Raw genomic sequence first — 56,435 nt, forward strand, 5'->3', positions numbered from 1 at the left:
GTGGAGACCGCCCGGCTGTGGCGCTCGATCGGGCACCACGACCGGCACGGGCACTTCCACATCGACGGGGTCACCGGCCCCGACGAGTACACCGCGATCAAGAACGACAACATCTACACCAACCTGATGGCGCAGCGGAACCTGCTCGCCGCCGCCGAGGTGGTGATGCGCTACCAGGATGAGGCGTTCCACCTCGGGGTCACCGACGAGGAGGCGGCGAGCTGGCGCGACGCGGCCAGCTCGATGCACATCCCGTACGACGAAGAGCTCCAGGTCCACCAGCAGACGGAGGGGTTCACCCGGCTTCAGGAGTGGGACTTCGCGCACACGCCGGCGGAGAAGTACCCGCTGCTGCTGCACTACCCGTACTTCGACCTGTACCGCAAGCAGGTGGTCAAGCAGGCCGACCTGGTCCTGGCCATGCACTGGCGGGGGGACGCGTTCACCCCGGACCAGAAGGTGCGCAACTTCCTGTACTACGAGCGTCGCACCGTACGCGACTCGTCGTTGTCGGCCTGCACTCAGGCGGTGCTCGCCGCCGAGGTGGGCCATCCCGAGTTGGCGCACATCTACCTGCGCGAGGCCGCGCTGATGGACCTGCACGACCTCAACGAGAACACTCGGGACGGCGTGCACATGGCCTCGCTGGCCGGCGCCTGGCTCGCCCTGGTCGGTGGGCTCGGCGGGTTGCGGGACCACGATGGTCGCCTGTCGTTCGCGCCCCGGCTCTCCAGCCGACTCAGCCGTCTGGAGTTCTCGCTCCAGTGGCGCGGGCTGGCGTTGCGGGTGGACGTCCGGCCGCACCAGACGACGTACTCGCTGCGCCACGGCGGCCCGGACGACGTGGTGGAGCTGCGCCACCACGACCAGGTGCTGCGGGTCACCTGCGACGAGCCGGTGACCGTGCCGGTGCCGCCGGCCGATCCGTCCGGGCCGCAGCCGGAGCAGCCGCCGGGCAGGTCACCGCTGCTGCGGTTGCCCGAGCACGAGGAGTGAGGGCCGGGACGGGATAGCTCCCGTCCCAGCCCTCGAATCTCACGTGGGCCCCGACCGTCGAGCGCCGGGCCGGCCCCGGCCGTCGGATCGGTGGACCCGGCCGGTGCGTCAGACGGGCTCGCCGGTGGAAGGGCGCCCCAACGCGTCCCTGGGCGCCATCGCCCGGGGATCCTCGGAGGTACGCGCCTGCGCGGCCTCGTCCCCCCAGTCCCGGCTTCGCTCGGCGTCCTGTTCCCGCCGGTTCCGCTCGTCCATCTGCTGCTGCCGCGACGTCTGCTGCTGGGCCATGACGATCCTCGCGATCCGTCGGGGCGCGGTGTGCGCCGACACGGTCTGCGGTCGCCCCACGGCTACCCGACGGTCCACCCGGCAAACACCACCCACGGCCGGTGCGGTCACTGGCAGCCGGCGGCGTCCCGCCGCCGTGTCCGCTGACTCGGCACGGCGGCGGTGCGTGCGGCGCGACGAGTTGGGTACCCACAGCACAGGCGAGTACGGGGAGGTGGGGCATGGACGAGCAGCGCAGCACGGTGACCATCCCGGTCGGGGACGCCCAACTCCCCGCAGATCTGATGCTGCCCGCTCAGCCGGTGGGCGCGGTGCTCTTCGCGCACGGCAGCGGCAGCTCGCGGCACAGCCCGCGCAACGTGGCGGTGGCCCGGACGCTGAACGCTCGTGGGCTCGGCACGGTACTGGCGGACCTGCTCACCCCAACCGAGGACGAAGAGGACGCGCGCACCGCCGAACTGCGGTTCGACATCGGGCTGCTGGCCGGCCGGCTGGCCGGGATCGTGGACTGGATGGCGGCCGAGCGCCCCGCCGGTGACGTGCCGATCGGCCTCTTCGGGGCAAGCACGGGTGCGGCCGCCGCCCTGGTCGCGGCGGCGTCCCGCGCGGACCTGGTGGGCGCGGTGGTGTCCCGGGGCGGCCGACCGGACCTGGCCGGCACCGCTCTGGCACAGGTGCGTACGCCGACGTTGCTCCTGGTCGGCGGCTTGGACGAGGAGGTGATCACGCTCAACGAGCAGGCGCTGGCCGAGCTGGGGGAGGTCGGCGAGCTGCGGGTGGTGCCCGGTGCCACCCACCTCTTCGAGGAGCCCGGCACCCTCGACCAGGTCGCTGACCAGGCCGGCACCTGGTTCACCACGCACCTCAGCCGGTCGACCGCCCCGTCGCGTCGATCATGAGGTTGACGGGACATCCGACGCCCCGGCGGGAGTGCTGGGGTTGTGGTGGCGTTGGACGGTGTCGATGATGCGCCAGAGGACGGCGGTGATCGGGACACTGACGAAGGCGCCGGCGATGCCCGCGATCAGGGTGCCGGCGGTGACGGCCACCAGGATCACCGCCGGGTGCAGCCGGACCTGCCGCTTCATGACCAGCGGCTCCAGCAGGTTGCCCTCGATCTGCTGCACGGCGATCACAGCGGCCAGGGTGAGCAGCGCCGTGGTCGGCCCGTTGGCGGCCAGGGCCACCAGCACCGCCACCGCGCCGGCCACCGTCGCGCCGATGATCGGCACGAAACCGCCGAGGAAGGTGATCAGCGCCAGCGGCAGGGCGAGCGGCACCCGCAACACCACCAGGGCCAGGCCGATGCCGATCGCGTCGATCGCGGCGATCGCGGCGATCAGCATGGTGCCCCGGCTGTACGCGCCCAACGTCCGCCAGCCGGCCCGGCCGGCCTCGGCCACGACAGGCCGGTTCGGGCCGGTCGTCCGGGACAGCACCCAGTGCCACATCGAGCGGCCGTCCTTGAGCAGGAAGAAGAGCAGCACCAGGGCGAGCAACGCGGAACCCAGCACCTCGGTCACCGTCCGGGCGCCGGCCACCGGGTCCGGGGAGCTCCCGCTCAGCCCCTGCCGCGCCTGGTCGACCAGGCGGTCGAGCTGCGCGTCGGTGACGGGCAGGGTGGACGTGACGAAGTCCCGGGTGCGGTCCAGCCCCTGGGTCAGCTCCTGGCTGAGTTGGTCGAACTGGCTCGCCGTCAGGTTCCACACGAGCGCGCCGACCCCCACCAGGATGCCGAGCAGCAAAAGTACGGTGAGCAGCGCGGCCAGCGCCGCGGGCAGCCGCAACCGGCGCAGCCGGAGCAGCACCGGGTCGAGCAGCGCGGTGAGGAAGATGGTGGCGGCCAGCGCGATGGCCAACGGCGCCAGCAGCACGGCGATCCGGCCCAGCAGATAGAGCCCGGCGACGACCACCACCAGGCAGGCGCTCCACAGCACCGCGATCCGGACCAGCCAGGGCAGCGCCGCCCACGCCTGGCGCGGCCCGGGGCCGCCCGTTGTCGCCCCGATGCCCGCCCCGGGCTCGTCTGCCGCCATGTCGGCCCTCCTCGATCTCGCGAGGTCGGTACCCGGCCCGGCGTGCGCCGACACCCGTACCGCTTCAACGGTGGGTGAACGGCCGGCGTGGCGGGTGTAGCGGGCCGTTCCTGGCCACCCACTGCGACCGGTTTGCGCTGCCGGGCCCAGGGAACGCTGACGGGAGTGACCAGAGTGGAGGAGGAGCGCCGTGGGTGACTTCATGGACAAGGCCAAGGATTTCGCGGACAAGCACGACAAGCAGGTCGACCAGGGGCTGGACAAGGCCGGCGACATGGCCGACAAGCGCACCGGCGGAAAGTACGACGACAAGATCGACAAGGGTGTGGACCAGGCTCAGGCGCGTACCGGCGAGGGCGACCAGGTCCGCTGACCTACCGGGCCGTTCCCCGGGTCGCCGTGCACGCGGCGGCCCGGGTCCCCTGCCGGGCGCTGGGCGAGCAGTTCGCCGAAGCGATCGGTGCCGCTGGGGGCCACCGGGGCGGATGGGAACGATTGTCCCCCCGACGTCCGGGTAACCGTCGCCATGGCCGATGACCGACCACCAGCCGAGAGCGACCGGTCACGGCTCGACCAGGCCGCCGAGAGGGCGTTGCGCCGCAGCGGGGAGGCCGGCCGGGTCCGAGCCCGGCAGTGGGAGGTCACCCTGGTGATCGCCATCCAGGCCGGGCTGGCCGCGGCGCTCGCCGCCCTGATCGCCCAGCACCTGCTCGGCCCCGGCGCGCACGTCTTCGCACCCGCCGCCGCCGTCGGTACGATCGCCACCGCCATCGGCCAGCGGGCCCGGCGCACCTTCGAGCTGCTGGCCGGCGTGGGCCTGGGCATCGTCATCGGCGACACGCTGCGGTTCTTCCTCGGCTCGGGGCCGTGGCAGACCGGCATGGTGGTGGCCCTGGCCATCGCCAGCGCGCTGCTGGTGGCAGGAAAGGGTGGCCAGCTCGTCGGTCAGGCCGGCGGTACCGCCGTGCTGATCGCCACGCTGGCTCCGATGGAGCGCGGCCTGGAGCTGCCCCGCATCTTCGACGCGCTGGTCGGTGGGGTGGTCGGCCTGGTGGTGGTCGCGCTGCTGTTGCCGATCAACCCGGTGCGGACGCTCGACCGCGCCGCGACGCCGATCTACGCGGTCCTCTGCGAGCAGCTCGACGAGCTGGCACATGCGTTGCGCGAGCGCGACTCCGACCGGGCGATGCGCGTCCTGGAACGGCTCCGCGCCACCGAGGGTGATCTGGGTCGGTTGAACGATTCGCTGAGCGGGGCGGAGGAGGTGGTGACGATCGCACCCGTGCGCTGGCACCGGCGGCAGCAGTTCCACCGGTACGCCCGCAGTGCCGATTACCTCCAGCGGCTGATGCTGGACAGCCGGGCCATGGCCCGCTGGTCGACGACCGCCCTCCAGTACGACGAGCCGATCCCGCCGGAGCTGCCGGACGCGGTCGCCCGACTGGGCCAGGCGGTGGCGGAGATGCGCAGGGAGTGCCGGGTCGGAAATGACACCGAGTGCACCCGCAGGCTGGTCGAACAGTGTGCCGAACTGGCCGGGCGGGCCACCGCCGCCGGTCTCAAGTCGTTCGGCGACGCGCTCGTCACCGGCCTGCGTACGGCGTCCAGCGATCTGCTCCGGGCCGCCGGATGCGAGCCGGACTATGCGAACGCGGTCGTCCGCCGGGCGGCCGGGGCCGGCGAGGCGGTCGTCCACCCGCCGCTCCGGCGACGCCTGCACCGGTCCCGGCCGACCCGGGCCGCCCGGGCCCGACGGCGTTCGCACCTCGCCGCCCGCAACCGCGACGATGAGCGGGCCGGCCTCCCCGACAGGGGGAGACCGGCCCGATGAACGGCAGGGTCAGGACGAGTAGCCCCGCTCGGCGATCCAGTTGGCGACCTTCGGCAGGGTCATCCAGTACTCGCCCAGCGCCGGGTCGGCCGGGTCGGCGATCCGGATCATGTCGCCACCGTCGCGGTAGCCGACCAGGGTCAGATAGTGCCCGCCCTCGTACGAGTGCGGGTTGCCGTCGGTGTCCACCGTCGTGCCCTTGATGTTGGCCACCACCGGTCGGCCGGCGTCCACCGCCGCCAGCACGTCCCGGCGCAGCTGCTCAACCTGCTCCGGGCGGGCCACCGAGTCACGGATCTCCGTGGTCCGGTACTTGCCGCCGGTCAGGTCGTTGAGCACCCGGGTGGTGTCCAGGGCCGACGGGGTGCCCGCCTCGGTCGTGCCGAGCAGCTTGGCCACCTCGTCCTGGGAGAGCGCCTTGCCCTGCGCGGAGAGCGCGATGCGGGTGGCGGCCGGGCCGCAGTAGTAGAAGTTCGGCTGAGCCTGGTAGTCGATGCCGAGGACCCGCTCGGCGGAACGGTCGCTCTGGCTCGCCGAGGTCGGTGCGCCCTGCACCGGGGCGGCCTGCGCGGCCACCGCGGGGCCGAGGGCGCAACCGCCGGCGACCAGCATGCCGGCGACGGACAGGCCGCTCTTCTGGATGATCGGATTCATGGTCGAGTCTCCGTTCGGGGGGTTGGCGCCTCCGAGTGGCGGAGGGCGGCAGCACCGGGAATGGCGGTCGGCTCAACAGGAGCGATGACCCGCGGCAGTCTCGGCCGGGGCGTACCGGGGGTGTAACGGCCCTGCTCCGGCCGGCATTCCGCTGCCGGCTGACCGGGACGGGCGACGGTGAGCGGCCAATCAGGCGTCAGGGCAGGAAACGGTCATCAGGCCGACGTCCCCGATCGGGGGTCAGAGGCTGCCCAGCAGGCCGGTCACGGTGATCTCGATGACCACCCGCTCCGGATTCGGACGCGGAGTCCGATACCGCTCGGCGTAGCGGCGCTCCGCCTCCGCGACGGCGGTGCGGTCCGAGCGGAGCACCGCCCGGCCCTCGATGGTCAGCCAGCGTCGGCCGTCCACGTGGCAGACGGCCACCGGGACGCCCGCCGCGCCCCCGGCAGCCACGTGCCGGGCCTTGCGGGAGGCGCCGGAGGTGATCACCCGGGCCAGCCCGGCCGCCGGGTCGAGGGTGACCCCGACCGGCACCACGTGCGGGGTGCCGTCGGCGCGCACGGTGGTCAGCGTCGCGAGGTGCCGTTCCGCGCAGAACGCGGCAACGCGCTCATCACGTACGTCCAGTCGATGATCGCCCGCCATGACCGTCCCCCGTCTGCCGACCCGACCACGATCATGGCACGGAGCGGCGCGCCCGGTCCGGGTCCGGGGGCGCGTCCGGCTGCCCGGGCAGCCGGCGGCCCGCCCGGCGCTGGTGCACCAGGCGGGTCAGGTAGATCAAGGCGCCCGCCAGCACACCCATGTCGTCCAGGTAGATCGGGTCCGGGAGCAGGTCGACCGGGAAGATCGTGTAGATCAGCGCCCCGTAGAAGGCGACCTTGCCGCCCGCGCCGAGCCCGGCCAGCAGCCGTCGGGTCCGCACCACCCGCACCGCCAGCACCACCGCGCCGACCAGTGTGGCGATCGCCAGAATGCCGGCGATCCCCACGAGGACCCATGCCTGTCGGGACATTCCGTCACGCTAACCCACCGGAGCCCGCACGGCCCGGTGACGGGGGCCGGCACCCGGCCTGGTTCTCCGCTCCCGAACGCGCCGCCGGGCAGCCGGTCATGCCGGCCGGTCAGAACGCGGGCACCGCCGCGCGGCCGCGGGCGATCACCTGGGTCTCCCGGGTCTGCTCGACCGACGGGACGACCTCGCTCAGCGGCAGCACGGAGGCCGACTCCGCAACCCGCCGTCCGCTCGCCGCGTGGGCCTCCTCCCGCAGGCTCCGCGCCGCCGCCACGGCCAGCTCGGCGGCACGCCACGCGGCCTGCTCCCGCTCTCCTGCGGCGGCGTGCCGGGCCGCCAGATTGTCGCGGATCGCCCGCTGCAACACGAGCTCCTGCTCGACCGGGTGCAGCCGCGGGTCCCAGCCGTCGCGGTGCGCGAAGACGTCACTGAGCTGCTCCACCGACAGCTCCCGCCGCCAGTACGCGTCCAGCGCTGCCCGGTGCAGGTAGCGCTCGCGGTCGACGTACTCGGCGGGGGTCCGGGAGGTGTGCGGCAACGGCATCGCGGCGGCGGCGCTCAGTCGCCGTACGGCTGCCTCGGCCGCCTCGTAGGCCTGCCAGGCGGTCTCGACCTCCTCCTGCGCGGCGACCCACTCCGCCCGGCGGCGCTGGGCGGTGGTGGCGGCCCGTTCGGCGGCCACCGCGACCTCCTGCGCGTAGCGACTCTGCTCCCGTTCCTCCTGCACCTGCTCAAGCTGGCTGGGCATGGCCGCGCGGCGGATCCGAGCACCCGGATCGAGACGGATCCGGCCGGGCCGCAACAGCAGGGCGGCGACAGTGACAGCGACCACCCCGAGCAGGCTCAGCCAGATGGCGGCGGCTCGAGGCACGTCGGGCAGGACGGTGGAGAGGACGGTCTGCATGATCAGCACCTCAGGGTCGAACGACGGGTGTCGACGGGTGGCGGCGGACGTCCGGTGTGCCGGCGGTGTCACGTCGAAGACGGTGACGGGAGCGCCCGGACGGATGAGCCGGATCGGGCTGCGGAAATCGCCGGGCCGGTGGTCGGCCGGGGTCAGCGAGTGGGCGGGCCGCGCCGGGGCGGGATACCACGCCCGAACTGATCGGCTGGCGGGTGCTTCGCGCCACCGGTGACCGGGCCGGTCGCCGCGGTGGTGTCGACAGTGCTGACGGGCCGCGACGCGGCCGGCTGGTCCGCCCGCTGGGCGGCCGGAACGGCGTCGGGCCGGAGGGTTTCCACCCGGCTGCTCACGACGCTGGGCCGCAGCTGTGTCGGTGCCGGGGGCGGGGTCGCGGCGAGGGCGCCGCCGAGGCCGACCGCGAGCACCAGCGCGGTGACCGCCAGCCGGGTCAGCTCCCGCAGGGACCGCAGCACGGCCCACCGGGCTGGGCGGACGGGCGCTGCGGAGGACACCCGACCAACCTAACCCCCGCCCCGCGCCGACGCAGCTCGGCAACGGCCCGTTCGCGCGTGACCGTCACCACGCCGCGCACTGTGGACGGAGCTGGCGGGCCGAAACAGCGGTGACCCCCGCCGGATCTGGTCCGGCAGGGGTCACGGCGGAGCGTTCTTACGGCGCCGCCGACAGGCGTGCGCCGGTGCGGAAATCAGTCGGCGGTGCCGAGCACCGACGGCGGAGCGTCTCCGCCGTCTCGCCACACCATCTCGTCCTCCGTCAGCCAGGTCATCCGCTCGTCGGACTCCTCGGACTCCGGTCGGCCGTGCCCGCCGAGCACCCCCGGGCGATTGGCTCCCCTGCCGCCCGCCGCCCCCTGCCGACCGGCCACCGCCGACCGGCCGGTGGACTCGGCGCGCCGACCGTCCATGCTGCGCCCGACTCCGCTGGCGGCGCGGTTCTCGGCCGCGGCCGCACCACCGGTGGTCGCTCGGACCGGGGTGCTGGGCGTGCTGCCCGAACCGGCGAGGGCGGACGTCCGCAGCACCCCGCCGGCCGGTGCCCCGCCCTGCGCTCCGAAGAGCAGACCCGGCCCGGTGCCGCCGGCGCTGGCGGCCACGGTGGTCGGCCCGGACAGGTTGGCCAGCCCGGCGGCGCCGCCGGCGAGCAGCGCACCGCCGACCACCGGATCCGCACCGGCGAGGGAGGTGGTGAAACCACCCGCGCCGCTGCCCGGACCGGTGGCAACGGCCGGCGTGCCGCCGGTGCCCGCGCCGTCCTGGCCGGGGCCGGACCCGTCGCCGGCGACCGGGGGCGGAGCGACGCCGTCGGGCGTCGCGATGGTCGCGCCGCCGGTGTGCGCGGTGCTACGGGAGGCGGTGGGCGCGGCGGTCGGCGTGGTGGTGGCCGGGACGCTGCGTGGCGTCGTCGCGTCGTCGCTGGTGGTCTTCGGCGTGTCCGGGTGGGGCGGGGGCGGGTTGACCACCCGGTCGTAGGCGGAGAGGTCGTAACCGGCGGCCAGCTCGGCCACCACGTTCACCATCCGCTGGTGGGCCTTCTCCTGCTCTTCCTTGTCCTGCTGGTGGCCCATGATGCCCCCGACGATCGCGCCGGGCAGGCCGAAGGCGGCGCCCTTGAGCGCCCCGGAGACCGCCTTGTCGTTGTCGTCGGTCTCGTCCGGGCTCTCCGCCTGCTTGTGCGCGGTGCGCAACTGGCTGGCCATCATGGTGAGCGCCTGTTTGACGTCGGCCATCCCCGCGCCCAGCGACTCGGCGTGGTCGACGATCAGCGTCAGCCGCCGCTGGAACTCCCGACCTGCCGAGCCCGTCCACGTGTTGCCGAGTTTTTCGAGGTCGCCGCTCAGCTCCCGGCCGAGACCGTCAAGGATGCCCTTGAGGGAGGCCCACTGGGCGGCCACGCCGTCGATCTGCTCCGGCTTGCCGGCCATCACTGCGTCGTAGAGCTGCTGGTGGCTGCTGCCCTGGTAGCGCTGGGTGTACTCAGACACGCCCGTCCCCCTTCGGCTGCAACGCCCGGTCGACGCCGGTCAGCGCGGCGGTGATGTCGGTGGCGTTGGCCGCGTTACGCGCTTCGGCGGTGCGGTAGTTGGTCAGGATCTTGCTGGTCGCCTGCTGCGCGGCGAGCACCGCCTGCCGCAGCCGCTCGGCCTGGTCGACATAGGACTGGTGGACCTCGCTGTAGCGACGCGCGTTGTGGGTGGCGTCGGTGAACGAGCCCAGTGACGGGGGGCTGCACTGCATCTCGGTGTTGAGCTTGCGCAGCACCGACTCGGCCTGGCTCAGCCGCGCCGCCAGGTGCTGGTGGAAGTCCTCAAGGGACAGCAGGTCGACTTCCGTACGCCCGGTCATGGCAAACATCCCCGTCGTTCTGGTTGACAACCGTCAGCGAGCCCAGGTTAGTCCACCAGTGCGATCCGGGGCGACCCGTCCGGGCCGCTCAGTCGTCGGTTTCGATCGATGCCGTGGCCACTCCACCACCCGTTCCGCCGGTCGCCGGAGCGCCGCTGGCTGTGGCGGACGGGGTCGGCTCCCGTGGCGGCGTCGTCGACGGCTTCCCGCCGGGCGAGAAGTAGGTCGACGCGTCCTCACGGCTCAGGGTGGGCCCGGTCGGGATCAGCGCCAGCAGCGAGCCGGGCACCGCCAGCGGGGTGACCCCGCCGTAGCCGAGCACAGCCAGCGTCTCACCGGACCCGAGCGGATACCGGATGCCCTGCGGGCTGATCAGGTAGACCGTCGACCCGGCGGCACCGGATCCGCTGGTCCCGGCGCCGGGCGCGGCCTGGGCGAGGACGCCCTTACCGCCGGGCAGCAGCACGGCCTCGGCCGTGCGTACCGCGTCCCGGTCGGTCTGCCGCACCGGCACCGGGCCCGACTCGCTCGCGGTCAGCTCCGCCGGTGCCCGGTCGAAGACCTCCACGGTGGTGGTCGGCGGCCCGCCGCCGCTGCCGGCCCGGTACGTCGCGCACAGCAGCGTCTGCCCGGCCCTGGCCGGGTACAGGGCGGGCAGCGTCTGCGGCAGCCCCTCCTCGTCCAGCCGCTTGTCGGTGTAGAGCCGGCCGGCCTGATCCGGCGTGATGTCAATGATCTGACCGCCGCCGCTGATCATCAGCAGGGCCGTGATCTCAGAGATTGAGACGAGCCCCTCCCGGGTCAGCACGTAGTGCTGACCGGCCGCCCGGAACACCTGACCGACGGAGGCCTGCTTGCCGGCCAGGCTCAACCCGCTGCGTTCGCCCAGGCCGGGCAGCGATGGCTTACGCAACGGCGGCCCGGCCGGTACGGCGTTGAGCAGCTGCTGCCCGACCGGCAGTGGTGCCGTGCCGGTCATCCGCAGCGCCGCGATCGCCTGGTCGCCGCCGAGCACCTGGAGGCGGGCGTTGCCGGTGAGCAGGTGCCGCTGGTCGTCCACGGTGACCAGCACCGCGCGGTCACCCAGCGGCGTGCCGCCGGGCAGCGCCCGGTCGATGACCACCCGGGTGGTGGAGTGGCGCGGGTCCGCCGGGTCGGGCACGTCGCAGACCGACCACGGCAGCCCGGTCAGCGACTTGCGGTCCGGCAACGCGTCCGGCGCGCCGACGATGCCGACAGTGCCGCCCCGCGGCCGGTCCCGCAGGGACGCCTGGGACATCGTGCGCACCGCCGGGTCCGCCTCGTTCAGGATCAGCCGCGCCGAGGTGTAGTTGAGCGTCGGGTGCAGCTGCCCCTCCACGAACACGTACGTCGCACCGGTCTCCCGCTCGATGACCAGCGTGTTCTCTTCCAGCGGCGCGGTGTTCCCGGTCAACTGGCCGTACGCGCCGACACCGCCGAGCACCACGGCCGCGGCGATCACACTGCCGAAGACGGCCATGCCGAGCCGTCGCATCGGCAGGTTCGTGGTCTCCGGATCGCCCGACAGCAACGCGGAGACGATCCGGCGGGTGACGAAGCGGTACGCCTGCACCTGATCGCGGCGGGTCCGCATGACTTACCTCCGGCGGGGTGGATCCGCGACGATCAGGGTCGGGGTGCCGTCGCGGGCTTCCCTACGATAAGGGGCCGACGGCGGGTCCTTGGGACCACCGCCCGTGGCCGGCGCCGGACCGACCCGGCGTGGAGCCGTACCGTGCAGGAGGGACAGTCACCGATGACGCAGGTCCAGGCGCGACCCGCCCGAGTGGCCACGAACCCGTCCGACGTTCCGGCGCGGGCGACGCCGCCGGCCGATCGGCCCGGCCGGGGACGGGTCGGTCCGGTGCTGGTCGGGCAGCTCGTCGTGCTGGAGTTGTGCGCGGTCGCCGTCTGGGCCGCCGCGACCGGGCCCAGCTGGCTGCTCGCCACGGTGGGCACGGCGGCGGCGCTGGTCGTACTGGCCGCGTTCGCCCGTCGGGGCGGCCGCTGGTGGTTCGAGGACCTGCTGCTGCGCCGGCGGCTGCGACGCCGCCGCGAGCGCGCGGCGGCGGCCCTGACCAGCGGCGCGGCATCGGACCCGCGCCTGGCCGCGCTCGCCCCCGAGCTGAGCGTCATCGAGCTGACCGACCGGGGCACCCGGCTCGGCATCGGGCAGGACGACCAGGGCTGGTTCGCGGCGGTCGCGCTGCAACCCACCACCGGCGCGGTCGTCGGTTCGGTGGAGGCGTCGACCATGGACCAGGCGCTGCGGGTGCTCGCGGACTTCGCCGCCCCGGTGTCCCGGGCTCAGGTCGTCGCGCACACCCTGGTCTGGTATCCGGCGCCCGGTGCGCCGCCGGCCGCGCACCGGACGGTGTGGGTCGCACTGCGGCTCACCGTCCGCGACGCGCGGGTCGAGGCGGTGAGCCGGGGTGGCGGGCTGCCCGGCGTACACCGGACACTGGCCGCCGGGATCGGCCGGCTGGGCAAGGCGCTGACCGCCGCCGGGCTGGCCCACCGGCCGCTGGGCCGCGACGAGTTGCGGGCGGCCGTGGTCTCGGCCGCCGGGTTGGACCTGGTGCCGGAGCCCCCGGCGGAATCCTGGCAGGGGCTGCGCGGCGGCGGCTGGACGCATCGCTGCCTGGCCCTGCGCAGCCGGTCGGACGCCCCGCTCGGCCCGCTGGTGGACGCGATCACCGCGACTTCCGCCCCGTCGCACACGGTGGCCGCGGCGGTGTCGCCGGACGGTCGGGTGGCGGCGCCGCTGCTGCGTGTCGCGGCGATGGACAACCACGTCGAGGCGCTGGTCAAGGTTGTCCGGGACATCGCGCAGCGGGCCGGCACGCCGGCTCGGTCGGTGGACGGTCAGCACGGCCCGGGTGTCTACGCCAGCGCGCCGGTGGCCTCCGTGCTGGGCGGCTCCGTCCGTCCGCAACCGCGCTGATCGCCCGCCCGCCGACCAGCCCTCCGGCTCGTTGGTCTGCGGGCGGGAAAGCCCCCGGTCAGGGCCGCAGGTTGACGATCCAGCCGTACAGACCGCAGACCCAGACGGCGAGTGGGACCAGCGCGATGATCAGCATGATCTCGACGATGTCGAGCAGCCGGCCCCAGACCGGGGAGATGGGCTTACCGGCCACGGTCAGCCCGTAGATCAGGCTGATCACGGCGGCCAGCAGCAGCCCACCGAGGATCAGGCCGAGCCGGACCGGCAGCGACCCGCTGGCGAAGGTGGCCGCGGCGCTCAGACCCAGCCCGACGGTGCCGGTGAGCAGCACCGGGGTGCGCTGGGCCCGGCCCAGCAGCGGACGGGCCCGCAGCAGTGAGAGCAGGGCCAGCACCAGGCAGAGCAGCACCGCCGGGAGGCGTCCGTCCAGGGCCAGCACCAGCTGGGCGCCGAGCACCAGCAGCGACACGGTCCACAGCAGGCCGGTGAGGAACTCGTCGGCCCGCTCGCTCTGCTGGAGCACCTGCCGGCCGTCGACCGACTCGCTGTCGGTCTTCAGGTCCTCCGGGCCGGTCGGGATCGACGGCACCGGCAACCGGGCCATCCGGTAGGCCACCATCGGCAGCGCCGGCACCACGCCGAACGCCACCGCTGCCACGACCGCCGCCGAGCCCGGCGCGTCCATGCCGAAGGCCAGACAGAGCAGCGCGCCCAGGCCGATCGCGGCACCCACGCCGAGGGCGGCGAAGAAGAGCGGGTAGCGGTCGCCGACGGCCAGCGCGGCGACCGCCCCGGCGACCACCACGGCGGTGGCCGCGAGCAGGATGTGCGGGCTGGCCAGCTCGGTCAGCGGGCGATCGCCGGCGAGGAGCAGCAGGCCGCCGGTGCCGGCGTACACCAGGCCCACCATGGCCAGCACGGCACCGGTCCGGCTGTCCCCGGCGGCCCGGGACAGCACCGCCGCGCCGACCAGCAGCGCCACCGCGACCAGCAGGGCGGCCACCGCGCCGGGCAGGTGCGGCGGGCCGGCGAAGAGCGCGGCCAGCGCGCCGGCGCCGAGCGCCACCGCGGCGAACAACACCGCGAACGAACGGGTCGCGCCGACCTGCCAGGCGCCGGGGCGCTGGTTGGTGGCGGTGGCGACCGCGTCCACCACGTCGTCGAAGACGACCTCCGGGGCCGCCTCGGACCGGGGGTTGAAGTAGAGCACCTCGCCGTCGCGGACGCCGAGCTGCCCGGCGGTACGCCCACCGTCCAGGGGCGCACCGCCCAACCGGGACAGTGCCCACCCGCCGTGCCGCACCCCCTCGTCAGCCAGGTCCTCCCCGGCGTAGCGCAGCAGGGTGGGGAGCAGGTCGGCCATCGGCACGTCCGACGGCAGGGCCAGATCCATTCGGGTACGGGGAGCCACGATGGTGATCCGGCTCAGACCACCGGTCGCCGTCTTCGTTGCCACAGTGGCCTCCTGGTGTCCTTCTACGATCAGCGGGCCCGCGGTGCCGCGCGGTGCGGGTCCACCGCGCCCACGGGAGATTACCTACGATGACGGGCACGTACGATGCCCACCCGCGGACTTGGGTCCGCGACGGCAGGTCGTTGAGGCCGCTTCTGGGGAGGAGACAGCCGTGAGCACGGTGGTGTTCCGCCGGCTCCCGCGTCAGCCGGGGCCGGCCTTGCCGCGCGGCGAGGTACTGCTGGAGTCCCCGCCCGAGCTGCCCGAACCGACGCCCCGCGGGATGGGGCAGCTGCTCATGATCCTGCCGATGGTCTGCGGGGTCGGCGCGATGGCCTTCCTCTACGCCGGCCGGGGCGGCGGCATGATGACGTACGTCGCCGGCGGTCTGTTCGGCGTCTCGATGCTCGGGATGGCGATCGGGTCGCTGACCAACGGCGGCGGCAACGACAAGGCGGAGCTGAACGCCGATCGCCGCGACTACATGCGCTACCTCGCCCAGATGCGCAAGCGCACCCGGCGCGCGGCGGGGCAGCAGCGGGCGGCGATGGCCTGGCGGCACCCGGAGCCCGACGCGCTCTGGTCGATCGCGGCGTCCCGGCGGCTCTGGGAGCGGCGGATCATCGAGGACGATTTCGGCGAGACCCGGATCGCGCTCGGCCCGCAGCGGCTGGCGGTGGAGATCGTCCCGCCGGAGACGAAGCCGGTCGAGGACCTGGAGCCGATGAGCGCCATCGCGCTGCGCCGGTTCGTCCGGGCACACTCCACCGTGCCCGACCTGCCGACCGCGCTGTCGGTGCGCGCGTTCAGCCGGGTGGTGCTGCGCGGCGACCGGGAGCCGGTCCTCGACCTGACCCGGGCGGCGTTGGGTCAGCTGGCCACCTTCCACGCCCCGGACGACCTGGTGATCGCGGTGGTCGCCGCACCGGATCGGCAGTCGGTCTGGGACTGGGTGAAGTGGCTGCCGCACGCCCACCACAGTGGGCGCACCGACGCCGCCGGCGCCCGCAGGATGGTCTTCGCCAGCCTGGCCGAGGCCGAGGAGTCACTCGCCGGGGAGCTGGCCGGGCGACCCCGGTTCGCGTCCGAGGCCAAGCCGCTGACCACCGCGCCGCACGTGATCGTGGTGGTCGACGGCGGTGAGATCGCGCCGACCTGCCAGCTGTTGGGTCAGGGGCTGCTCGGCGCGACGCTGATCGACCTGTCCGGGACGGTGCCGCGCGACGCCGGGCGCTGGCTGCTCTGCCTCGACGTGGGCGACGGAAGCAACCTCGAGCTGGTCCGGGGCAGCTCGTCGTCGCGGCTGGGTCGACCGGACCGGCTCACCGCCGAGGCCGCCGAGGGGCTGTCCCGGCAGATCGCCCCCTACCGGCTGTCCCAGCAGCAGGCCAGCAACGAGGAGCCGCTGGCCCGCAGCATGGAGTTGCCCGACCTGCTCGGCGTGGGCGACGCCGCGGCCGTGGACGTGCACCAGACCTGGCGTCCGCGTGGTCACCGGGACCGGCTGCGCATCCCGCTCGGCGTCGGCCCGGACGGCAACGTGGTCGAGCTGGACTTCAAGGAGTCGGCGCACGAGGGCATGGGCCCGCACGGTCTGGTGATCGGTGCGACCGGGTCCGGCAAGAGCGAGCTGCTCCGAACGGTGGTGGCCGCGCTGGCGGTGACGCACTCGTCGGAGGAGCTGAACTTCGTCCTGGTGGACTTCAAGGGCGGCGCGACGTTCGCCTCGCTGGAGGCTCTGCCGCACACCAGCGCGGTGATCACCAACCTGGCGGACGAGCTGCCGCTGGTCGACCGGATGCGCGACGCGCTCGCGGGCGAGATGGTGCGCCGACAGGAGCTGCTGCGGGCGGCCGGCAACTACGTCTCCCGCTTCGAGTACGAGAAGGCCCGGGCCGCCGGCGAACCACTGGCGCCGATGCCCAGCCTGCTGATCATCTGTGACGAGTTCAGCGAGCTGCTCGCCGCCAAGCCCGACTTCATCGACCTGTTCGTGATGATCGGCCGGCTGGGCCGGTCGCTCGGCGTGCACCTGTTGCTGGCCAGCCAGCGGCTGGAGGAGGGCAAGCTGCGCGGCCTGGACACCCACCTGTCCTACCGGATCGGTCTGCGTACCTTCTCGGCCGTGGAGAGCCGGATCGTGCTCGGCGTTCCGGACGCGTACGAGCTGCCGAACGCGCCGGGCCACGGCTACCTGAAGACGGACACCAGCACGATGCTGCGGTTCCGTGCCGCGTACGTGTCGGGGCCGTACCGGGCGCCGGGGCAGCAGGCGTCCGCGTCGCAGGCCCTGGTGCAGCGCCGGATCGTGCCGTACGGCGTCGACTTCATCCCGGCGCAGACCCCGCAGCTGCCGGTGGACACCGCGCCGGAGCCGGAGCAGCCGGCCGACGGCAAGGCCATGGCGATGCTCGACGTGCTGATCGACCAGCTCAAGGGCCGGGGCCAGCCGGCGCACCAGGTGTGGCTGCCGCCGCTGGCCGACCCGCCGGGCCTCGGTGAGCTGCTCGGCCAGTTGGCCGTCGACCCGACGTACGGGCTGTGCACCGCGTCCTGGCCGGGCCGGGGACGGCTCACCGTGCCGGTCGGCGTGGTGGACCGCCCGTACGAGCAGCGCCGTGACCCGATGATGGTGGAGCTGGCCGGCGCCGGCGGCAACGTGGTCATCGTCGGTCGCTCACTGAGCGGCAAGAGCACGATGCTGCGTTCGCTGCTCGCCTCGCTGGCGCTCACACACACCCCGCGCGAGGTGCAGTTCTTCTGCCTGGACTTCGGCGGCGGCGCGCTGCGCAGCCTGGAGCGGCTGCCGCACATGGCCGGGGTCGCCGGCCGGCGGGACGTCGAGGCGGTGCGCCGTACGGTGGCCGAGGTGGTCGCCGTCCTGGACGACCGGGAGACGCGATTCGCCCAGCACGGCATCGACTCGGTCGCGAGCTACCGCCGTCGCCGGGCCGCCGGCGAGTTCGCCGACGACCCGTTCGGCGACGTGTTCCTGGTGGTGGACGGCTGGAACACGCTGCGCCAGGAGTACGAGGAGCTGGAGCAGACCATCACCACGCTGGCCAACCGGGGCCTCGGTTTCGGCGTGCACGTGGTGCTCACGGCGGTGCGCTGGGCGGAGATCCGGATCAACATGCGGGACCTGCTCGGCACCAAGCTGGAGCTGCGCCTGGGTGACGCGTCGGAGTCCGAGATCGACCGGCGCGCGGCGACGAACGTGCCAGAGAAGGCACCCGGTCGCGGCCTGACCCGCGACAAGCTGCACTTCCTCACCGCCATCTCGCGGATCGACGGACGCCGGGACATCGAGGACCTGAGCGAGGCCTCGATCGCCCTGGCCGGGCACGTGGCGGCCAACTGGCCGGGCCGTCCGGCGCCGAAGGTGCGGCTGCTGCCGCGCCGGCTGCCCGTGGCCGAGCTGGCCCGGATCATCGACCGGTCGGCGCCCGGCCTGCCGATCGGCGTCAACGAGTCGGCGCTCGCACCGGTCTACCTGGATCTGGCCAACGAGCCGCACCTGACGGTCTTCGGCGACGCCGAGTGCGGCAAGACCAACCTGCTGCGGTTGATCGCCCGGGGCATCACCGAGCGGTACACGCCGGCGCAGGCCCGTTTGGTGATCGCCGACTACCGGCGCGGGCTGCTGGGCGCGGTGGAGGGGGACCACCTGTTGGACTACGCCCCGTCCAACCAGGCGTTCGCCCAGGGCCTCGGCTCGATCCGCAGCGCGCTGGCCAACCGGCTGCCCGGCCCGGACGTCACCACCGCGCAACTGCGTGACCGCAGCTGGTGGAAGGGCCCGGACCTGTACATCATGGTGGACGACTACGACCTGGTGGCGTCCGGTGGCAGCAATCCGCTCAGCGCCCTGCAGGAGTTGCTGCCGCAGGCCCGTGACATCGGCCTGCACCTGATCGTCACGCGCCGGGTCGGCGGGGTGTCCCGGGCGCTCTACGAGCCGGTGCTGCAACGGTTGCGCGAACTGGACTCGCCCGGCCTGCTGATGTCCGGCAACCGGGAGGAGGGCGCGGTCTTCGGCACGTTGCGACCGAGCCCGCAGCCACCCGGCCGGGGCACTCTCGTTCGCCGCCGGGACGGCCAGCAGCTGATCCAGACCGCCTGGTCCGAGCCGTCGTGACGAGGGTCGGCTCGGGCCGGGTCGTTCCGGTGGCCGACCAGGCCACGGAACGCTCGAATTGCCGCGGACCATCGGATCCGCGTGCCCTGATTCATCACTATCCATCGAACGTGGCCGGTCAGGGCTGCGCGGGCTGGACCGGTTCCGCTACGGTCTTCACTGGAGTGTCCGTCGGTGGGGTGTTGCTGCCTTGCCGCGGGGGAGGGGCGCGGCAAAGCCGCCGCCACAACATGACGGAAGGGTGTGAAGCATGGCGTTCGAGGTCGAAGCTGCGACTCTGCATACCGCCGCGAGTGACGTGCGGTCCACGCGCAGCGAGGTCGACGGCGAGCTGAAGAAGCTGTGGAACGTAGTCGACGACCTGGCCATGGCGTGGAAGGGTCAGGCGTCCACTGGCTTCCAGTCGCTCATGCAGCGCTGGAACGAGGACACCGTCAACCTGCTGACGGCGATGGACAGCATCGCTGACCTGCTCGACAAGTCGGGTACGACGCACCAGGTCAACGACGAAGAGCAGCAGCAGATGCTGGACAAGTTCCACTCTGCTCTCAACCCGTGATCCCGTAGTTAGCAGAGGAGGAAATCGTGACGATCAAGGTTGACTACGCGGTCCTCGAGAGCAGCAACCAGCAGATGCAGGCCATCTCGAAGACCATCGACGAGAAGCTGGACACGCTGCGGTCGATGCTGTCCAAGCTCCAGTGGGACGGCGAGGACCGGGCAGCCTACGAGCAGCACCAGGCGAAGTGGGACTCGTCGGTCCGGGACATCAACCGGATCCTGAACGAGATCGGCGGCGCCGTCGGCATCGCCCGCGAGAACTACGTCTCCACCGAGATGAGCAACGCCAAGGTGTGGGGCTGAGACAATCACCGGTGCGGCTCCGGTCCGGTTCGACCGGACCGGAGCCGCATTGCGTTGGCGTCGACACAGGTTCTGGGAGAGCGATGGGTACGGGGAAGTCTTTCCGTTCGGCGCGGGTCACCGCCGCGGCCGTGTTGGCGTTGTGTGCCGCGATGGCCTCCACCGCGGTCCCGGCACCCGCCCGCGCCGCCGACACGGTCCGTGGCCTGCAGTGGTATCTCGACTCGCTGAAGATTCCCCAGGCGCACGAGATCACCCGGGGCAAGGGCGTCGTGGTCGCGGTCGTCGACTCCGGTGTGGATCCTTCGCACCCTGACCTGCGCGGTCAGGTGCTGCCGGGGCACGGCGTGAATGCTGCCGCCGCTCCCGACGGGCGGCGCGACGACGACGCGAAGTCCGGGCACGGCACCTCGATGGCCGGCATCATCGCCGGCCGCGGCGGGGGCACGACGCGGGAGTTGGGCATCGCGCCGGCCGCGAAGATCCTCCCGGTCTCCATGGGGCCCCGTGCGGCCAGCGTCGACATGGTCCTCGCAATCCGCTGGGCGGCGGACGCGGGCGCGGACGTCATCAACATCTCCTACGGTGGCGACCCGGCTCGCCCCGATCCGGACCTGACGGACGCCGTCAAGTACGCGTTGGGCAAGGACGCGGTGGTGGTCGTCTCCGCCGGAAACATCGAGGAGGGCGACCGGCAGGTCACCCTCCCGGCCAACATCCCCGGCGTGATCGCCGTCTCGGGGCTGAACAAGCGCGGTGGCTTCTTCGCCGGCTCGGTGCAGGGCCCGGAGATCGTGCTCGCCGCACCCATGGAGAGCATCATCGGGCCGGCGCCCAAGGCGGTCTCGCCGAACGGCTACACGGTGGCCAGCGGCACCAGCTCGGCGGCCGCCATCCTCTCCGGGGTGGCGGCGCTGGTCCGGGCCAAATATCCGAACCTCGACGCGGTCAACGTCATCAACCGGCTGGTCAAGACCGCTCGGGATGCCGGGCCGGCCGGTCGGGACCCGCAGTTCGGCTTCGGTGCGGTCGACCCGCTCGCCGCGCTGACCCGTTCGGTGCCGGCGGTGACGGCCAATCCGCTGCTGGAGGGCACGGCGGCCGACCCGACCCGGCCCGGCGGTGGCGCCGCCCGGCCCGGCGACGATGGCGGCTCGGCGGTCGAGTTCGGGGTCACCAACAAAGCCGGCGCCATCGTCCAGGTGGGGCTCTGCCTGGCTGTGCCGATTGTCGCGCTGGTCATCCTGCTGGTGGTGCTGCGGCGTCGCAAGCGGCGTAAGGGGGTGGCCGTCGGCGGTCCGCTTTCCGGCCCCCCGGGGCCGCCGCCGGGTTGGCCCGCGGGTCCGCCCGGTTGGCCGACGTCAGCGGGTCAGGCTCCACCGCAACATCCCGGCCCGGGCTACGGTCCGCCGGCGGGCCAGCCCGCGCCCGGGTATCCGCCGCCGGGCTATCCGCCGGCTCAGACCACGCCGGGTTATCCGCCGCCGGGCCAACCCGCGCCCGGCTACCCGCCGGCTCAGGCCGCGCCGGCACCGCCGTCGGGCGGGCCTGGTTGGCCGGGTGCCGGCCCGGGGCACGCTCCACCGCCAACCGGCCCACAGCAGCAGTGAGCGCGGACCACCAGTCAGGTTTTCGGGGAGGGGACCGATGACGGACGACACGACCAAGCAGCCGGAACGGTTCGAGGCAAACGACATCTACATCCCGGTCCCGGCGGCCGGGGTGATGACGCCGGGTCTGGCAGTGACCGGCTTCGAGATCGACAACGTCAACCACGCCGCGACGCCGAAGGGTCTGGTCACCGCGCCCGGCGAGGCGGGCGTCAAGACCGAGTGGGACGCCACCAGCCTGGACTCGGCCATCGACTGGCTGGAGACCCACGCGGCGTACCTGAACAAGCTCTCCTACGACATGGTCGACATCCAGGACCTGATGGGCGGCGCGGCCGCCGGCGCGGCGACCGGGGCGCCCGGGGGCCCGGCGAGCCCGCTCGGTGGCTTCGACTGGGCCGGTCGCTTGGCCGCCAAGCACCAGGGGCTCTACCAGGGCACCGAGAGCGGCGTCCGGCGGCTCTCCCAGAGCCTGTACGACGCGGCGGAGGCACTGCGTCAGGTCAAGGAGAACTACGAGACGGCGGAGCACGCCAACGCGATGTCCGCCGCCGACATGCAGCGGGTCTTCGGCGACGTGGCCGGCAACGGCGACGGTCGCTAGAACGGGGAGGACGCAGATGGGCCTGAGCTGGGAAGAGATGTGCCAGAAGGTCGTCATCGACGGCCGGCCGGGTGACGTGGAGAGCGCCGCCCTTGGCTGGGAGCAGCTGATCAAGAATCTCGACAACGTCAAGCAGAGTCTCGACACCAACATCAAGGACCTGGGCACGGTCTGGAAGGGCCCCGCGTACGAGGCGTTCAAGGGGCACGTCGAGCAGATCGCCAAGGACACCGGGAACATCGTGGCGGACGCCGAGAAGGGCACCGGCATCGTCCAGTCGCTCAAGAGCGCCGCGGAGAAACTCACCGCCGCCCAGCGGGACTTCCCGGTCCCGGCGACCTGCGTCAACGACGTGCTGGAGGCGCGGAACGCCAAGCTGACCCTCAGCGTGGGCTTCTTCGAGGCCAAGGTGGCGCCGGATTTCCTCGGCTGGTTGGATCCGGTGACCGCGGTCGCCGACTGGATCAACGACCGGTCCGACGAGGCTGCGGGCGTATACCAGCGGGTCAGCGGCGACTACCAGAACATCGCCCCGGGCACCCCGGGTGACGCGAGCGGCTTCCAGAACCAGACACCGAAGACCGAGATTCCGAAGCTGGACAACGGTGGCGGCGGTGGTGGCGGGGTCGGTGGCGTACCGGACATCGGCGGCGGCAAACCGTCCATCGGCGACCTGGGCGCCAGGCCCTCGATCGACGCCAACGGCATGCCGGACACCGGCAACCTGCCCGGCGGTTCCGGCACGCACCCCGACCTCTCCGGTGGGTACGGCACCGGCTCGGGCGCTTACCCCGGCACCGGCGGGGTGCCGGGCACCGGGGGTCTGGAGGACGACTACAGCAGCGGGCTCGCGGGTGCCGGCGGCGGCGGGACGCCCGGTCTCGGCTCCGGCCTGGGGGGCGGCGGCCTGGGCTCCTCCGGTCTCGGCGGTGCCGGTGGGCTCGGCAGCGGCGGCGGCCTGGGTAGCGCCGGAGCCGGCGCTGGCACGGGCGCTCTCGCGGGCGGTGGCGCTCTCGGCCGGGCGGTCTCCCCCAACATGGGCCCGATGATGGGTGGTGGCGCGGCGGGCGCCGGCCGCGGTGGTGGCCGGGGCGGCGGTCGCGTCGGCGCGGGCGGCAAGTTGGGCGCGGGCGGCGGCATGGCACCCGGGATGGGTGGCGCCGCCGGCGGCGGTGCCGGCCGGGGCGGTGCCGGTCGGGGCGCGACGGGTGCCGGGGCCGGCGGCCGCGGCGCGGGTGCGCGAGGCGCGGGTATGGCCGGGATGGGCGCCGGTGCGGGCGCCGGCTACGGCGAGGAGGAGACTCCCCGCAACACCTGGCTGGAGGAGGACGAGGACGTGTGGGGCGCGGACGGGGGCGGCACCTCCGGCATCCTGCGCTGATCGTCAGGACGGCACGGCACCGACGGGGACGACTCGTCGGTGCCGTGGCGGGCACGGCCGCCGGAGACCGTGCCAGGCGCGATCAAGCGGCGCCGGTCAGTTGGTGATCGCTGCGTCGGTGCGCCGTCCCGGGCGCCAGCCGCGTCGGCGGCCTCGATTCATGATCGGCCGGGCGGCCAGCAGCAGCGCGGCGAGCAGCCCGCCGACCGCCGCCGCCCAGATCGCGGCGCTGCGTTGCCAGCCCAGCGGGTCGTCCGACCGGGCGGGCGCGGGGAGCGCACCGGCGGGCGGATCGGTACGAGTGCCCAGCAGGCTCGACACGGCTCGGTACGGGTTGACCACGCCGTAGCCGATCTCGGCGTTGTGCCCGTCCGGCGGGTTGTCCGCGGTCCGTTCCAGCCGGTCGGCGACCTGTTGTGAGTCGAGTTGCGGGTGGGCTGCCCGGACCAGCGCGGCCACTCCCGACACGTACGCGGCGGCGAAGCTGGTGCCGCCGGTCGGCTCGGCGCGGTAGCCGCTCCCGCGCGGGGCCGGGCCGACGATGTTCAACCCCGGTGCGGCGACGTCGACGTAGGCGCCGCTGACCGAGGTGCCCACGTGGCCGCCCTGCTCGTCGACGCCGGCCACCGCGATCACACCCTCGTACGCGGCCGGGTAACCCGTCTTCTCCTGCTGCTGCTCCTGCCGGTTGCCGGCGGCGGCAACCAGCACCACCCGCTTCGCGAGCGCGTTCTTGACCGCCGCCTCCAGTTCGGGGCGGTCCAGGGTCACCAGGGACAGGTTGATCACGTCGGCGCCCTGCCCGACCGCGTAGTCGATGGCCGCGGCGATCTGCCCGGGCAGCGCCTCGTCGTTGGTGCCCTTGGTGTCCGGCAGCACCCGGATCGGCAGGATGCGGGCCGCCGGGGCGATGCCGCTGAACGGCACGCCGGTGCCCTCCTTGCCGGCGATGATGCCGGCCACCATCGTGCCGTGCCCGGCCTCGTCGCACTGGCCCTGCCTGGCCGGCAGGCCGTTGAAGTCCCGGCCCTCAAGCACCTGGCCCTTGAGCAGCGGGTGGACGGCGGAGACCCCGGAGTCGATGACCGCCACCGTCACGCCGGCGCCCCGGGACAGCGGCCACGCCGAGGCCGGGTCCAGCCGGCGCAGTGCCCACGGCATCTCCACCAGGCCGTCCTCGCCACCTGGGCCACAGGTGGGCGGCGCCGCGACCGCCGGGGAGGGGACGACCGCCAGGGCGGCGCCGAGCAGGACCGCCAGCGCTCCACTGAGGACAGCGTGGACGGCACGTCCGGTACGGCGGCGGGACGGGTCGGTCGCGCTCAACGGCAGGCATTCGCGCACCCGCAGAGATTACCGCTGTGTCGCGGTCGGGCAACGGCCCGGCGAGGGCGCTCAGGAGCGGGGGGCGGCCTCCGGGGCGGGTGTCTCGGCGAAGAGCGCGAGCAGAGCACCGACCTGGCGGTCGGCCTCGGCGGGGTGCCGGAAGTGGCCGGCCGGGTTGAGGGTGTACTCGTTGCGCCGCCCGACCCGGGTGCGGCGCAGGTAGCCGCCGGCCTCCAGGTCGGCGACGATCGCCTGCGCGGCCCGCTCGGTCACGCCGACCTCGGCCGCCACGTCGCGCAGCCGGGCGGTGGGGTCGCGGCCGATGGCCAGCAGAACGTGCCCGTGGTTGGTGAGGAACGTCCAGTTCCGGCCGCCGGTGTCGCCAGCCGCCGTCGCCGAGCTCGCCATCGTGGGTCCGCCTCTCCGGTGCTTCGTGCCCCCTGGAGCGTCGCCGGAGCGGCGCTCCGAGGGGCAACGTATGAAATCTATATCACGTATAACTTGACGCATCTTGTGGTGCGTGTGACCGTGGAACCCGGACCAGCGCCCGCCGCCGCCCCGCTGATGAGTCGGTTGAGCAGGTCAACGCGTGGAAAGAGGTGCGGGGATGAGCCGTCCCGGTACACCCGGCCAGCAGCCGGGTTCGCAGCGTACTGCCGACCCGACGCCGGCACTCACCGAGCCGGCCCAGGCGTACGCCGAGCTGATCGCCGGGAACCGGCGCTTCGTCCGCGGCGCACCCCGCCACCCCAACCAGGATGCCGGACACCGGGCCGCGGTGGCCGACGGGCAGCACCCCTTCGCGGTGATCGTCGGCTGCTCCGACTCACGGTTGGCCGCCGAGATCATCTTCGATCGTGGGCTGGGCGACCTGTTCGTGGTCCGTACCGCCGGGCACACCACCGGCCCGGAGGTGCTGGGCAGCGTGGAGTACGCGGTGACCGTGCTCGGCACCCCGCTGGTGGTGGTGCTCGGCCACGACTCGTGCGGTGCGGTGCAGGCCGCCCGTGAGTCGGCAGCCACCGGCAACCCGCCCCAGGGGCACCTGGGCGCGGTGGTCGACGCCGTGCTGCCCAGCCTGCGTCGGGCCGAGGCGGAGGGGGTGGACGACATCGGCCGCATCGTCGACATCCACATCGCACAGACCGTCGAGGCGCTGCTCGGGCAGTCGCCCGTGCTGGCCACCGAGGTGGAGCGGGGGCGGTGCGCGGTGGTAGGGGTGTCGTACCGGCTGGCCGCCGGAGTGGTGCGTCCGGTGGCCGCCGTGCCGGCCACGACGCTCGACGGACCGATCGACGCCAGCACGCCGGTCGGTCCGGCCGCGCCCGCCGCCTGAACGCGTCGAGGGCCGCTCCGCGTCACGCGGAACGGCCCTCGACGGAGAGCGTGGGTCAGAGCAGCGACATGTGTACGTGGTCGGTGTGGTTCGACGGCCCGCTGTACGACTTCCAGCCGGTCGCCGGGAACCAGATCTGCCGGTTCCAGATCACGTAGTAGATGCCGAGCCGGTCGGCGTTGCGGATGAGGAACGCGGCGACGTTGTTGCCGTACGTCCGGGTGTCCTCGTTGTGCCACGGGCTGAAGCCGCTCTTCTGCAGAGACCAGTCGCAGGCGCGGCCCTTCGGGTGCTCCCACGGCCCCCCGGATCGGTAGCAGCCGACGAACCGGTTGAATCCGGCCCGCTTGACCTCCTTGTACGCGTGCAGCGTGCGCGGGGTGACGCAGCCGGACGTGGTCGGGTCGTTCTGGCTGCACGACTCGGACTTCCAGTCGCCGTCGGCGGTCCGGCCCGGGCCGAGCCGGGCGACCGGTGAGGTGGCCGACACCAGCCCGCCGGTGAAGCCCTTCCCACCGACCAGGGCGAGGGCCTTGTCCGCTTCGCGCTTCTCCTTGGCCATCAGGGCGGTCTGCTTCTGCTGCTCGCGGACCTCCGCGTCGAGGGCCAGCTTGGCCTGCTCAGCGCGGGTCTTCACCGCGTTGACCTCGGCGAGCTTCTTCTCGTTGACCATGTTCATCTCATCGAGTGCGGCGGCACGTTGGACGAACGAGTCCGGGGCTTCGCTCTCCAGCAGCATCGCCAGCGGGCCGATCCGGCCGGTGCGGTACGACTGGGCGGCGATCTGCCCGACCTGCGGCGCCAGTGCGTTCAGGTCGGCCTTGGCCCGGTCGACATCCAGCGCCAGCTGCAGCTGCTTCTTCTTCGACGTGTTCAGTTTGGACTTGGCCGCGGAGAATTTGCGGTTGGTCTGCTCGATCACGTCGTTGAGCAGCTGGGGCTCGCCGTCCTCCTCGTGCCCGGACGGTGTGGGGGTCGTCGGGGCGGCCTGCGCCGGGAGGGGCCCGGCGAGCACGGTCAGTGCGGCGATCACGGCCACCACGGGTGTCAACCAGCGGCGTAGGGGTGCCGTCACAATGTTCCCTTCCGTCGACCGCCGACCGGGTTAGCTGACGGGTTCGGGGCGGAAGTGGCCCCTACCGCTGTCGCGGATTCACCCCACGTACCTGGGTTCCCGGCTCGCCGGTTGGCGATTGGGCGGTGGCACCGCAGGCGCCGCTTCGCGCCTTCATCGGTAACCGGCAGTGAGGTTACCCGAGAGCCCACCGGCTGAGCTACGCCCTGATACCGACTAAAAGCGTCATTTCGCCATGGCGCTGAGTGACCAGTGATGCGGTTCTCAGGGCGGACGCCCGACGTGGTCACGTTGAGGAGTGTCACCATGCCGTATCCGTGCTCCTGTTCGGCTCTGGCCACCGGTCGGTGGCGGTGGATGAGGGTGTGGTCCGCGTCGGGTCGGGCGACGTGAGGTCGGGCCGATCCGTGCGCGGGGAGCTCAGCGCCGCCAGTGCCTCGGCGCGGTCGGGCTGGGGTCGCGGGGCGGGCGCTTCGGCGGCGGGCGCGGTGGTCTGCCGGCCGGCTGCGGTCACCATCGCGGCCAGCCCGGTGGTCAGCGGTACGGCGGCGATCAGCCCGAGCGTGGCGACCCCGCTGCGGACGATCTCCTGCGCGAGGAACTCGCTGGTCAGGATCTGCCCGATCGGTCGCGAGTCAGCGGTGAGCAGGAGCAGCAGCGGCAACGAGGCGCCCGCGTACGCCAGCACGATGGTGTTGACGGTGGAGGCGATGTGCGCCCGGCCGACCCGGGTCGCCGCCCGGTAGAGCTGCAACCGGGTCAGCCCGGGGTTGGCGTTGGCCAGCTCGGTCACGGTGGCCGCCTGGGTGACGGTCACGTCGTCGAGCACCCCGAGCGAGCCGATGATGATCCCGGCGAGCAGCAGGCCGTGCAGGTCCACGTCGGCCTGGAACATCGACAGGGTGGTGGCGTCCTCGCTGCCGAAGCCGGTGAGGTGCGTGGCGCCGCTGACGATGGTGGCCAGTACGCCGGTGAGGACCAGGCTGCCCAGGGTGCCGAGCACCGCGACCGAGGTCTGCGCGCTGACCCCGTGCGTCAGGTAGAGCACCACGAACATGATCAGCGCGGCACCGACCACCGCTACCAGCAGCGGCGACCGGCCGGCGCCGATTCCGGGCAGCACGAAGGTGAGCAGGATGGCGAAGCTGGCGGCCAACCCGGCCAGAGCGGCCAGGCCCCGCCACCGGCCGAACGCGACGATCGCGGCGGCGAAGATCACCGCCAGCCACAGCAGCGGCGCGCCGCGCTGGTGTTCGGCGATGTTCCAACTGCTGGCGGTCGGATCGGTCGGGTCGGTCAGCTCCACCAGGATGACCTCGTCGTCGACCTCGACCCGGGGCGCGCCGGGTCCGGCGGGCACGGGTGTCTGGATCCGCTGGCCGGAGGCCGGCCCGTCGTTCACCCGGACGTCCACCGTGCCGCACGGCCCGTCCCCGACGCTCGGTGTGCCCTCGGGGTTCGGCGCCGCCGCTGGGCACGGCTCGGTCACCACCCGGGTCACCGTGCCGTGGTAGCGCGGCACGTTCGCACCGCCGTCGGTCCGCGGTGACCCGTCGCGAGGCCAGAGCACGACCGCGGCGAGCACGGTCGCGACGAAGAGGGGCACCACCGTCGCGACGAGGATCCGTCGCACCCGGGGTGGGGCGGACGGAGCGGAGCGGGTGTGGTCGGAACCCAATGCGAGACTCCCAACGATCCGGTGCGGGGTACGTGCCGACGGGCCGGTCGGTTCACCGCCGCCGCGGGAAAGCGGCGACGAGCGCGCCGGATCGCTGGACGGCGACCTCGTGACCACGCAGGGTGAAAGCTCGGCCCGGTCGGCGGGAGGTGACGCCACAACGTGGCGGCACCTCTGCCCAACTGCGTAGCGGGATCCGGAGGGCCATCGTCGGAATGCTAACCAGCCCGACCCGGGGACGCAGGTCGTGCCGGAGTGTCGGGTGGTCGAACCGCTCGCGTGGCGGGTTCCGGACCGGCATGTTGGAGTCATGCCCGCTCCGTCGCCGCCCGACCCCGATCGTCCCGCCGTCGACGAGCGCCACGCCGGGCCCGGTGGCCACCAGCGACACGCCGACGGCGGGCCACATCAGCACGACAAGCACGCCGGGCACGATCCGGCGATGTTCCGCCGCCGGTTCTGGGTCTGCCTCGTGCTCACCGTGCCGGTGGTGTTGACCAGCCACCTGGTGCTGGACCGGCTCGGCCTCGGGCTGGACGTCCCGGGCCGGTCCTGGGTCGGGCCCGTGCTCGGCTCGGTGGTGTTCTGGTGGGGCGGCTGGCCGTTCCTGGTCGGCGCGGTCCGCGAGGTCCGCGATCGGGCGCCGGGCATGATGCTGCTGGTCGCGATGGCCATCACCGTCGCCTACACCGCGTCACTGGCCACCAGCGTGGGCGCCTTCGACCTGGATTTCTGGTGGGAGCTTGCCGCGCTGGTCACCATCATGCTGCTCGGGCACTGGCAGGAGATGAAGGCCATCGGTCAGGCCAGGGGCGCGCTCGCGGCACTGGCCGCGCTGCTGCCCGACGATGCCGAGCGGGTGGCGGCGGACGGGCGGGTCGAGCCGGTGCCGGTGACCGAGCTGCGGGTCGGCGAGGTGGTGCTGGTCCGGCCGGGTGGGCGGGTTCCGGCGGACGGGCGGATCGTCGACGGCGGCGCCGAGCTGGACGAGTCGATGATCACCGGAGAGTCGCGTCCGGTCGCCCGGTCGGCAGGGGACCGGGTGGTGGCCGGCACCGTCGCCACCGACTCGGCGATCCGGGTCCGCGTCGAGGCGCTGGGTGAGCAGACCGCGCTCGCCGGCATCCAGCGGATGGTCGCGCAGGCGCAGCGCTCCGGCGGGCGGGCCCAGCTGCTGGCGGACCGGTTCGCGGCCGCGTTGTTCTACCTGGCCACCGGCACCGCCGTGCTGACCGTGCTGGTCTGGACCGCGCTGGGCCGGCCCGACGAGGCGGTGGTCCGCGCGGTCACCGTCCTCGTGATCGCCTGCCCGCACGCGCTCGGGCTGGCCATTCCGTTGGTCGTCGCGCTCTCCACCGCACTGGCCGCGCGGTCCGGGATCCTGGTCAAGGACCGGTTGGCGCTGGAGCGGATGCGGACCGTCGACGCGGTGCTGTTCGACAAGACCGGCACCCTGACCCGGGGCGAGCACGTGGTCACCGACCTGGCGACGGCACCCGGCGTCGCGCGGGACGAGGTGCTGCGGATCGCGGCCGGCGTGGAGTCCGACAGCGAGCATCCGCTGGCTCGGGCGATCGTGGCGGCGGCCGGGAGCGTCGGACCGGCCCCGGCCGTCGGGTTCCGGTCGCTGCCGGGGCGCGGGGTGCAGGCCACCGTCGACGGTACGCAGTACGCGGTGGGCGGTCCGGCGCTGCTGCGGCAGCTGGGCCTGTCGCTCCCGGCCGAGCTGGAGGCGGCGATCGGCCACTGGTCGGCGCGGGGCGCCGCGGTGCTGTACCTGGTACGGCCGCCGGACGCCGTGCTCGGCGCGTTCGCGCTGACCGACGAGGTACGTCCGGAGGCCCGGGAGGCCATCGTCGAGCTGCGCGCCGCGGGCGTCCGCGCCATCGCCATGATCACCGGTGACGCCCGTCCGGTGGCCGAGGCGGTCGCCGCCGACCTGGGTTTCCGGCGGGGTGTCGACGAGGTCTTCGCCGAGGTGCTGCCGGCGGAGAAGGACGGCCGGGTGGCCGAGCTTCAGCGGCGGGGGTTGACCGTGGCGATGGTCGGCGACGGGGTGAACGACGCGCCGGCGCTGGCGCGGGCGGACGTCGGCATCGCGATCGGCGCGGGCACCGATGTGGCGATCGAGTCCGCCGGGGTGGTGCTGGCCTCGTCGGACCCGCGCGGGGTCGGTGCCGTGGTCCGGCTCTCGCGGGCGTCGTACCGGAAGATGCGGCAGAACCTGGCCTGGGCGGCGGGCTACAACGTGGTGGCGCTGCCGCTGGCGGCCGGGGTGCTGGCGTGGGCCGGGGTGGCGTTGAGCCCGGCGCTGGCCGCGGTGCTGATGTCCGCGTCCACCATCGTGGTGGCGCTCAACGCCCAGTTGCTGCGTGGGGTACGCCTCGACCCGGAGACCGAGTGACGGCCCGGTCCGGTCGGACCGGGCGAGCGTCACCCGGTCTCAGCCGCGCTTCATCAGCCGGCCGACCGCCGCCATCATCTCGGTGGCCATCTCGTCGGCCCGGCCCTCGGCGGCGCCCTCGTGCATGCAGTGCCGCGCGTGCCCGTCGAGCAGCCCCAGCGCCACCTTGTCCAGCGCGGCCTGGATCGCGGAGATTTGGGTGAGCACGTCGATGCAGTAGCGGTCGTCGTCGACCATCTTCTCGATGCCCCGGACCTGCCCCTCGACACGGCGGAGCCGCGCGAGCAGTTGATCCTTGCTGGCGGTGTATCCGCGGATCGGAGTGGGTGCGGTCATGGCGACCAGGGTAGCCTACCCCCGGGGGGTATGGTACTGTCCCTTTCTGTCGGGGATACCCCCACCGGGTACCGGTACAACACAAGGACAGACGTCCGCCTTCGATTTACCCCTGGGGGGTATAGGCTCGGAGGTGGCGGAGGGAGACGGTTCGATGGTCAACACGACGTACCAGGTGCAGGGCATGACCTGTGGGCACTGCGTCAGCTCGGTCAGCGCCGAGGTCGGCGCCATCGCGGGTGTGCGCGAGGTTCAGGTCGACCTGGCCACCGGCCGGGTCACCGTCAGCAGTGACCAGCCGCTGGACGTGGAAGTCGTCCGGACCGCCGTCGACGAGGCCGGCTACGACCTCGTCGACGCCTGATCGAGAGGCCCGGCATGAATACGGTGACCAGACTGGGCGGATTCGCCCTCGGCCTCGCGGCGGTCTTCGGCGCGGCGTACGGGATCGGTCAGGTGGCCGGTCCCGCCGCCCCGGTCGCCGAGAACCGGCACGACGACGGGGCCGCCCACGAGCCGGGCCCGGCCGGCCACGGAGAGCACGATGAGGCGGCCGACCGGCTCCCCGGCGGCCTGCTCGTCGCCGACCGCGGCTACACCCTCGAACCGGTCGCCGCGCCGGCCGGCGAGTTCGCCTTTCGGATCGGCGGCCCGGACGGCCGACCGGTGACCCGGTTCGACGTGGCGCACGACAAGCGGATGCATCTCATCGTCGCTCGGCGGGACCTCTCCGGCTTCCGCCACGTGCATCCCGACCTGGCCCCGGACGGCACGTGGCGCGTCGCCACCCCACTGGCCGGCCCCGGGCAGTGGCGGGCGTTCGCCGACTTCGCCCCGACCGGGGGAGAGCCGCTGACCCTCGGGGTGGACGTGACGGTCCCCGGAACGCTGGCCGAACGGCCGCTGCCCGCGCCGGCGACCAGCACGACCGTCGACGGCTACACGGTCACCCTGGCCGGCGCGGTGCAGCCCGGCCGGACCTCGCCGCTCACACTGACCGTCAGCCGGGACGGGCGGCCGGTGACCGACCTGGAGCCCTACCTGGGCGCGTACGGCCATCTCGTGGCGCTGCGCCGGGGTGACCTGGCATACCTGCACGTGCACCCGGAGGGGACACCCGGCGACGGGCGCACCCCGCCCGGTCCGGCTGTCACCTTCCTCGCCGAGGTGCCCTCGGCCGGCAGCTACCGGCTCTACCTCGACTTCCGGCACGGCGGGTGCACACCGCCGAGTTCACCGTGGTCGCCGGCACCTCGCCCACCCCGCCCACCGGCGCACCGACGACCGGTGGCGATCCCACCCCGACCGATCCCACCCCGAGCGGACCCGCGCCGACCGGGGACGCCGACCACGGCATCCCCGGGCACGGGCACAACTGACGGGACCAGATGATGACCACCACCAGCAGACCGCTGCCCGAGGCGCCGAACCGGATCGAGTTGGCGATCGGCGGAATGACCTGCGCCGCCTGCGCCGCCCGGATCGAGAAGAAGCTGAACCGGATGGACGGGGTCAGCGCGACCGTCAACTACGCCACCGAGAAAGCCACTGTCCGGTACGTCGACGGCGTCACGCCGGACGACCTGATCGGCACGGTGCAGAAGACCGGCTACACGGCGTCCCTGCCGTCCCCACCTTCCACCGCCGAGGAGCCGGTGGACGCGCTGCGTGGCCCGCGTACCCGCCTCTGGGTGTCGGTGGCGCTCAGCGTGCCGGTGGTCGTGCTGGCGATGGTGCCGGCCTGGCAGTTCGACTACTGGCAGTGGCTGTCGCTGACGCTCGCCGCCCCGGTGGTGGTCTGGGGCGGGCTGCCGTTCCACCGGGCCGCCTGGACCAACCTGCGGCACGGCGCGGCGACCATGGACACCCTGGTCTCGCTCGGCACCCTCGCCGCGTTCGGTTGGTCGCTCTGGGCGCTCTTCCTCGGCGACGCCGGGATGCCCGGCATGACCCACCCGTTCCGTTTCGACATCACCCGCACCGACGGCGCCGGCAACATCTACCTAGAGGCCGCCGCCGGGGTGACGGTGTTCATCCTCGCCGGCCGTTACTACGAGGCCCGCTCGAAGCGGACCGCCGGCGCCGCCCTGCGCGCCCTTCTCGAACTGGGCGCCAAGGAGGTGGCGGTGCTCCGCGACGGGGTGGAGACCCTGATCCCGGTGGACCAGCTCGCCGTCGGTGACCGGTTCGTGGTCCGCCCCGGCGAGAAGATCGCCACCGATGGCGTGGTCGACGAGGGCACGTCGGCCGTCGACGCCAGCATGCTCACCGGCGAGTCGGTCCCGGTCGAGGTCGGCCCGGGCGACGGCGTGGTGGGTGCCACGATCAACGCGGGCGGCCGGCTCGTCGTCACCGCCACCCGGGTCGGCGGGGACACCCAGCTCGCCCGGATGGCCGACCTGGTCGAGCAGGCCCAGAGCGGCAAGGCGGCCGTGCAGCGGCTGGCGGACCGGATCTCCGGCGTGTTCGTGCCGATCGTCATCACGCTCGCCGTGGGCACCCTCGGCTGGTGGCTCGGCAGCGGGGCTGGGCCGACCGCCGCGTTCACGGCCGCGGTGGCCGTGCTGATCATCGCCTGCCCCTGCGCGCTCGGCCTGGCCACGCCGACCGCACTCCTGGTCGGCACGGGCCGGGGCGCTCAGCTCGGCGTGCTGATCAAGGGACCGGAGGTGCTGGAGTCGACCCGGCGGGTGGACACCGTGGTGCTGGACAAGACCGGCACCGTGACGACCGGCCGGATGACCCTGGTGAACGTCGTGCCGGCGGCCGGTACGGACCGTGCCGATCTGCTCCGGCTCGCGGGGGCGGTCGAAGCCGCCTCCGAGCACCCGATCGCACGGGCGGTCGCGGCGGGCGCCGCCGAGGCCGGGACGCTGCCCCCGGTGACCGGCTTCGCCAACGTCGAGGGGTTGGGCGTCAGCGCCACGGTGGACGGCCGGAGTGTGCTGATCGGTCGGCTCCGGCTGCTGCGCGAGCGCGGGTTCGACGTACCGCCGGAGGTCCAGCGGGCGGTCGCCGACGCGGAAGCGACCGGTCGGACGGCGATCGTCGCCGGTTGGGACGGGCGGGCCTGCGGTGTGCTCGCGGTCGCCGACGTGGTCCGGCCGACCAGCCGGGCGGCGGTGGCCCGGCTGCGCGCCCTGGGGCTCACCCCGGTCCTGCTGACCGGGGACAACGTCACCGTGGCCCGGGCGGTCGCCGCCGAGGTGGGCGTGGACGAGGTGATCGCCGAGGTCCTGCCGGCCGGCAAGGTCGACGTGGTCAGGCGACTCCAGGCCGAGGGGAGGTCGGTGGCGATGGTCGGCGACGGGGTCAACGACGCCCCGGCGCTGGCGCAGGCCGACCTGGGCCTGGCGATGGGCACCGGCACCGATGTGGCGATCGAGGCGTCGGACCTCACCCTCGTCCGGGGCGACCTGGACGCCGCGGTGGACGCCATCCGGCTGTCCCGGCGCACGCTCGGCATCATCCGGGGCAACCTGTTCTGGGCCTTCGGGTACAACGTGGCGGCCCTGCCGCTGGCCGCTGCCGGGTTGCTCAACCCGATGATCGCCGGCGCCACGATGGCCCTCTCCTCGGTCTTCGTGGTGGCCAACAGCCTGCGTCTGCGCCGGTTCCGCCCGGCCGCCCCCGTCGACGGGGTGTAGTCGGGATGGTTGGACCGGCGATGGCAGGGGTACTGCTGGTGGCGTAGCGACGCTCGCGATGGAGGTTGGCACATGGGTATCGACGACAAGATCAACAACGCCACCGAGGATGCGGCCGGCAAGCTGAAGGAAGGCGCCGGTCGGGCCACCGACAACGAGCAGCTCGAGGCGGAGGGTCGCAACGACCAGGCCGGAGCCAAGCTCAAGCAGGCTGGCGAGAAGATCAAGGACGCCTTCAAGAGCTGACGTACGACGCACTCCGCACGCCGGGCCGGTGATCTCACCGGCCCGGCGTGCTGTCTGTCCGGCCCCTCGGTGGACCCTGAGATCCCCCTGATTCGCTCCCGAACCCCGGTCGCCGCACGTCGGCACCTGCTAACTTCTCTTGGCATGTGCAAGGGCTGCTTATGAGTGCCGCTCCGCCGCCGACCGGTGACGACCTGGTCCGGGTGCTGGCCACGCTGGCCAACCCGCACCGGCTGCGGGTCGTCGCCGCACTGGCCCGCGAGCGCGCCTACGTGAGCCGGCTGGCCCGGCAACTGGGCATCAGCCGGGCGCTGTTGCAGGTCCACCTACGGAAGCTGGCGGCGGCCGGGCTGGTCACCGCACGCCTGGAATTGTCGGAGGACGGGAAAGCCATGAACTACTACGAGGTGGAGCCCTTCGTGCTCACACTCACCCCCGAGATCATCGCGGCGGCGGTCGAGACGCTGACCGTGCCCGACTCGGCCGAGCAGCCCGGAGCGGAGCGATGAGCGAGCACGACTGGACCGAGGTGGTCGGCGCGATCGGCATCTTCGCCCTGCTGATCAGCGTGTTCACGGTGACCATCGTGCAGCTCGCCAAGACCCGACGGGCCCGGCTCGAATCGGCCCGCGCGGACGACTACCGCCGGCTCGCCGAGACCGCCGCTCAGGCCCAGGCGGAGAACGCCCGACTGCTCGCGGCGTTGGACGGCCGGCTAAGCGGGATGGAGACCCGGATGGGCGCGCTGGAACGCGTCCTGCGCGAGGTCGAGTGAACCCGGCGCACGAAAGGACCGGGCCGTCGAGCGGCTACTCGACGGCCCGGTGGAAGCAGCACCACCTCGCCCGGTGGGCGAGTTTCTCCCGTGACGCTCCTTCGAGGAGAGGACAGCACTCCATGCTGCGCGTACGCAAATCCACCGTCGGCTGGGCGGTCGCCCTGGCCCTCACGGTCACCGGCCTGACCCCGGTCGGCCCGGCCGCCGCCCGAGCACAACCGGGCCCCACCATCGACTGGCGGCCCTGCCCCGGGGACGCCACCGCCGAGTGCGGCACGCTGTCCCTGCCGGTGGACTGGCGCCGGCCTCGGGGCGAGAGGTTCGACCTGGCGCTGGCCCGTCGGACGGCCACCGACCCGTCCGCAAGGACCGGCGCACTGGTGTTCGGCCCCGGCGGGCCGGGCGACAGCGGGGTCGACCGGGTGGTGACCGGCAGCTCCCGGTTCAGCGCCGAGCTGCGCCGCCGCTTCGACATCGTCAGCTTCGACCCGCGCGGCACCGGCGGCAGCCACCCGGTGATCTGCTCGACGGACCTGCTCGCCCGGCAACCGCAGCTGATAGCGGACCAGGCTCAGTTCGACGCCACGCTGGCCGGCAACGCGTTGCTGCGGGCCGACTGTCGGGCCCGGACCGGGCCGCTCTACGACCACGTGGACACGACCAGCGCGGCCCGCGACCTCGACGCGGTCCGCGCCGCGCTCGGCGAGCGGCTGCTGACCTTCCACGGCAGCTCGTACGGCACCCTGCTCGGGCAGCGGTACGCGGAGCTGTTCCCGCACCGCGTCCGGGCCATGGTGCTGGAGGCCGCGATGGATCACAGCCTCGACATCCGTGCCTTCCTCGACACCCAGGCCGTCACCGCGGAAGGCGCGTTCGACGAATTCGTCGCCTGGTGTGCCCGGTCCGCCGGCTGCCCGCTCAGGGGGCGGGACGTCCGGGAGGTCTGGGCCGGGCTGCACGGCCGGGCCGCGCGCGGGACGCTGACCGACCCGGACCGGCCCGGTGCGGCGCTCACCCCGTTCGAGCTGAGCCGGCTCGCCCACAAGAAGCTCTACGAGACGCACCGGTGGCCGGAGCTGGCCGGGTGGATCGCCAGAATGGACGCCGTCACCGCGCCGACGACCGCACCCCCGGCCGGCGACACGTCGACGGGCGACGCCGTGGCTCCGTACCCGTTCGCGGTCTTCTGCCAGGACTGGAGCCTGCCCGTCCGCGACTACCGCGAGTACGCCGGACACCTGCGCCGGATGGGCCGGCTCGCGCCCGACCTGCGCTATCCGCCGGCGGTGTTCGCCCCCGTGACCTGCCTGGGAACGCCGGCGCCGGTCGCCAACCCGCAGCACCGGCTGCGGGTCCGCACCGAGGTGCCGCTGCTGCTCGCCGCCACCGTGCACGACCCGGCCAGCGGGTACAACTGGGCCACCAACGTGGCGCGGCAGTTGGGCGAGCACGGCGTGCTGCTCACCTATCAGGGATGGGGGCATGGCAGCTATACCACCAGCCCGTGTGTGGCCGGCGCTGCTGACCGCTACCTGACCAGCGTGGTCGTGCCCCGTCCGGGCACCAGCTGCCCGGCCGTCGACCCGTCGGCGTGACCGACCCGCCGGTGCCGCGATCAGCGCAGGACGCGGTAGCGCAGGTGCGCCACGGTCGGCCCGGCCACCACCGCCACCTGTTCCAGCCGCGGCGCGATCCCGTCGAAGAGCCGTTCACCGGCCCCGAGGAAGATCGGCACCAGGTGCAGATGCAGGGTGTCGATCAGCCCGGCGGCCAGGTACTGCCGGACCGTGCTCGCGCCGCCCGCGATCGACACCTGCCGGTCACCCGCCGCCTCCCGGGCCTGCCGCAGCGCCGACTCGATGCCGTCGGTGACGAACCGGAACTCGGTGCCGCCCCGCATCACCAGCGGCGCCCGGGAATGGTGGCTGAGCACGAAGACCGGGGTGTGGAACGGCGGATCGTCGCCCCACCAGCCCTGCCAGCTCTCGTCCCAGTCGCCGTCCCCGCCGCCGAACATCCGCCGGCCCATCACGTACGCCCCGATGTCCCGGGTCAGCTCGTCGACCAGGTCGGCGTCGACTCCCCGCTCGCCGCCGGTCAGCCCGTGCTGCGCCCGCCAGCTGTCCAGGCCGAAGAACCACTCGTGCAACCGCAGCCCGCCCCGGCCCAGCGGATCCTGCCGGCTCTGGTCCGGCCCGGCCACGTACCCGTCCAACGAGATCGACAATTGACTGCTCACCATTCCCATGCCACGTCGACTCCCGCGACCGCCGGAACTCATCGCTGGGCGGCCAGTCGGGTTGCCCGCAGCTCCAGGTAACGCCGCTCGGGCAGGCTGGTGGTGCCCCGGGTCGCCGCCCGGTACGCGTCCCGCGCCGCCGGAAGCTGCCCGGCGAGCTCCAGCAGGTGGGCCCGGACCGCGGCGAGCCGGTGATGCCCGGCGGTGCGCTCGTCGGCGTCCAGCGGAGCGAGCAGGGCGAGCCCGGCCTCGGGACCGTCCACCATGGCCACCGCCACCGCCTGGTTGAGGGTGACCATCGGATTCGGCGCGATCCGGGCGAGCAGCCGGTAGAGCGCGGCGATCTGCCGCCAGTCGGTCGCCGCCGCCGTCGGCGCCTCGGCGTGCACCGCGGCGATCGCCGCCTGGAGCTGGTACGGGCCGGGCGGTGACCAGGTCAGCGCCTCGGTGATCAGCGCGACGCCGGCCTTGATGGCCGTCCGGTCCCACCGGTCCCGGTCCTGCTCGGTCAGCGGCACCAGCTCGCCGTCCGGGCCGACCCGGGCGGCCCGGTGCGCATCGGTGAGCAGCATCAGCGCCAGTAGCCCGGTCACCTCGCCGTCTCCGGGCAGCAGCCCGTGCAGGACGCGGGCGAGCCGGATCGCCTCGCCGGTCAGCTCCACCCGGTGCAGGTCCGGCCCGCTGGACGCGGTGTACCCCTCATTGAAGATCAGGTAGAGCACTCGGAGCACCGTCCGCAGCCGCTCGTCGCGCTCACCCGGCGCGGGCATGCTGAACCGGGCGCCGGCGGCCTCGATCCGCTGTTTGGCCCGGCGGATCCGTTGGCTCATCGTGGCCTCCGGCACCAGGTGCGCCCGGGCGATCTGTGCGGTGCTGAGCCCGCCGACGGCGCGCAGGGTCAGCGCCACCTGCGCCGAGGGAGCCAGCGCCGGGTGGCAGCAGAGGAAGAGCAGGGTCAGGGTGTCGTCGGCGTCCGCCACCGAGGGCTCCGCGTCGGCCGCCGGCGCCACCCCGGCGTACGCCGGCTCGCGCAGCGCCACCGCCACCTCGCGGTCCCGGCGGGCGCGCTCGCTGCGCCACTCGTCGGTGAGCCGGCGGTTGGCCACGGTGAGCAGCCAGGCGCGCGGGTTGTCCGGCAAGCCCTGCCCGGGCCACTGCGTCGCGGCGGCGAGCAGCGCCTCCTGCACCGCGTCCTCGCATCGGTCGAACTGCCCGTGCCGGCGGACCAGCAGGCCGAGGACCTGCGGCGCGAGCATACGCAGCAGGTCCTCGACCGTCCGGTCGTCGGTCACATCTCCGTCCCGGCCTCGTCCATGATCGGGCGGACCTCCAGGGCGCCGCCGAAGCGCACGTCCGGCCAGCGGGCGGCGATCTCGGCGGCCCGTTGCGGGGTGTCGCAGTCGACGGCCAGGTAGCCGGCGAACTGCTCCTTGCTCTCCATGAACGGCCCGTCGACGACTTCCGGGTGGCCGCCCGCGAGCCGGACCGTCCGGGTCTGCGACGGGTCGGCCAACGCCTGACCGCCGACCAGCTCACCGGACTCGGTCAGCTCCTTCATGATCTCGTCGACCTCGCCGAACAGGGCGGTGCGCTCCCGCTCGGTCAGCTCCTCGGTGAAGCCGGGCCGGTTCCAGATCAGCAGCATGTACTTCACGGCGATGCTCCTCGGGTCCTGGTCGCGCCCCGGTCGGGACGCGGTTCACCGGAGGGTCGGAGCCGAAGCTCCGTTCCCTACCGCCTACCGAAGAACATCGCAGAATTTTTCGACGGTGGCGGTTCCCACGCTGCCTGGGTCAACGTGGGTCGGGGCGTCCCGGTACCTGTCGGGGCGGTGGCCCCCCGCCGACGTCCAGCGACGCGCGGTCCGCCGCGGAGGTGCCGGACGACCAGCCCTCGGCGTCGCGGACGCTGAGCCGGTGCCGGGTGACGCCCGGGAAGAGGGTGTCGAGCCGCTCCTGGACCGCCTCGCCGCGCGCGGCGAGCACCGGGAGGAGCCGCTCCGGGCCGGCCGTCTCGGCCGCCGCCCGGTCCGCCGCCTCGGTGGTCGCGCGCAGCCGCTCGCCGATCCGCAGCGCGAACGCGTTGAGGAAGGACTCGTCCCAGACGCGGGTCCGCCGCCCGGCCCCCGGTCGCCGCTCGGCCCGCCCGCGCAGCATCGCGGCGGTGGCCTGGACCAGCAGCGAGGTGTAGAGCAGCTCCACCGCCACGAGGTCGGCCGGCCAGCCCAGCACGGTGGCGAAGCCGAGGTCGTCGGACCAGACCGCCGCACAGCGGTTCGCCGCCGCGACCTCCTGCACCAGCAGCGCCTTCGCACCCGCGTACGGGGTGTCGGTGCCGAGCCGCACGCCGCCGGGTAGGTCGCCCCGGTCGGCCCCGGCCGCCAGCAGCGCCTCGTCGATGCTGTGCCGGGCGATCAGCTCTTGCGCCTTGGCGGTCAACGCCTCCGCCTCGGCTGGGAAGGTCGTCGACTCGGCCTTGGCCAGCAGCGCCCGTACCCGTTCGAGCATGCCGGACCCACTGCGGGCCGCGCCGGCCGGGCGGCTCGCTGCCGCCGCCCCGGTCGTGCCGGGTGGCGGACGCAGCACCGCGATCGGCGGCAGGCTCTCCACCAGGACGAGGGTGTCCACGGCCGTGCGCAGGGCGTCGACCCGGTCCAGCCCTTCCCGGGCGGACCAGCCGGCCAGCACGCTCCGGTCGTCGTCCCACCACACCTCGGCGGCCAGCTCGCGCAACTGCTCGTCCCACCAGGCCGGAACCGGCCCGGTCTGCTCGCGCCGTTGGGCGGCCATCGCGTCCCGCACCAGTCGTGCCGACCGGGCGCCGAGCCGCCGGGTGGTGAGCCGGTCCAGGTCGGCCGGCTGCCAGCCGCGCCGCCACAGCCGCGCCACGCCGCGGACCAGGCGACGCAGCAGCGCCGTGTCCACCGCCGCCGTGCCGTCCGTCGCGCCGGTGCCGACCATCAGCTGGTCCAGCTGCCGTTCGGCCTGCCGTACGTCGGTGCCGCGCACCGCCGCGAGCGCCTCGGCGACGAGTTCGTCCGCGTCCGGCACGTGCACCTCCCTCTCCGGGTTCGCTGCCTCTCAGGCTCCATGATCATGCCGTCAGCCGTGCCGGAGGCGCGAAACGGGGATGTCGTCGCCCCGCTGACCGGCGGGGCCTCGATCAACACGAGGTCCGGGAAGTCGCGGTGTCCCATCAGGTCCGACACCCCGACATCGCCAATCTCGTGTCGATCACCGCCGGCTGGACGCGCGTTGCGGCTCGGTGGGCATGTTCCGCCCGGTCTCGGGTAGTTCGACCCTCACCTGAGGCGGATGCGAGGTGTGTGGTGGTCGGTTCGAGCCTGCCGAGTGCGCGCACCGCCGCCGTGCCGGAGGTCCGGTCGTCCATCCTCGCCGGTGTCCTGATCGGGGTCGCGGTGATGGCCGCGGTGGACGAGATCGTCTTCCATCAGTTGCTGGCCTGGCACCACTTCTACGACCGGTCCACCTTGTCGGTGGGTCTGCTCTCCGACGGGCTGCTGCACGCAGCCGAGCTGATCGCCCTGGTCGGTGGTTTCTTCTGGTTCGCCGACCTGCGTCGGCGCGGCGCCCTGGCGGCCCGGTTCGCCTGGGGTGGCGTCCTGCTCGGCGCCGGGGGTTTCCAGCTCTTCGACGGGCTGGTCGACCACAAGGTGCTCCGGCTGCACCAGATCCGCTACGGCGTCCACCTGGTGCCGTACGACGTGGTGTGGAACGTGGGCGGCGCGATACTGCTGCTCGTGGGCGCCGCGCTGGTCTGGCGGGCGCGATCCCGACCGCCAGGCGACGGCCAGCGGTGACGGCGACCCTCGCCCCGGACGCCCCGGGCTGGTTCGCGGCGCCGGTGATGGCGCACGGGGGGCACGCCGCGGATGGCCCGGGCTGGTTTCCGCTGGCGGCGGTCGGTCTGCTGGCCGGTGGCTACCTCGTGGCCGCCGCACGCGATCCAAGGGGCTGGGACCACCGGCGCAGCGGCGCCTGGCTGGCCGGCTGCGCCGTGCTGGCGGTCGCGGTCGGGCCGTTCGCGCAGCTCCCCGACGATCCGCGCGGACATATGACGCAGCACCTGCTGCTCGGCATGGTGGCCCCGCTCGGGCTGGTGCTCGGCGCCCCGGTGACACTGCTGCTGCGGATCGCGTCCACACCACCCGCCGGTTCATCGGCCGGCTGCTGCGCGCCCGCCCGCTGCACCTGATCGCCCACCCGGTCACCGCCGCGCTGCTCAGCACGGGCGGGCTGGCCCTGGTGCTGCTCACCCCGCTGTACGCGGCGGCGGAGCGCCAGCCCACCCTGCACCACGCCCTGCATCTGCATTACCTGGCCGCCGGATACCTGTTCGCGTGGTCGCTGGTCGGCCTGGACCCGGCACCCCGCCGTCCCGGGCTGGCCGTGCGGCTCGGCGCGCTGCTGGGCGCGGCGGCCGGGCACTCCGCGCTCGCCAAGTACCTCTACGCGCACGCCGGCACCCTGCCGCCCGGGCTGGCCGACCCCGACCCGGCGGCGTTCCGCTCCGCAGCCCAGCTCATGTACTACGGCGGGGACGTGGCCGAGCTGCTGCTCGCCGTCGCCCTCTTCGCCACCTGGTACCACCGCCCCTTGCGCCGCCACCCGGCGCGACCATCTCGGTCGACCAGGTTCCCCGAACGAGAGGTCAGGTCCCGGGCGGGAACCTCCTGATCGACACGGAGGCCCGGGGGGTCAGCCGCGGGTTGAGAGGGCGGTGGAGAGTCGGCCGAGGAACGCCCGGATGTTCTCCTCGCTGTGGTGCGTCTCGGCCTGGTCGTTGAGGGGGCCCGAGTAGCGCAGCGCCTGATCGAGCGCGTCCAGCGTCTCGGCCCGGTCACCCGGGTAGAGCCCGCCGACCACGCCGTCGGCGACCCGCGTCACCACGGTGTCGTCGAGCGCCCGGTCGAACTGGATCCCGTAGAGGATCCCGTTGACGTGGCCCTTCCAACTGTCCGTACCCATGATTGTGAACTCCCCTAGAAGATCTGTCTGCCGTCCCAGCCCATGATCGGGACGTCACTGAGGCCGTTGCGCTTGAACTCGGCATCGAGGTTGCCCATGTGGCTCACGTCGGGCTGGTAGTGACCGCTGCGCGCCGTCGCGTGCTGGACCATACCGTCCTTGACGACCAGCTCGCCCGCCGCCGCGACCGGTTGCCCGTTACCCAGCGTCGAGTGGTGGAAGTCGCCCACCTTCTGGTAGTTGGACGCGTAGAGGTTGCCGTTCCGGTCCATCACGAAGATCGCCTGGCCGTTGCCGCTGAACACGGTCTGGGCGCTCGAGGTGTCGAACGGCTCGCCGTTCTTCGCGCTGCGCAGGACGCCGTTGCTGTCGAAGAACACCCGGTGCTGTTCGAGTTCCTCCGGACTGAGTCGGCGCACCGCCGTCGGGAAGTGCCCTCCCGGCAGGTGCTCGTTCCGGTACTTGTCGAGCATCGGCTTGGTGTTGTGGTAACGGGGCGTGGTGTGCGGGCCGGGCACCGGGGTTCGTCCCGGGCCGCCGCGCTTCGGGCCCTTGCGCGCGAAACGGCGCAGCAGCGTCTTCGCCCGCTTCAGCAACCGCGGAATGATCTCCTTGACGACCCGTTCGATGACCTCCTTGATGATCCGTTGGATCGCCATCCGGGCCAGGCCGATCGAGACGGGGATCTGAGCCAGCGAGGCGCCGAGGGTGGGCGCGGCCGCCGCCAGCGCGATCGCCACCTGCACGACGAGGATCGTCAGCTGGACGATGACGAGGATCTTCTGCGTCAAAGTGATGATGGCCATCACCAGCAACGCCATGCCGATCAGCTCGGCCGCCTGCGCGCCGTCCTCCATCCGGCGCGGCGCGCCCTCCTCGCCCTGCCATGCCTGCTCGAACGCCCGGACGTCGTCCCCGATGTTGGTCGCCCCGACCTTCGCAGCGCCCGCCTCCGCCTCCCCGACCGCCGTACGCAGTCGGCCGGCGAACGCGAACCACAGCTGCGACGCCTCGAACAGCAGCTCCTCGTCGGCGGTCGGCCAGGTGAAGCCGACCCAGCCCAGAGCCTCGACGAGCTCAGGAGGTAGCTGCATACCCACCGGGCAGCTCCATCCTCGTGAAGAGTTCCGCGTTGGCGATGTCGGTCGCCTCGTGCGCGTCGGCGCCGAGGTCGAGGTTCGCGGCGGCCTCCAGCAACTGGTCAGCCATCGACCGGTACACGGTGCGGGCGGCATTGTGCAGGATCGCGCGCAGCCGGTCGTACTCGTCGCGCGGCACCGCCGGCCGTTCGTTGACCACCAGCCCGGCGAGGAGCTGCCGGTCGGCCCGGCCACGGACCCGGGTCTTGCCCGGGTGCACCCGGAAGCCCTCGTTTCGGGTCACCTCGGTCACCGCGGCGAGCAGGTCGGCGACCCGCCGGGGCGGCAGCTCGCCGGAGAAGGCGAGGTCGTTGGCGTACCGCTGGTAGTCGAGGTCGAAGGCGGCGGCCAGCCCGGTCAACCGGCGATCGAGCCGGAACGCACAGAGATTGGCCAGCGCAGGCGAGGTGGGCGCGCCCTGCGGCAGGTGCCCGCCGCGCAGCACGCTCAGCCGCCACGGCCGTTCGGGCAGGTCGGCCGGCGCGGCACGGAGCACCGCCGGTGGAGTTCGGGTGGTGCAGATCGCGGCGAGCGTATGTGCAACCGGCTCCGGATAGCCGGCGGTCCGGAGAAACCCGTACACCCGTCGGGCCGGCACGCTGCTGAAGAACGCGGCCAGGTCGACGCGGACCACCACCGCCCGCCCAGCGTGCGCCGTGGCGAAGGTGTGCGCCGAACGGCCGGGCACGAACCCGTGCGCCGCCGGATGCACCGGCAGCGGGCCCAGCACCTCGGCGAGCAGCCGCCGGTGCAGCGCGCGCAACCGTGGCTTCGGCGCCTCGATCAACCGGCCGCCGGCGGCCCAGCGATACCGGTAGTGGCGCAGACGCTGATTGTCGGCGCGACGGTTCATCGCCCGGCGGTCGGCGTACCAGTCGAGCTGCTCCGGAGCCAGGTCGAGCAGCCGGGCCAGGTCGGCCAGGTCGTCCAGGACCGGGGTCGACCAGGGCCGGCGGACCGTGCGGGTCGGCGTCACCGGCCGGGCGCGGACCGCGACGGGTCGGCCGCGCTGCCGCGCCGCGCCGACCACCTCGCCCAGCAGCGCCAGGTTGGCCAGGAAGGCGGCCAGCTCCCGGGGCCGGTCACGCGGGGCCCGGGGGTACGCGGCGAGCGCGGCGTCCGCGACCGGCCACAGCCAACGGCGGCGTACGCTCAGCACCCGCCCGCCGGACGCGACCAGGTCGCCGCGCTGCCAGCGGTCGGCCGCCAGGAACGCGTCGGCGAGCGCGACGGCCAGCGAGCCGACTGTCGTCACGGCCGGCCCGGGGTGGATGACAGCGTGCCCCGACGAATCCCGGTCGTACGGGTGCACAGGCTCGCGGAGCGTGCCGACGCACCTGTGGTGTGGTGCCCAGGTGGATGTGACGCCCCCGGGGTTGCCCCGGAGAGACTCCGACCGCGTCCCCGGTGGGGGCGCGGCCAGGTCAGCTCGGGGCACGCTGCCATCCGGGCAGCGTATCCCCGGTCGCCCGGTGCCAGGCGGGTCCGTGGCCGGCCCGCCGCGCGGGTCACGGCCAGTCGGCGAGGATCGTGTCGACGGGTAGGACGTCGTGCTCCGGGTCCGGTGCCGGGGCAGGCTGGCCGGTCGGTGTCCGGTCGAAGCGGGGTGCCGGGGCCGGCTGGATCTCGCCACCGACCTCGACGAAGGTGCCCCGGGCGGCGTTGTGCGGATGCCGGTGCGCCTCGCGGGGGGCGAGCACCGGCGCGACGCACGCGTCCAGGTCGGCGAAGACCGCCGTCCACTCGTTCCGGGTCCGCTCGGCGAACCGCTCGGTGAACCGCCGGCGCAGCTCGTCCCAGCCGCTCGGGTCGTACTGGGCGGGCAGGTCCGGCTCGTCGGCGAGGCCGAGGCCGGTCAGCAGCTCGGCGTAGAAGGCCGGTTCCATCGCGCCGACGGCCATGAAGCCGTCGTCGGCGGTGCGGTACGTGTCGTAGAACGGTGCCCCGCCGTCGAACATGTTGCGCCCACGCGGTGCGGCCCACAAGCCGGTGCCGAGCAACCCGTGCAGGAACGCGGTGAGCAGTGCGGAACCGTCCACCATCGCCGCGTCGACCACCTGGCCCGAGCCGGAGCGTTCCCGTTCCAGCAGCGCGGCCAGCACGCCCACGGCGAGCAGCATGCCGCCTCCACCGAAGTCGCCGAGCAGGTTCATCGGGGCGTACGGACGCTCGCCGGCCCGACCCAGTGGCTCCAGCGCCCCGGCCACCGCGATGTAGTCGATGTCGTGTCCGGCTCGGGGCGCCAGCGGGCCGTCCTGACCCCAGCCGGTCATCCGCGCGTACACGAGCCGGGAGTTGCGGGCCCGGCAGGTCTCCGGCCCGAAGCCCAGCCGCTCGGCCACCCCCGGCCGGTACGCCTCGACCAGCACGTCGGCCCGATCCACCAGGCGCAGCAGGTCCGCCACTCCGGCCGGAGACTTCAGATCGAGCGTGGTCACCCGCCGGCCGCGTTGCAGCGGCCCGCCGGTCGGCGCCGCCAGCCGTCCTGCGGCCGGGCCGCCCGGCCGATCCACCCGCACCACGTCCGCGCCGAGGTCGGCGAGCACCATGCAGCCGAACGGCGCCGGAGCGAGGCTGGCCAGCTCGACAACCCGTACCCCGGCCAGCGGCCCACCGCGCCCCGGCCCGTCCGGCCTGCCGCCCGCCGGCACGTCGGTGGCCGTCACGTTGCGCTCACCGCTTCGGTGGGGCGGGTGGCCGAGGAGGCGAGCCGGTCGACCAGGTCGGCGGGGGGCGCGAACCGGCCGCCGTAGCGGTCGGCCAGCTCGTTGGCACGGGCCGCGAAGCCCGCGGGGCCACCCGCGTACTGCCGGACGTAGCGGATCACCCCGCCGGTCCAGGCCGGGAAGCCGATGCCGAGGATCGAGCCGATGTTGGCGTCGGTCTCGGTCCGCAGCACCCCCTCGTCCAGGCAGCGCAGCGCGTCGAGCGCCTCGGCGAAGAGCATCCGCTCCTGGAGGTCGGTGAACGGCACCGCCCGGCCCGCGTCGGTGGTCAGCTCGGCGAGACCGCTCCACAACCGGCCCCGCGTGCCGTCGGCGTACCCGTAGAAGCCGCGCCCGGCGGCGCGCCCCGGCCGGTCGTACGCGTCCACCAGTTCGTCCACCAGCCGGTGCGCCGGCAGCGGTAGGAAGCCTTCGCCGGCCGCCTCGAACTGCCGGCGGATCCGCTGGATCAGGGTGAGGCTCACCTCGTCGGCAATCGCCAGCGGCCCGGTCGGGTAGCCGGCCTGCAGGGCGGCCTGCTCCACCGAGGCGGCCGGCACCCCCTCGGCGATCATGCCGACCGCCTCGTCGATGAACCGGCCGATGACCCGGCTGGTGAAGAAGCCCCGGCCGTCGTTGACCACGATCGGGGTCTTGCCGATCCGCCGGCCCAGGTCGAACGCCCGGGCCAGCGCCGCGTCGCCGGTCCGCTCGCCGACGACGATCTCCAGCAGTGGCATCCGATCCACGGGCGAGAAGAAGTGCATGCCGATGAAGTCGGCCGGGCGGTCCACCCCGGCGGCCAGTCCGGTGATCGGCAGGGTGGAGGTGTTGGAGGCGAGCAGGGCGTCCGGCGCCAGCACCGGCAGCACCTCGGCGAAGACCGACCGTTTCAGCTTCGGGTCCTCGAAGACCGCCTCGATCACCGCGTCGCAGCCGGTCAGCGCGTCCACCCGGTCGGTGGTGGTGATCCGGTCCAGCACGGCTCGGGCGTCCGCCTCGGTCGCGCGGCCCTTGCGGACCTTCCGCGCCAGCAGCCTCTCGGCGTGCTCCCGGGCGCGGCCCGCGGCCTCCGGCGAGACGTCCTTCACCACCACGTCGAGGCCGGCGCTGGCGCAGGCGTACGCGATGCCAGCGCCCATCATGCCGGTGCCCAGCACCGCGACCCGGCGCACGGGTGCGGCGTCCACTCCGGACGGTCGGGCCGCGCCGCCGTTGACCGCCTTCAGGTCGAAGAAGAACGCGCCGATCATGTTCTTGGCGACCTGCCCGGTGAGCAGCCCGATCAGGTGCCGGGTCTCCACGGTGAACGCGGTCTCCAGGTCGACCTGGGCGCCCTCGACGGCGGTGGCCAGGATCGCCTCCGGCGCGGGCAGCCGGGCCCCCTTGAGCTGCTTGCGCAGGGTGGCCGGGAAGGCCGGCAGTTGCGCGGCCAGCGACCGGCTGGCCGGGGTCCCCCCGGGCATCCGGTAGTCCGGACGGTCCCACGGCTGGCTCGGCCGGGGGTTGGCGGCGATCCAGGCCCGCGCCCGGTCCAGCAGCTCCGCCGGGGTGGACACCACCTCGTCGACCAGGCCGACAGCCAGGGCGTCGGTCGGGCGCATCCGCCGGCCGGTGAGCAGCACCGTGGTCAGCGCCCCGGCCAGGCCGAGCATCCGCACCGTCCGGGTGACGCCGCCGGCGCCGGGCAGCAGGCCCAGGGTCACCTCGGGCAACCCGAGCCGGCTGCCGGGCGCGTCCAGCGCGACCCGGTGGTGGCAGGCGAGCGCGATCTCCAGGCCGCCGCCGAGCGCCGAGCCGTTGACGGCCGCGACCACCGGCCGGCCCAGCGTCTCCAGCCGGCGCAGGTCCCGCTTGATGGTGCCGAGCAGTTCGGCCAGCGCGGGCGCGTCGGCGCGCGTCGCCCGGACCATCTCCGGCAGGTCACCGCCGGCGAAGAAGGTGGACTTCGCGCTGGTCACGATGACCCCGGTCAGCTCGTCCCGCTCGGCCTCCAGCCGGTCCAGCACCGCGCTCATCGACGCGGCGTACGCCCGGTTCATCGTGTTGGCGGACTGGTCGGGATCGTCCAGGGTGAGCGTGACGATGCCGTCCGCGCCGCGGTCGTACCGGATGGTGTCGGTCATGGTCGTCCTCCGGGTCAGCAGCGCTCGATGACGGTGGCGACGCCCATGCCGCCGCCGATGCAGAGGGTCACCACGGCGCGGCGCAGGTCGCGGCGCTCCAACTCGTCCAACGCGGTGCCGAGCAGCATCGCTCCGGTCGCGCCGAGTGGGTGGCCGAGTGCGATCGCGCCGCCGTTGACGTTCACCCGGTCCGGGTCCAGGCCCAGGTCGCGGACGTACTTGAGCACCACCGCCGCGAACGCCTCGTTGATCTCGAACAGGTCGATGTCGGCGACGGTCAGCCCGGCGGCGGCGAGCGCCTTGTGGGTGGCCGGGATCGGGCCGGTCAGCATCAGCGTCGGGTCGGCGCCGCTGACCGCCGCGCCGACGATGCGGGCGCGCGGGGTGAGGCCGAGGTCCCGGCCGACCTCCGCCGAGCCGATCAGGGCCAGCGCCGCGCCGTCCACGATGCCGGAGGAGTTGCCGGCGTGGTGGACGTGCTCGATCGCCTCCAGCCAGTGGAACTTCTGCAACGCGACCGCGTCGAAGCCGGCCGCCTCGCCCATGGTGGCGAAGGACGGGGTGAGCCGGGCCAGCGCCTCCCGGGTGGTCTCCGGGCGGGGGTGCTCGTCCACGGTGAGGATGTCCAGCCCGTTGCCGTCGCGGACCGGCACCACCGAGCGGGCGAAGTGGCCACCTGCCCACGCCTTGGCGGCCCGCTCCTGCGAACGCAGCGCGTAGCCGTCCACGTCGTCGCGGGTGAAGCCCTCCAGGGTGGCGATCAGGTCGGCGCTGACGCCCTGCGGCACGAACGAGGTGGCCAGCGCGGTCTGCGGGTCGGTGGCCCAGGCCGCGCCGTCGGAGCCCATCGGCACCCGGGACATCGACTCGACCCCGCCGGCGAGCAGCAGATGCTCCCAGCCGGAGCGGATCCGCGCCGCGGCGGAGTTGACCGCCTCCAGCCCGGAGGCACAGAACCGGTTGAGCTGCACCCCGCCGACCTGGTCGGGCAGCCCGGCCAGGAGCGCCGCGGCCCGGGCGAGATCGCCGCCCTGCTCGCCGATCGGGGTGACGATGCCGAGCAGCAGGTCCTCCAGCCGGTCGACGTCCAGGCCGGGGTTGCGCTCGCGCAGCGCGTCGATCAGGCCGACCACCAGGGAGATCGGCTTGACCCCGTGCAGCGCGCCGGTGTCCCGGCCGCGTCCGCGCGGGGTGCGGACCGCGTCATAGACGTACGCCTCAGAGGGCACGGGCGATCAACTCCTTCATGATCTCGTTGGTGCCGCCGTAGATCTTCTGAACGCGGGCGTCGGCGTACATCCGGGCGATCGGGTATTCCGTGGTGTAGCCGTAGCCGCCGAAGAGTTGCAGGCACCGGTCGATGACCTCGCACTGGCCGTCGGTCAGCCAGAACTTCGCCATCGCGGCCGTGGCCACGTCCAACTCGCCGCGGGTGTGCCGGACGATGCAGTCGTCCAGGAAGACCCGGCTGACCCGGGTGCGGGTGGCGCACTCGGCGAGCACCATCCGGGTGTTCTGATGGCCCATCAGCGGCTTGCCGAAGGCGGCCCGCTCCTTCGTGTACGCGACGGTCAGCTCAATCGCACGCTCCATCGCGGCGACCGCGCCGACGCCGATCACCAGTCGCTCCTGCGGGAGCTGCTGCATGAGCTGGATGAAGCCCAGCCCTTCGGCGCCGCCGAGCAGGTTGGCCGCCGGCACCCGGAACTCGTCGAAGAACAGCTCGGCGGTGTCGTTGGCGTGCAGCCCGATCTTGGAGAGCAGCCGACCCCGGCGGAAGCCCGCCGGGTCGCCACCGACCTCGCAGACCAGTAGCGAGACACCGGCGGCCCGCTGCTCGGGGTCGGTCTTCACGGCCACGATGATCAGGTCGGCCAGGCCGCCGTTGGTGATGAACGTCTTCGCCCCGGTGACCAGGTAGTCGTCGCCGTCGCGGACGGCCCGGGTACGCATCGCCTGGAGGTCGGAGCCGCCGTCCGGCTCGGTCATCGCGATCGCGCCGATCAGGTCGCCGCGGCACAGGCCGGGCAGCCAGCGCCGCTTCTGCTCCTCGCTGCCGTACGCCGCCAGGTAGCCGGTGACGATCCCACTGTGGACGGCCAGCCCGAGGCTGTTCTCCCCGGTGTACGCCTGCTCGTGCAGCATGACCGCCTCGTGGGTGAAGCCGCCGCCCCCGCCGCCGTACTCCTCCGGGACGGACAGGCCGAGCAGCCCCAGCTCGCCGGCGCGCCGGTAGTGCTCGCGGTCCGGATGGCCCTGCGCCAGCAGGCGTTCGGCGTGCGGCAGCACCTCCTTGGTGAAGAAGGTGCGGGCGAGATCGGCCAGGTCGTCGTGCTCCGCCTCACGCCAGGGTGAGGAGGAACCGTCGGATGTGAGCGTCGGCATGTGCAACACCCTCGCGCCCTGTTGGCGGCATGTCAATAACTCTCGATCATCGGGCGGACGCCGCGACTGCCGATGGCTCGACGAGGGTCGGCGGCGGGCGGTTGCGGCACTACTCAGCGCCCCCATGTCCCGTGACCCAACGTGACGAGTCCCTGAGCTGGGCGCTCCCACCCTGCACCCTTTGCTCTGCTTCAACGGGCGCAACAGTTACCGTGCGCTCATTCTGGCAATCGCGCGGTCGCACGGCGACCGGGGCGTACCTGCTGCTCACAGCCTGTGTTGCGTGGAGTGAAGCAGAGCAAAGGGAAGATGGAGGCCAGGGGCTCCCGGCGCAGAGGCGACCCACCGTGAGGACGCCGGTCCACTGACTCTGCGTGTGGAGGGCGTGGCCCCACCTGTGCCCTCCGCGTGAGCCCGAACCTAGGCCGGAACAGTGAGCCGCCGATAGGGTCGGGCAGATGAGTGTCGAGACGGCTCCGCGCCGCCGCCGGTTGGAGCCGGACGCCCGGCGCGGGCAGATCCTGGCCTGCGCGGTCCGGCTGTTCGGTGAGCGCGCGTACCCGGATGTGTCGACCACCGACATCGCCCGGGAGGCCGGTGTCGCGCGCGGCCTGGTCAACCACTACTTCGGCACGAAGAAAGAGCTCTACCTGGAGGTCGTCCGGGTCATGGTGACCATCCCCGAGGTGGCCCTGGAGCGGCTGCCCAAGGGGGACCTGACGTCCCGGGTCGACGCCAGCGTCTCCTGGTTCCTCGACGTGGTCTCCCGGCACAGCACCTCCTGGCTGGCCGCCGTGACCGCCCGGGGGATGGGCGGCGACGCCGACGTGGAGCGGGTGCTCGCCGAGGCCGAGGAGGTCGCCGCGGACCGGATCCTGGTCGCGGTCGGCCTGGCCCACGAGGCGGAGCACCGCGAGGAGTTGCGCGGGATGGTTCGGGCCTACGGCGGGCTGGCTACCTCGACCGCGCGGGAATGGCTCCAGCGCGGCGCGCTGACCCGAGCCCAGGTGCACGTGCTGCTCACCATCACGCTGCTGACCATCGTCGAGCAGGTCATCCCGGAGGTCATCGTGGGTGGCAGCGGCCAGGCCGGCGCGAGCTGACCGGCCCGCGCCTCCGGCGCTCAGGCTGCGCGACGGTCACCGGCCTGACCAGCTCGTTTGGCCGGGGTGGCGTGGCGGTCGGCGGCCTGCGCCGGGTAGGACTCCGAGCGGACCACCCGCAGCGGCCGGTCGACCTCGTCCGCCCGGAACCGCCAATGTGACGGCGCCGGCTGCCGCTGCGGCGCGGGGCCTCCGGGTCGCAGTCCGGGCCGGGACAGCAGCACGGTGATCAGGTAACCGCCCACCAGGAAACCGTGGCTGACCAGCCGCTGCGCACCCACCGTGCCGGTGGCCAGGTCGTTGACCGAGAGCAGCAGCAGCGTGCCGACGAACGCGCTGAGCATCGGCACCAGGCCGGCCGGTGGGCTCCGGCGTACCGCCACGAAGAGGAAGCCGGCGCCCACCGCCACGTTCCAGGCGGCCGACTCGTGCCACAGGTGCTGGCCGGTCGGGTGCAGGTGGTCGGCGGCCGCACCACGGCCCACCTGGGCCAGGCCGAGCACCAGCTGCACCGCGCCGAGCAGCCCGAGCGCCGCCCGCAGCCCGGCGACCAGCCGGCCGCGCCAGGCCGCGCCGGGTCGCCACCGCGACCGCCACCGCGACCGTCGCGCCGGTGGCACCGCGACGGCCAGGATCGCGTCGGTCCGGTCGGGCGCTTGGGTGACCAGACGGGTACGGACCCGACGGGTCAACGCCGCCGCAGCCGTCAACCAGACCCGGCACTCGGCGCACCCGTCGAGGTGCCGCTGTGCCGCCGACCGTTCCGCGGCGGTCTCCTCGCCGTCCAACTGCGCCGACAGGACCTCCCGCCACTGCTCACACCCCATGTACGGGTAGTCGGTCCGGCCCCCGCTCCAGTTCCCGGGCACCCTGGCTGCCTGTGGAATACTCGCCGGACCATGACGCGCTACGGCCTGCTGATCCTGCCCTCGACCAACCGGGTGTACGCCCGCTCCGCCATCGACCTCACCCGGGCCGAGCTGGAGATCTTCGGCCGGTCGGCGCTCGATGGCCGGATCGGCGACGTGGACACGACGACGGTCGGCGGGGCCACGTACCTCACCTTCGCCGGCGACGGGTTGACCGAGCGCGACCTGGCCATGCTGGGCAACCTCTCCGCGGGGTACGCGCTGTTCGAGGTCGTCGGCGAGCTGCTGCGCCCGATCGAGTGGAGCCGGCTGGACCGCTACGACGACGACCTGATCACCATCCAGAAGTACGCGGGCAAGACCAACGAGCAGTTCACCAAGCTGCTGCTCAACGTCACCCTGCTCGCCTCGGACTGGGCCGGTGAGCTGACCACCCGGCGGTTCCGGGTGCTCGACCCGCTCTGCGGTCGCGGCACCACCCTCAACCAGGCGCTGATGTACGGCTTCGACGCCGCCGGGGTGGAGCGCGATCAGAAGGACGTCGAGGCCTACCGGGCGTTCATCACCACCTGGCTGAAGCAGAAGCGGATCAAGCATCGGGTGCTGGAGTCCGGGCCGGTGCGACGGGAGCGCAAGGTCGTCGGTCGCCGGGTGCGGATCGAGCTGGCGCCCACCCGCGAGGAGCACAAGGCCGGCCAGCTCCACCTGCTGGACGTGGTCAACGCCGACACCACCAGGGCCGCCGAGTTCTTCCGGCCGGAGACCTTCGACCTTGTCGTGGCGGACGCACCGTACGGCGTCCAGCACGGCAGCCGTACCGCCGAGCACGGGTTGACCCGGGACCCGCTGGCGTTGCTCGCGGACGCCGCGCCGGTCTGGGCCCGGTTGCTGCGCCCCGGCGGGGCGCTCGGCATCTCCTGGAACACCCACGTCGCAGGCCGGGACGACGCGGCGGCGGCGCTGGCCGCCGCCGGCCTGACTGTGGTCGACGCGGAGCCCTACCTGGCGCTGCGGCACCGGGTGGACCAGTCGATCATGCGCGACGTGCTGGTGGCCCGCCGGCCGGCCTGACCCGGCGCGCGCCTCCTCTCCTCTCCTTCCGCCCGCGCACGGGCGCTGCCGCACCCCGCCGTACCTGAGCGATTCGTGCCGCATTTCACCTGTTGAGGGTGCGGTTGTGAAAACCGCGTCAAGAAAAAGTCCACCGCCGTCATGGTCGCGTTATGGCCCCTGTCGTCGGGGAGGTGGTGGGGCTTTGATTGCCCGGCGCGACCGGGAGGCGGTCGCGACGAACCTTTCCGGTATGAGGAGTCAGCGTGTCTGACGTGGTGTTCGTGGTCCTGACGGTGGCGCTGTTCGCAGTGCTCGCCCTGGTCGTGCGGGCGGTGGAAAAGCTGTGAGTGCCGTCAACGCCGTGGGCCTGGTGCTCGCGATCGTCCTGGGCGCGTTCCTGGTGTTCGCCCTGTTGTTCCCGGAGCGCTTCTGATGACGATGACCACAGCAGGCGTCATCTTCGTGTTGGCGCTGGTGGCGGCCCTGGTCGCCGTCTACAAGCCGTTCGGCGACTACATGTTCCGGGCGGTCTCCGGCACCCGGCAGTCCCGGGTCGAGCGGGGGATCTTCCGCCTGGTCGGGGTCAACCCGGCCGCCGAGCAGACCTGGGGTGTGTACGCCCGCAGCGTGCTGGCGTTCTCCGCGGTCTCGATCCTGTTCCTTTACCTGTTCCAGCGGGTGCAGAACCACCTGTGGCTGTCGCTGGGTTTCGACCCGGTGGTGCCGCACGGCGCCTGGAACACTGCCGTCTCGTTCGTGACCAACACCAACTGGCAGTCGTACTCGGGTGAGTCGACGATGGGTCACCTGGTGCAGATGGCCGGCCTGGCGGTGCAGAACTTCGTCTCGGCGGCGGTCGGCATCGCGGTCGCGGTGGCGTTGGTACGGGGCTTCGCCCGCAGCCGCACCGGGCAGCTCGGCAACTTCTGGGTCGACCTGACCCGGATCACGCTGCGGATCCTGCTGCCGGTCGCGGTGCTCGGCGCCATCCTCCTGATGATCGGCGGAGCGGTGCAGAACCTCTCCGCCGGCACCGACGTGAGCACCCTGACCGGCGGCACCCAGACCATCACGGGTGGTCCGGTCGCCAGCCAGGAGGTGATCAAGGAGCTGGGCACCAACGGTGGCGGCTTCTACAACGTCAACAGCGCCCACCCGTTCGAGAACCCCACCTCGTGGACGAACTGGCTGGAGATCTTCCTGATCCTCCTGATCCCGTTCAGCCTGCCCCGGGTCTTCGGCCGGATGGTCGGACAGAACCGCCAGGGCTACGCCATCGCCGCGGTGATGGGCATCCTCGCGCTCGCCTCCGTGGCCATCACCAACGTCTTCGAGCTGGCCGGCCACGGCACGGTGCCGCAGGCGGTCGGCGCGGCGCTGGAGGGCAAGGAGGTGCGGTTCGACGTGTCGAACTCGGCCACCTTCGCCGCCGCCACCACGCTGACCTCGACCGGTGCGGTGAACTCGTTCCACGACTCGTACACCTCGCTCGGCGGCATGATGCCGATGGTCAACATGATGCTCGGCGAGGTCGCCCCGGGAGGCACCGGTTCCGGTCTCTACGGCCTGCTCATCCTCGCGGTGATCACCGTCTTCGTGGCCGGCCTGATGGTGGGCCGCACCCCGGCGTACCTGGGCAAGAAGATCGGCTCGCGGGAGATCAAGTTCGCCTCGCTCTACTTCCTGATCACGCCGATCCTGGTGCTGGTCGGTACGGCGGCCGCGTTCGCCACCGGCAACAACTCCACCGCGCTCAACGTCGGCCCGCACGCCCTCTCCGAGGTGCTGTACGCGTTCACCTCGGCCAGCAACAACAACGGCTCCGCGTTCGGCGGCATCACCGTCAACACCACCTGGTGGGACACCGCGCTCGGGTTGTGCATGCTGCTGGGCCGGT

General features: G+C 73.2%; 52 protein-coding genes, 2 pseudogenes and 1 riboswitch (2 of these 55 cut by a window edge). Of the genes and pseudogenes, 26 read left to right on the plus strand and 28 right to left on the minus strand.

Translation table 11 applies throughout. From position 1 onward, the window contains the following. Positions 1-996, plus strand: the 3' end of a protein-coding gene (locus ACFYPS_RS05485) for a glycoside hydrolase family 65 protein (RefSeq protein WP_387322910.1). It extends 1,377 nt beyond the left edge of the window; only the last 996 of its 2,373 coding nucleotides appear in the window; the start codon falls outside the window, past its left edge; the stop codon is at positions 994-996. A gap of 108 nt (positions 997-1,104) precedes the next feature. Here ACFYPS_RS05485 and ACFYPS_RS05490 read toward each other — a convergent pair whose 3' ends face one another. Further along, entirely contained in the window at positions 1,105-1,284 is a 180-nt protein-coding gene (locus ACFYPS_RS05490; protein WP_210911137.1) for a hypothetical protein, read from the minus strand. Positions 1,285-1,505: 221 nt separating this feature from the next. Here ACFYPS_RS05490 and ACFYPS_RS05495 point away from each other — a divergent pair, with 221 nt between their 5' ends. Next, entirely contained in the window at positions 1,506-2,183 is a 678-nt protein-coding gene (locus ACFYPS_RS05495; protein WP_387322912.1) for a dienelactone hydrolase family protein, read from the plus strand. Here ACFYPS_RS05495 and ACFYPS_RS05500 read toward each other — a convergent pair. Continuing rightward, positions 2,178-3,320: an AI-2E family transporter gene (locus ACFYPS_RS05500; protein ID WP_387322914.1), complete on the minus strand. Its 1,143-nt coding sequence runs from the start codon at positions 3,318-3,320 to the stop codon at positions 2,178-2,180. The two genes, ACFYPS_RS05495 and ACFYPS_RS05500, sit on opposite strands and share 6 nt — an antisense overlap. 202 nt (positions 3,321-3,522) lie before the next feature. On the opposite strand from ACFYPS_RS05500, the gene ACFYPS_RS05505 reads away from it, so the two are divergent. Then, positions 3,523-3,693, plus strand: a complete 171-nt coding sequence (locus ACFYPS_RS05505; protein WP_387323569.1) for an antitoxin — start codon at positions 3,523-3,525, stop codon at positions 3,691-3,693. Positions 3,694-3,846: 153 nt separating this feature from the next. Further along, entirely contained in the window at positions 3,847-5,151 is a 1,305-nt protein-coding gene (locus ACFYPS_RS05510) for an aromatic acid exporter family protein (protein ID WP_387322916.1), read from the plus strand. A gap of 9 nt (positions 5,152-5,160) precedes the next feature. Here the strand turns inward: ACFYPS_RS05510 and ACFYPS_RS05515 are convergent, their stop codons facing one another. The 8 genes from ACFYPS_RS05515 to eccB form a co-directional block, all read right to left on the minus strand. Further along, positions 5,161-5,805, minus strand: a complete 645-nt coding sequence (locus tag ACFYPS_RS05515) for a C39 family peptidase (protein WP_387322918.1) — start codon at positions 5,803-5,805, stop codon at positions 5,161-5,163. A 240-nt stretch (positions 5,806-6,045) separates the two neighbouring features. Continuing rightward, positions 6,046-6,453 carry a TIGR03618 family F420-dependent PPOX class oxidoreductase gene (locus ACFYPS_RS05520; protein WP_354964437.1) on the minus strand — a complete coding sequence of 136 codons (408 nt, stop codon included), beginning with the start codon at positions 6,451-6,453 and terminating at the stop codon, positions 6,046-6,048. 31 nt (positions 6,454-6,484) lie between these two features. Next, positions 6,485-6,823 carry a hypothetical protein gene (locus ACFYPS_RS05525; RefSeq protein WP_387322920.1) on the minus strand — a complete coding sequence of 113 codons (339 nt, stop codon included), beginning with the start codon at positions 6,821-6,823 and terminating at the stop codon, positions 6,485-6,487. Between the two features lie 109 nt (positions 6,824-6,932). Further along, positions 6,933-7,799, minus strand: coding sequence for a hypothetical protein (locus ACFYPS_RS05530; RefSeq protein WP_387322922.1), 867 nt, complete (start codon positions 7,797-7,799; stop codon positions 6,933-6,935). Between the two features lie 80 nt (positions 7,800-7,879). Then, the gene (locus ACFYPS_RS05535) at positions 7,880-8,239 is read right to left on the minus strand and encodes a hypothetical protein (RefSeq protein ID WP_354964440.1); all 360 of its coding nucleotides are present in this window, start codon (positions 8,237-8,239) and stop codon (positions 7,880-7,882) included. A gap of 194 nt (positions 8,240-8,433) precedes the next feature. Then, positions 8,434-9,729, minus strand: a complete 1,296-nt coding sequence (locus ACFYPS_RS05540) for a WXG100 family type VII secretion target (protein WP_387322924.1) — start codon at positions 9,727-9,729, stop codon at positions 8,434-8,436. Beyond that, the gene (locus ACFYPS_RS05545) at positions 9,722-10,090 is read right to left on the minus strand and encodes a hypothetical protein (RefSeq protein ID WP_387322926.1); all 369 of its coding nucleotides are present in this window, start codon (positions 10,088-10,090) and stop codon (positions 9,722-9,724) included. The genes ACFYPS_RS05540 and ACFYPS_RS05545 overlap by 8 nt, the downstream gene beginning before the upstream one ends. 88 nt (positions 10,091-10,178) lie before the next feature. After that, entirely contained in the window at positions 10,179-11,705 is a 1,527-nt protein-coding gene (gene eccB / locus ACFYPS_RS05550) for a type VII secretion protein EccB (RefSeq protein ID WP_387322928.1), read from the minus strand. Between the two features lie 162 nt (positions 11,706-11,867). On the opposite strand from eccB, the gene ACFYPS_RS05555 reads away from it, so the two are divergent. Next, positions 11,868-13,055: a type VII secretion protein EccE gene (locus tag ACFYPS_RS05555; RefSeq protein ID WP_354964444.1), complete on the plus strand. Its 1,188-nt coding sequence runs from the start codon at positions 11,868-11,870 to the stop codon at positions 13,053-13,055. A 58-nt stretch (positions 13,056-13,113) separates the two neighbouring features. Here the strand turns inward: ACFYPS_RS05555 and eccD are convergent, their stop codons facing one another. Beyond that, positions 13,114-14,511: a type VII secretion integral membrane protein EccD gene (gene eccD / locus ACFYPS_RS05560; protein WP_354964445.1), complete on the minus strand. Its 1,398-nt coding sequence runs from the start codon at positions 14,509-14,511 to the stop codon at positions 13,114-13,116. 169 nt (positions 14,512-14,680) lie between these two features. Here eccD and eccCa point away from each other — a divergent pair, with 169 nt between their 5' ends. From eccCa to ACFYPS_RS05590, 6 genes are all read left to right on the plus strand, one after another. Next, positions 14,681-18,646 (plus strand): type VII secretion protein EccCa, encoded by a 3,966-nt coding sequence (gene eccCa / locus ACFYPS_RS05565; RefSeq protein WP_387322930.1) that lies wholly within the window; start codon positions 14,681-14,683, stop codon positions 18,644-18,646. Positions 18,647-18,896: 250 nt separating this feature from the next. Then, the gene (locus ACFYPS_RS05570) at positions 18,897-19,205 is read left to right on the plus strand and encodes a WXG100 family type VII secretion target (RefSeq protein ID WP_074316322.1); all 309 of its coding nucleotides are present in this window, start codon (positions 18,897-18,899) and stop codon (positions 19,203-19,205) included. A gap of 26 nt (positions 19,206-19,231) precedes the next feature. Beyond that, positions 19,232-19,510, plus strand: a complete 279-nt coding sequence (locus ACFYPS_RS05575) for a WXG100 family type VII secretion target (protein ID WP_074316323.1) — start codon at positions 19,232-19,234, stop codon at positions 19,508-19,510. 152 nt (positions 19,511-19,662) lie between these two features. Further along, positions 19,663-21,120, plus strand: a complete 1,458-nt coding sequence (locus tag ACFYPS_RS05580) for a S8 family serine peptidase (RefSeq protein ID WP_387322932.1) — start codon at positions 19,663-19,665, stop codon at positions 21,118-21,120. A gap of 37 nt (positions 21,121-21,157) precedes the next feature. Further along, a complete protein-coding gene (locus ACFYPS_RS05585; RefSeq protein WP_354964448.1) occupies positions 21,158-21,724 on the plus strand; it encodes a hypothetical protein in 567 nt (188 codons plus the stop codon). 16 nt (positions 21,725-21,740) lie between these two features. Continuing rightward, positions 21,741-23,105 (plus strand): hypothetical protein, encoded by a 1,365-nt coding sequence (locus ACFYPS_RS05590; protein WP_354964449.1) that lies wholly within the window; start codon positions 21,741-21,743, stop codon positions 23,103-23,105. Between the two features lie 96 nt (positions 23,106-23,201). On the opposite strand, the gene mycP is transcribed toward ACFYPS_RS05590, so the two are convergent. Beyond that, a complete protein-coding gene (gene mycP, locus ACFYPS_RS05595; protein ID WP_387322934.1) occupies positions 23,202-24,449 on the minus strand; it encodes a type VII secretion-associated serine protease mycosin in 1,248 nt (415 codons plus the stop codon). Between the two features lie 51 nt (positions 24,450-24,500). After that, a complete protein-coding gene (locus tag ACFYPS_RS05600; RefSeq protein ID WP_354964451.1) occupies positions 24,501-24,839 on the minus strand; it encodes a helix-turn-helix domain-containing protein in 339 nt (112 codons plus the stop codon). Positions 24,840-25,038: 199 nt separating this feature from the next. Here ACFYPS_RS05600 and ACFYPS_RS05605 point away from each other — a divergent pair, with 199 nt between their 5' ends. Further along, complete coding sequence (locus tag ACFYPS_RS05605) at positions 25,039-25,767, plus strand: carbonic anhydrase (RefSeq protein ID WP_354964452.1); 729 nt, start codon at positions 25,039-25,041, stop codon at positions 25,765-25,767. A gap of 55 nt (positions 25,768-25,822) precedes the next feature. Here ACFYPS_RS05605 and ACFYPS_RS05610 read toward each other — a convergent pair whose 3' ends face one another. Further along, a complete protein-coding gene (locus ACFYPS_RS05610) occupies positions 25,823-26,842 on the minus strand; it encodes a coiled-coil domain-containing protein (protein WP_387322937.1) in 1,020 nt (339 codons plus the stop codon). 4 nt (positions 26,843-26,846) lie between these two features. Then, a riboswitch (cyclic di-AMP (ydaO/yuaA leader) is annotated at positions 26,847-26,977 on the minus strand. Between the two features lie 166 nt (positions 26,978-27,143). After that, entirely contained in the window at positions 27,144-28,520 is a 1,377-nt protein-coding gene (locus tag ACFYPS_RS05615) for a YibE/F family protein (RefSeq protein ID WP_354964454.1), read from the minus strand. Positions 28,521-28,830: 310 nt separating this feature from the next. On the opposite strand from ACFYPS_RS05615, the gene ACFYPS_RS05620 reads away from it, so the two are divergent. After that, the gene (locus ACFYPS_RS05620) at positions 28,831-30,924 is read left to right on the plus strand and encodes a heavy metal translocating P-type ATPase (protein WP_387322940.1); all 2,094 of its coding nucleotides are present in this window, start codon (positions 28,831-28,833) and stop codon (positions 30,922-30,924) included. Positions 30,925-30,963: 39 nt separating this feature from the next. Here ACFYPS_RS05620 and ACFYPS_RS05625 read toward each other — a convergent pair whose 3' ends face one another. After that, positions 30,964-31,260, minus strand: a complete 297-nt coding sequence (locus tag ACFYPS_RS05625; RefSeq protein WP_030329541.1) for a metal-sensitive transcriptional regulator — start codon at positions 31,258-31,260, stop codon at positions 30,964-30,966. A gap of 154 nt (positions 31,261-31,414) precedes the next feature. Here ACFYPS_RS05625 and ACFYPS_RS05630 point away from each other — a divergent pair, with 154 nt between their 5' ends. The 7 genes and pseudogenes from ACFYPS_RS05630 (at position 31,415) to ACFYPS_RS05660 (ending at position 37,526) form a co-directional block, all read left to right on the plus strand. Beyond that, a complete protein-coding gene (locus ACFYPS_RS05630; RefSeq protein WP_387322942.1) occupies positions 31,415-31,624 on the plus strand; it encodes a heavy-metal-associated domain-containing protein in 210 nt (69 codons plus the stop codon). A gap of 14 nt (positions 31,625-31,638) precedes the next feature. Continuing rightward, positions 31,639-32,639: pseudogene (locus ACFYPS_RS05635) on the plus strand (hypothetical protein). 12 nt (positions 32,640-32,651) lie between these two features. After that, the gene (locus tag ACFYPS_RS05640) at positions 32,652-34,907 is read left to right on the plus strand and encodes a heavy metal translocating P-type ATPase (protein ID WP_387322944.1); all 2,256 of its coding nucleotides are present in this window, start codon (positions 32,652-32,654) and stop codon (positions 34,905-34,907) included. 72 nt (positions 34,908-34,979) lie between these two features. Next, complete coding sequence (locus tag ACFYPS_RS05645) at positions 34,980-35,153, plus strand: CsbD family protein (protein ID WP_121656519.1); 174 nt, start codon at positions 34,980-34,982, stop codon at positions 35,151-35,153. A gap of 161 nt (positions 35,154-35,314) precedes the next feature. Continuing rightward, positions 35,315-35,662: a helix-turn-helix domain-containing protein gene (locus tag ACFYPS_RS05650; protein WP_354964458.1), complete on the plus strand. Its 348-nt coding sequence runs from the start codon at positions 35,315-35,317 to the stop codon at positions 35,660-35,662. Next, the gene (locus ACFYPS_RS05655) at positions 35,659-35,928 is read left to right on the plus strand and encodes a hypothetical protein (protein WP_387322947.1); all 270 of its coding nucleotides are present in this window, start codon (positions 35,659-35,661) and stop codon (positions 35,926-35,928) included. Before ACFYPS_RS05650 ends, ACFYPS_RS05655 begins: the two co-directional genes overlap by 4 nt. 122 nt (positions 35,929-36,050) lie before the next feature. After that, a complete protein-coding gene (locus ACFYPS_RS05660; RefSeq protein ID WP_387322949.1) occupies positions 36,051-37,526 on the plus strand; it encodes an alpha/beta hydrolase in 1,476 nt (491 codons plus the stop codon). A 20-nt stretch (positions 37,527-37,546) separates the two neighbouring features. On the opposite strand, the gene ACFYPS_RS05665 is transcribed toward ACFYPS_RS05660, so the two are convergent. From ACFYPS_RS05665 to ACFYPS_RS05680, 4 genes are all read right to left on the minus strand, one after another. Beyond that, positions 37,547-38,173 carry a dihydrofolate reductase family protein gene (locus tag ACFYPS_RS05665; RefSeq protein WP_387323572.1) on the minus strand — a complete coding sequence of 209 codons (627 nt, stop codon included), beginning with the start codon at positions 38,171-38,173 and terminating at the stop codon, positions 37,547-37,549. A gap of 35 nt (positions 38,174-38,208) precedes the next feature. Beyond that, complete coding sequence (locus ACFYPS_RS05670) at positions 38,209-39,426, minus strand: RNA polymerase sigma factor (protein WP_387323574.1); 1,218 nt, start codon at positions 39,424-39,426, stop codon at positions 38,209-38,211. Between the two features lie 32 nt (positions 39,427-39,458). Next, positions 39,459-39,815 (minus strand): YciI family protein, encoded by a 357-nt coding sequence (locus tag ACFYPS_RS05675; protein WP_354964633.1) that lies wholly within the window; start codon positions 39,813-39,815, stop codon positions 39,459-39,461. Positions 39,816-39,963: 148 nt separating this feature from the next. Beyond that, positions 39,964-41,220 carry a DUF2786 domain-containing protein gene (locus ACFYPS_RS05680; RefSeq protein ID WP_387322951.1) on the minus strand — a complete coding sequence of 419 codons (1,257 nt, stop codon included), beginning with the start codon at positions 41,218-41,220 and terminating at the stop codon, positions 39,964-39,966. Between the two features lie 278 nt (positions 41,221-41,498). Here ACFYPS_RS05680 and ACFYPS_RS05685 point away from each other — a divergent pair, with 278 nt between their 5' ends. Together ACFYPS_RS05685 and ACFYPS_RS05690 are read left to right on the plus strand one after the other, a co-directional pair. Then, positions 41,499-41,990, plus strand: coding sequence for a DUF2243 domain-containing protein (locus tag ACFYPS_RS05685; protein ID WP_387322953.1), 492 nt, complete (start codon positions 41,499-41,501; stop codon positions 41,988-41,990). A 47-nt stretch (positions 41,991-42,037) separates the two neighbouring features. After that, positions 42,038-42,867: pseudogene (locus ACFYPS_RS05690) on the plus strand (cytochrome c oxidase assembly protein). A 21-nt stretch (positions 42,868-42,888) separates the two neighbouring features. On the opposite strand, the gene ACFYPS_RS05695 reads toward ACFYPS_RS05690, so the two are convergent. The 7 genes from ACFYPS_RS05695 to ACFYPS_RS05725 all read right to left on the minus strand — a co-directional run bounded on the left by ACFYPS_RS05695 (position 42,889) and on the right by ACFYPS_RS05725 (position 51,513). Beyond that, a complete protein-coding gene (locus ACFYPS_RS05695) occupies positions 42,889-43,158 on the minus strand; it encodes a hypothetical protein (protein WP_354964465.1) in 270 nt (89 codons plus the stop codon). 14 nt (positions 43,159-43,172) lie between these two features. Then, a complete protein-coding gene (locus tag ACFYPS_RS05700; protein ID WP_387322956.1) occupies positions 43,173-44,258 on the minus strand; it encodes a hypothetical protein in 1,086 nt (361 codons plus the stop codon). After that, positions 44,236-45,552, minus strand: coding sequence for a reverse transcriptase family protein (locus ACFYPS_RS05705; protein WP_387322958.1), 1,317 nt, complete (start codon positions 45,550-45,552; stop codon positions 44,236-44,238). The genes ACFYPS_RS05700 and ACFYPS_RS05705 overlap by 23 nt, the downstream gene beginning before the upstream one ends. 253 nt (positions 45,553-45,805) lie before the next feature. After that, on the minus strand, positions 45,806-46,963 hold the full coding sequence (locus tag ACFYPS_RS05710; RefSeq protein ID WP_354964470.1) for a CaiB/BaiF CoA-transferase family protein: 1,158 nt from the start codon (positions 46,961-46,963) through the stop codon (positions 45,806-45,808). Continuing rightward, positions 46,960-49,128, minus strand: a complete 2,169-nt coding sequence (locus ACFYPS_RS05715; protein ID WP_387322960.1) for a 3-hydroxyacyl-CoA dehydrogenase NAD-binding domain-containing protein — start codon at positions 49,126-49,128, stop codon at positions 46,960-46,962. Before ACFYPS_RS05715 ends, ACFYPS_RS05710 begins: the two co-directional genes overlap by 4 nt. A gap of 14 nt (positions 49,129-49,142) precedes the next feature. Beyond that, positions 49,143-50,357 carry an acetyl-CoA C-acetyltransferase gene (locus tag ACFYPS_RS05720; protein WP_387322962.1) on the minus strand — a complete coding sequence of 405 codons (1,215 nt, stop codon included), beginning with the start codon at positions 50,355-50,357 and terminating at the stop codon, positions 49,143-49,145. Further along, entirely contained in the window at positions 50,347-51,513 is a 1,167-nt protein-coding gene (locus tag ACFYPS_RS05725) for an acyl-CoA dehydrogenase family protein (RefSeq protein WP_387322964.1), read from the minus strand. The genes ACFYPS_RS05720 and ACFYPS_RS05725 overlap by 11 nt, the downstream gene beginning before the upstream one ends. A 458-nt stretch (positions 51,514-51,971) precedes the next feature. Here ACFYPS_RS05725 and ACFYPS_RS05730 point away from each other — a divergent pair, with 458 nt between their 5' ends. Next, positions 51,972-52,616, plus strand: coding sequence for a TetR/AcrR family transcriptional regulator (locus tag ACFYPS_RS05730; RefSeq protein WP_387322966.1), 645 nt, complete (start codon positions 51,972-51,974; stop codon positions 52,614-52,616). 20 nt (positions 52,617-52,636) lie between these two features. Here the strand turns inward: ACFYPS_RS05730 and ACFYPS_RS05735 are convergent, their stop codons facing one another. Continuing rightward, positions 52,637-53,443, minus strand: coding sequence for a zf-HC2 domain-containing protein (locus ACFYPS_RS05735; RefSeq protein WP_387323578.1), 807 nt, complete (start codon positions 53,441-53,443; stop codon positions 52,637-52,639). 72 nt (positions 53,444-53,515) lie between these two features. On the opposite strand from ACFYPS_RS05735, the gene ACFYPS_RS05740 reads away from it, so the two are divergent. The 3 genes from ACFYPS_RS05740 to kdpA form a co-directional block, all read left to right on the plus strand. Continuing rightward, positions 53,516-54,556: a TRM11 family SAM-dependent methyltransferase gene (locus ACFYPS_RS05740; RefSeq protein WP_387322967.1), complete on the plus strand. Its 1,041-nt coding sequence runs from the start codon at positions 53,516-53,518 to the stop codon at positions 54,554-54,556. Between the two features lie 325 nt (positions 54,557-54,881). After that, positions 54,882-54,971, plus strand: coding sequence for a K(+)-transporting ATPase subunit F (gene kdpF / locus ACFYPS_RS05745; protein ID WP_089017935.1), 90 nt, complete (start codon positions 54,882-54,884; stop codon positions 54,969-54,971). Continuing rightward, positions 54,971-56,435, plus strand: the 5' portion of a protein-coding gene (gene kdpA, locus ACFYPS_RS05750; RefSeq protein WP_387322970.1) for a potassium-transporting ATPase subunit KdpA. Its footprint extends 191 nt past the window's final position; the window shows 1,465 of its 1,656 coding nt (coding positions 1-1,465); the start codon lies at positions 54,971-54,973; its stop codon lies beyond the right edge, outside the window. Before kdpF ends, kdpA begins: the two co-directional genes overlap by 1 nt.

The organism is Micromonospora sp. NPDC005087 (assembly GCF_042872965.1).
Taxonomy (GTDB): domain Bacteria; phylum Actinomycetota; class Actinomycetes; order Mycobacteriales; family Micromonosporaceae; genus Micromonospora.

Excerpts from the sequence above, each read along its gene's own strand:
- ACFYPS_RS05735 (WP_387323578.1), bottom strand. The coding sequence starts at position 53,443 with ATGGGGTGTGAGCAGTGGCGGGAGGTCCTGTCGGCGCAGTTGGACGGC.
- ACFYPS_RS05660 (WP_387322949.1), top strand. The coding sequence starts at position 36,051 with ATGCTGCGCGTACGCAAATCCACCGTCGGCTGGGCGGTCGCCCTGGCC.
- ACFYPS_RS05590 (WP_354964449.1), top strand. The coding sequence starts at position 21,741 with ATGGGCCTGAGCTGGGAAGAGATGTGCCAGAAGGTCGTCATCGACGGC.
- ACFYPS_RS05675 (WP_354964633.1), bottom strand. The coding sequence starts at position 39,815 with ATGCTGCTGATCTGGAACCGGCCCGGCTTCACCGAGGAGCTGACCGAG.
- ACFYPS_RS05580 (WP_387322932.1), top strand. The coding sequence starts at position 19,663 with ATGGCCTCCACCGCGGTCCCGGCACCCGCCCGCGCCGCCGACACGGTC.
- ACFYPS_RS05665 (WP_387323572.1), bottom strand. The coding sequence starts at position 38,173 with ATGGTGAGCAGTCAATTGTCGATCTCGTTGGACGGGTACGTGGCCGGG.
- ACFYPS_RS05505 (WP_387323569.1), top strand. The coding sequence starts at position 3,523 with ATGGACAAGGCCAAGGATTTCGCGGACAAGCACGACAAGCAGGTCGAC.
- ACFYPS_RS05730 (WP_387322966.1), top strand. The coding sequence starts at position 51,972 with ATGAGTGTCGAGACGGCTCCGCGCCGCCGCCGGTTGGAGCCGGACGCC.
- ACFYPS_RS05725 (WP_387322964.1), bottom strand. The coding sequence starts at position 51,513 with ATGCCGACGCTCACATCCGACGGTTCCTCCTCACCCTGGCGTGAGGCG.
- ACFYPS_RS05510 (WP_387322916.1), top strand. The coding sequence starts at position 3,847 with ATGGCCGATGACCGACCACCAGCCGAGAGCGACCGGTCACGGCTCGAC.
- ACFYPS_RS05645 (WP_121656519.1), top strand. The coding sequence starts at position 34,980 with ATGGGTATCGACGACAAGATCAACAACGCCACCGAGGATGCGGCCGGC.
- ACFYPS_RS05515 (WP_387322918.1), bottom strand. The coding sequence starts at position 5,805 with ATGAATCCGATCATCCAGAAGAGCGGCCTGTCCGTCGCCGGCATGCTG.
- ACFYPS_RS05545 (WP_387322926.1), bottom strand. The coding sequence starts at position 10,090 with ATGACCGGGCGTACGGAAGTCGACCTGCTGTCCCTTGAGGACTTCCAC.
- ACFYPS_RS05695 (WP_354964465.1), bottom strand. The coding sequence starts at position 43,158 with ATGGGTACGGACAGTTGGAAGGGCCACGTCAACGGGATCCTCTACGGG.
- ACFYPS_RS05715 (WP_387322960.1), bottom strand. The coding sequence starts at position 49,128 with ATGACCGACACCATCCGGTACGACCGCGGCGCGGACGGCATCGTCACG.
- ACFYPS_RS05655 (WP_387322947.1), top strand. The coding sequence starts at position 35,659 with ATGAGCGAGCACGACTGGACCGAGGTGGTCGGCGCGATCGGCATCTTC.
- ACFYPS_RS05525 (WP_387322920.1), bottom strand. The coding sequence starts at position 6,823 with ATGTCCCGACAGGCATGGGTCCTCGTGGGGATCGCCGGCATTCTGGCG.
- ACFYPS_RS05570 (WP_074316322.1), top strand. The coding sequence starts at position 18,897 with ATGGCGTTCGAGGTCGAAGCTGCGACTCTGCATACCGCCGCGAGTGAC.
- ACFYPS_RS05620 (WP_387322940.1), top strand. The coding sequence starts at position 28,831 with ATGCCCGCTCCGTCGCCGCCCGACCCCGATCGTCCCGCCGTCGACGAG.
- ACFYPS_RS05670 (WP_387323574.1), bottom strand. The coding sequence starts at position 39,426 with ATGCTCGCGCCGCAGGTCCTCGGCCTGCTGGTCCGCCGGCACGGGCAG.
- ACFYPS_RS05585 (WP_354964448.1), top strand. The coding sequence starts at position 21,158 with ATGACGGACGACACGACCAAGCAGCCGGAACGGTTCGAGGCAAACGAC.
- ACFYPS_RS05625 (WP_030329541.1), bottom strand. The coding sequence starts at position 31,260 with ATGACCGCACCCACTCCGATCCGCGGATACACCGCCAGCAAGGATCAA.
- ACFYPS_RS05600 (WP_354964451.1), bottom strand. The coding sequence starts at position 24,839 with ATGGCGAGCTCGGCGACGGCGGCTGGCGACACCGGCGGCCGGAACTGG.
- ACFYPS_RS05605 (WP_354964452.1), top strand. The coding sequence starts at position 25,039 with ATGAGCCGTCCCGGTACACCCGGCCAGCAGCCGGGTTCGCAGCGTACT.
- ACFYPS_RS05640 (WP_387322944.1), top strand. The coding sequence starts at position 32,652 with ATGACCACCACCAGCAGACCGCTGCCCGAGGCGCCGAACCGGATCGAG.
- ACFYPS_RS05490 (WP_210911137.1), bottom strand. The coding sequence starts at position 1,284 with ATGGCCCAGCAGCAGACGTCGCGGCAGCAGCAGATGGACGAGCGGAAC.
- ACFYPS_RS05630 (WP_387322942.1), top strand. The coding sequence starts at position 31,415 with ATGGTCAACACGACGTACCAGGTGCAGGGCATGACCTGTGGGCACTGC.
- ACFYPS_RS05650 (WP_354964458.1), top strand. The coding sequence starts at position 35,315 with ATGAGTGCCGCTCCGCCGCCGACCGGTGACGACCTGGTCCGGGTGCTG.
- ACFYPS_RS05500 (WP_387322914.1), bottom strand. The coding sequence starts at position 3,320 with ATGGCGGCAGACGAGCCCGGGGCGGGCATCGGGGCGACAACGGGCGGC.
- ACFYPS_RS05520 (WP_354964437.1), bottom strand. The coding sequence starts at position 6,453 with ATGGCGGGCGATCATCGACTGGACGTACGTGATGAGCGCGTTGCCGCG.
- eccB (WP_387322928.1), bottom strand. The coding sequence starts at position 11,705 with ATGCGGACCCGCCGCGATCAGGTGCAGGCGTACCGCTTCGTCACCCGC.
- ACFYPS_RS05495 (WP_387322912.1), top strand. The coding sequence starts at position 1,506 with ATGGACGAGCAGCGCAGCACGGTGACCATCCCGGTCGGGGACGCCCAA.
- ACFYPS_RS05740 (WP_387322967.1), top strand. The coding sequence starts at position 53,516 with ATGACGCGCTACGGCCTGCTGATCCTGCCCTCGACCAACCGGGTGTAC.
- ACFYPS_RS05555 (WP_354964444.1), top strand. The coding sequence starts at position 11,868 with ATGACGCAGGTCCAGGCGCGACCCGCCCGAGTGGCCACGAACCCGTCC.